We start from the raw sequence: 56,621 nt of genomic DNA on the forward strand, positions 1-56,621 counted from the left end.
GCTCGATCTCAGCAACACCCAACACTCAAGGCAGGCACGTCAACTACCCTGAAATGGACGCCATGTCCTTCGGAGGTAGCCGCCTGATGTACAAGGACCTCAAGTTCCCGATCCTCATCGTCCACCGCGCCATCAAGGCCGACAGTGTTGCCGGCGAGCGCGTGCGGGGTATCGCCGAGGAACTGCGCCAGGATGGCTTTGCCATTCTCGCCGCAGCTGACCACGCCGAAGCACGCCTGGTCGCCGCCACCCACCACGGTCTGGCCTGCATGCTGATTGCTGCCGAGGGCGTTGGCGAGAACACCCATTTGTTGCAGAACATGGCCGAGCTGATCCGCCTGGCCCGCCTGCGTGCACCCAACCTGCCGATCTTCGCCCTGGGCGAGCAGGTGACCTTGGAAAATGCCCCCGCCGAAGCCATGAGCGAACTCAATCAGTTGCGTGGCATCCTTTACCTGTTCGAAGACACCGTGCCGTTTCTCGCCCGCCAGGTGGCGCGTGCTGCACACACCTACCTTGATGGCCTGCTACCGCCGTTCTTCAAGGCACTGGTGCAGCACACCGCGCAGTCCAACTATTCCTGGCACACCCCGGGCCATGGTGGCGGTGTGGCCTATCATAAAAGCCCGGTAGGCCAAGCCTTTCACCAGTTCTTCGGGGAAAACACCCTGCGCTCGGACCTGTCCGTTTCCGTACCGGAGCTGGGTTCGCTGCTCGACCACACAGGCCCACTGGCCGAAGCCGAGGCCAGGGCGGCGCGCAACTTCGGTGCCGACCATACCTTCTTCGTCATCAATGGCACCTCCACGGCCAACAAGATTGTCTGGCACGCCATGGTCGGCCGTGACGACCTGGTACTGGTGGATCGCAATTGTCACAAGTCGGTAGTGCACGCGATCATCATGACGGGGGCCATCCCGCTGTACCTGTGCCCGGAGCGCAACGAACTGGGCATCATCGGGCCGATCCCGCTCAGCGAGTTCAGCCCCGAGGCGATCGCTGCGAAGATCCAGGCCAACCCCCTTGCCCGTGATCGTGGGCAGCGCATCAAGCTGGCGGTCGTGACCAACTCCACCTACGACGGGCTGTGTTACCACGCCGGGCTGATCAAGCAGGCCCTGGGTACCAGTGTCGAGGTGCTGCACTTCGACGAGGCCTGGTTTGCCTATGCCGCATTCCACGACTTCTTCACCGGGCGTTACGCCATGGGCACCGCGTGCGCGGCAGACAGCCCGCTGGTGTTCAGCACCCATTCCACCCACAAGCTGCTGGCGGCGTTCAGCCAGGCCTCGATGATTCATGTGCAGGACGGCGCCAGGCGGCAGCTGGATCGGGACCGTTTCAACGAAGCGTTCATGATGCACATCTCTACCTCGCCGCAATACAGCATTCTCGCCTCGCTGGATGTGGCTTCGACCATGATGGAAGGGCCGGCCGGACGCTCGCTGCTGCAGGAGATGTTCGACGAAGCGTTGAGTTTTCGTCGTGCCCTGGCCAACCTGCGTGAGCACATTGCCGCTGAGGACTGGTGGTTCAGCATCTGGCAGCCGCCAAGCGCCGAGGGCATCCCCCGTCTGGCTGCGCAGGACTGGTTGCTGCAGCCGGGGGCGCAATGGCATGGCTTTGCTGAAGTGGCGGCCGATTATGTGCTGCTCGACCCGCTGAAAGTGACCTTGGTAATGCCGGGGCTGAGCGCAGACGGTGTGCTGGGCGCGCGCGGCATCCCGGCGGCGGTAGTCAGCAAGTTTCTCTGGGAACGCGGGCTGGTGGTGGAAAAAACGGGCCTGTACAGTTTCCTGGTACTGTTTTCCATGGGCATCACCAAGGGCAAGTGGAGCACCCTGCTCACCGAGCTGCTGGAGTTCAAGCGCCACTATGACGGCAACACCCCGCTCAGCAGTTGCCTGCCGAGCGTGGGGGCTGCCGACGCCTTACGCTACCAGGGCATGGGCCTGCGCGACCTGTGCGACCAGTTACATGACTGCTATCGCGCCAATGCCACGGCCAAACAGCTGAAGCGGCTGTTCACCCATTTGCCGGAGGTGGCGGTAAGCCCGGCCCAGGCCTATGACAAAATGGTGCGTGGGGAGGTAGAGGCGGTGCCGATCGAGGCACTGCTGGGGCGTGTGGCGGCAGTGATGCTGGTGCCGTACCCGCCTGGCATCCCGTTGATCATGCCGGGTGAGCGGTTCACCGAGGCGACCCGCTCGATCCTTGACTACCTGGCATTCGCCCGAGCATTCAACCAAGGCTTTCCCGGGTTTGTCGCCGATGTGCACGGCCTGCAGCACGAAGGGGGCCGCTACACCGTGGATTGCATCACGGAATGCGCGTGATCTCGACGCCGGAGCGTGCCAGTTCGAAACGGTTATCACCCAGGTGGTTGACCTTGTCGCCGATGGCCAGGCGATAGGTGGTGATGGGGGCGCCCAGCGTGCTGCCGTCGAGTTGCAGGGTGGATTCCTGGAACTCGTGCACGGGGTAGATGCGGCCTTCGGCGTCACGGGCGTGGAATTGGCCGACCATTACTGCTGCCATTTGGGTGGAAACCTCTGAATTACGTAGGAAATGTATGAAGGCATAGACCGTGAAATAGCCTCGGAAGTTTTCGCCCTGCGGAAAAAAACTTAGGCGCCGGAGAACGGTCATCTATAACTACAACGTCTCTTTACCCCGCAAAGGTTGGAATTGCCATGAGCCAGGTGTATTCGGTAGCAGTCGTCGTCGGTAGCTTGCGCAAGGAGTCCTACAACCGCAAGGTCGCCCGCGCACTTACGGAGCTGGCGCCGTCCAGCCTTGCCTTGAGGATCGTCGAGATTGGCGACCTGCCGCTGTACAACGAAGATATCGAAGCCGAGGCGCCACCGGAGACCTGGAAGCGTTTTCGCGATGAGATCCGCCGCAGTGATGCGGTGCTGTTCGTCACCCCGGAATACAACCGCTCGGTGCCGGGCTGCCTGAAAAATGCCATCGATGTGGGCTCGCGCCCATACGGGCAAAGTGCCTGGAGCGGCAAGCCGACGGCGGTGGTGAGTGTGTCGCCGGGGGCTATTGGGGGCTTTGGCGCCAACCATGCGGTGCGCCAGTCGCTGGTGTTTCTCGACATGCCCTGCATGCAGATGCCCGAGGCTTACATTGGCGGCGCGGCGAGCCTGTTCGAGGATTCGGGCAAGCTCAACGACAAGACGCGACCGTTCTTGCAGGCGTTTGTCGACAGGTTTGCTTCATGGGTGAAGTTGAACAGGGCGGTCTGAACTCCAGATCATGATGTGCACAGCCCCTTGCAGGAGCGGGGTTACCCGCTCCTGCAAGGGGCTGTGCGTTAGCGGAAGCTGTAGGCAACCCCGGCGTATACGCCAAACCCTTCGCCCGGTGTCGAACGGGCATTGTCCTTGCCTGCGTCGTTGTAGGCCGGCGTCACGGTCGCTGCATAGCGCTGGTTGGTCAGGTTGCGCAGGTCCAGCCAGGTCTGCCAGTCCTGTTTCGGTGAGTCCCAGCCAACGCGCGCGCCGAGCAAGGCATATTCATCCGCATGGTAGCTGTTGGCGTAGTCCACTTGCACCTTCGAGGCCATTTGCGTGTTGACCCCGGCATAGAAGCCGCTCGGCCAGTCATAGCGCAGCTCGGCCTGGTAGTAGTGCATGGGGATACCGGGCAGACGGTTGTCGCCAAACCTGTCGTCATCACGGTAGTGGAAGTCGCTGAAGGTGTAGGCCTGGCGCACGCTCAGCTTGCCAGTGCCCGCGCGTTCCCACAGGGTGCTGTCGAGGCCGGCTTCAACGCCTTGGTGCACGGTAGCGCTGGCGTTGAACTCCGAGGTGAAGTTCGGCACTACCTCAACGGCCAGCAGTTCATGGCGTACTTGCGAGTAGTACCAGGCCAGGTCCCAGCGGCCGAACGCCGAGTCGCCACGGGCGCCCAGTTCCAGGGTGGTGGCTGTCTGGTTCTGCATTTCGATCGGCTGGATCTGCTTGCCGCCTGTGCTGGGCGCGCTCCAGATCAACGACCACGGGTGTGGCGGCTCTACCGAGCGGCTCAGGTTGCCGTACACCTGCAAGTCCGGGCGAATGTCGTAGCGCAGCCCCAGGCGGGGTGCATAGTCCCAGTCATGCATGCTCACCTTGCCGCCTTCGGCGGGGTAGGTCACGTCACTTTCGCGGCGCGTGTAGATCATGGCCAGGCCGGTGCTCAGCCACAGGTTGGGGACCAGTTCCAGGTCGTTGCCGACATGCAGCACGGTGTCCGAGCCCTGGTAGGTGAAGTCACGGGTGCGCTCGCCGAACACATCGCCATTGCGGGTAAATTGCGAAGCGCCGCTGTTGGGCAGGTGCTTGGTGGTACGCCAGCCGACGGTGGTCTTGCTCTCACGGCCGAACAGGGTGTCGCGGCGGAAATAGTTCAGTGTGCCGCTGACATCGGTGTAGGCGACCTTAAGGCGCATGGGGCCCTCGCGCAGGTCCATCGGGTAGTCGTGATAGACCAGGCCGGCTTCCAGGCGCGCCTCGTCGTCGAGGTAGAAGGTGGTCTTGTTGCCCACCCAGGTGCTGCCTGGCTGCGGGCGGCTGTCGTCGCGGGCCAGATAAGAGGGGTTGGCCGCACGCGGGTGGTGCTTGATCTGGTCTTTGGTGAGGCGCCCGGGCAGTTCGTTTTCAGTTTCCCGGTAGCGCAGGTAGAAGCGGGTTTCCAGGTTGGGGTTGAAGCGGTAACCGACATTGGCGGCAATGCCCTTGGCGCTGCCACTGCTGTGCGCCTGGTAGCCGTCGTATTCCGAATCGGTCAGGGCCACGTAATAGTCGAGATCGCCCAGCACCTGGCCCGAACTGATGTGCCGGTGCTGGTAGCCGCGGCTGCCGACCTCGTAGCGCACTTGCAGTGCAGGCGCGTCGTAGCCGGTGTGGGTGACATAGTTGATCGCGCCGCCCAGGGCCAGGGCGCCTTGGTCAAAGCCATTGGCGCCACGCAGCACTTCGGCACGGCTCAGCCACAGCGGTTCGAACAACTCGTAAGGCGTGCCGCCCGGGCCGGTCAGCGGCAGGCCGTCGAACATCGTGTATACGCCAGAACCATGCGCCCCCGGTGCACGGTTGATGCCCGAGCCGCGTATCGACAACTTGATGCCATCGTTGCCTGCCGATTGGGCGAACACCCCAGGCTGGTAGGCCAGCACGTCTTGGTTGCTGGCCACGCGACCTTGCCCCACGCGCTGCATGTCTATCAGGTTGCTGGCTCCCGGTACTTCACGCAGGCGCTCGCCGGCTGCCGTCAGCTCGTTCTGCTCCTCATCGGTGATCAGCACCCGGCCCAATTCGACCGCGGATGCCCCCAGCGCGGGCTGGGTGGCAGTCAGGGCCGCCAGCAGAGCGAGGCAGGATGAGAGGGGTAAATCGGAACGCATTGTACGACTCCAGGCGAAAGGCGAATGGACAACGGCGTTGAGACGAGCGAAATGCGGCTTGGAGCACGCAGAAAGTCGGCAAATCGTGCACATCCTTCGTCACGCGGTCTTGTATGAAAGTTCTTTACAAACCCCGGCGGTGGAGGCGGGTGGCCTGCGCTTCGTAAGGTGACTGCAGGTAGGCAGTGATGCCCCGCTCAATCACCCGTGGAGTTCAAACATGACTGACAACGCTCGACACTCGCAGCAACCCTTGGCGGACGCCCCGGTTCGTCTGACGCCACGTGAACAGCAAGTGCTGTTGTGGTGTGCTTATGGCAAGAGCTCTTGGGAGATCGGCCAGATCCTTGAATGCAAGGAGTCGACGGTGAATTTTCACGTGTCCAACATCCTGCGCAAATTTGAAGTGCCTACCCGGGTGGCCGCTGTGATCAAGGCCATTCGCTACGGCATGCTGGCCGAGCAGTAAGGGGGTAGCGCATGAGCAACGATCCTCGGCTACCGCGCTTTGCCGATTGCCATGACCCGTTCTGGCCGCGGGTGGATTTGTGCAGGTTGCGGGAGCACCTGCAACTGCCGCGGTCTGTCAGTGAAGCTGCTTTGGAAGTGGCCGCGCGCTGCGCTGCTATCGAGGCAGCACGCGAATTCGCCCGCTGGCGGTCAGCACTGCGAGAGCGGGGTTACAAGCGCCTCGATGATGTAGCCGGGCATGATCATGGGCGTGCCTTGCGGGTGTGCTACATCCGTTTTGTCGAAGCGGCGGTCATGTATAGCCTGGGTTCAACCACCTGCCTGCCTGTTCCGCGCGGAGGGCAGGCCCATGCCTGAGGTATCTGTTTTCGACAGCCTGGCCCCAGCATTGGTGGCGTTCCTGGGTGTGGATGGCGATGTGCTGTTCGCCGCGCTACTGGGAGCATTGTTGGTGAGCGCGGCACGCGATCGATTGATCACGAGTGAGGCCAGGCGCCTGACACTGGCCAAGAAACTGCTGCTGCTATTCGTGACCGTGGGCGTGGGCCATTTGTTCGAGCCACTGGTTTCGTCATTGGTGCCTTTGCTGAGCCGGGGCATGGCGGCATTCGTGGCCGCTGTGGTGGTGATCCCCATCAGCCTCAAGGTCATGGTCTGGCTGGATACACTCGACCCACGCGAACTTATCCAGCGCTGGCGCCGTCGAGGTTAGGCTCTGGCTGCGCCGCCGAGCTCACTCAGTTGCTGTTCCAACTGCTGGATGCGCTGCTTGTCCTTGATGAGCAGCAGGATGGCCTGACGATCGCTGGGCGAGAGCGTGCGTAGCCGTTCGAGCATGTCGCACTCCCAGCCCGCATCACTTGGGGCGGCGGCGTTGTGTTCGGCTTGGCCCAGCAATAGCCAGTCCAGTGAGCATGCATGCTTTTTGGCAATGTCTATGCAAAGTGAGTAAGGAATGCTTTCGCGAACCTTCCAGCTGCTCAGCGTTTGCGGGCTGACCGACAGTGCACGTGACAACTCGGCATCAGTTTGTGCATCAGTGAGAAGCTTAAGGCGCGTGAGCACCGCAGCAAGTCCGTGAGTACTCATAACAAATATCCATGACTGGTTTAATGATATTCCATGGGCTTAAACTACTCGTTATGAATACAGCCCTGCGTTTTAAGGAGCACTTCTGCAGTGAGAACCACCAAATTGAAGAATACACCCACAGTTGCAGCCAATACTGACACACAGGCTAGCCTGAGCAATGCTAGCAGGTACTTGCCGTGAGTACTTACAAGCTGGTTTGCCCGCATTGCCACAGCCGGATGCGTATACGTACTAGCGAAGGGCGCCATATTTTCCTGCGAATCGCTTATTTGCAATGCACCACCGAGGCGTGTGGATGGTCAGTACGCGCTGAATTCGAAATGACCCATGAACTTTCTCCCAGCGGCATGCCCAACCCGGAAGTGTACCTGCCTTCGGCCAATGGTGATTTGCGCAAGGCCGCTTTGCCGGGTGCAGGCCAAGGCAGCCCGAGTGAGTGAGGCACCATTGGGAGCAGGTAACAAAAGGTGCAGATAAAAAAACACCCCGCCTAGGCGGGGTGTTTTCTGTTACTGGGGCTGCCGGGGTGATCAACCGATCAGTTGCAGGCCCGCTTGCTGAACCAGGTCCAGCAGGGGCTGCGGGTACACGCCAAGTACGAAAGCGAGAATGGCGATAGCCAGCAGCATGACGCCGCCGGTGCGTTGTTCCCACTTCAGCGGGGCGTCGTGACGGCGCAGGTTCGGCTCGACCAGGTACAGGGTAACCATGACGCGCAGGTAGTAGTACACGCCGATGGCGCTACCGATCACCAGCGCACCGACCAACCACCACAGGTGCGATTCGACGCCGGTAGCGATGATGTAGAACTTGCCGATGAAGCCGGCGGTCAGCGGGATACCCGCCAGCGACAGCATCATCACGGTCAGTACCGCAGTCAGGTACGGGCGGCGCCAGAACAGGCCACGGTACTCGTACAGTGCGTCGGCGTCGCGGCCGCCGTATGGCGAGGACATCAGGGTGATGACGCCGAAGGCGCCCAGGCTGGTGATCACGTAGGTGACCAGGTACACGCCCATGGCTTCCAGGGCCAGGCCCTTGCTGGCGACCAACGCGATGACCAGGTAACCGAAGTGGGCGATGGACGAGTAACCCAGCAGACGCTTGAGGTTGCTCTGGGTCAGCGCCAGCAGGTTACCAATCAGGATCGAGGCTACGGCAATCACCGCCAGTACAGTGCTGAGCACGCCGCTGCTGGCAGCAGGGGAGAGCATGAACAGGCGTACCACAACGGCGAATACTGCCACCTTGCTGGCGGTTGCCAGGAACGCGGCGACCGGCGCCGGAGCGCCTTCGTACACGTCCGGGGTCCACAGATGGAACGGTACCAGCGACAGCTTGAAGGCCAGGCCGACCAGCATCATGCCCAGGCCCAGCTGGGCCACCAGGCTTGGCATGCTGGTGGTAGCCAGGGCCTTGCCGATCTGGTCGAAGCTCAGGCTGCCGGCGTCGGCGTACAGCAGGGCCATGCCGAACAGCAGGAAAGCCGAGCCTGCGGCCGACAGCACCATGTACTTGATACCGGCTTCCAGCGATCGCTTGTTGAAGAAGGCATACGCCACCAGGCCGTAAACCGGTACCGACAGCAGCTCCAGGCCGATGAACAGGCCCGCCAGGTGGTTGGCGCTGACCAGCACCAGGCCACCGAGGGCCGACATCAGCAGCAACAGGTACAGTTCTTCACGGTTGCCCGGGAAACCCTTGGAGCCTTCGCCGAGGTAGGCGTGGGCGAGGGTGACGCAGGCCAGTGTCGCTATAAGGATGATCGCCATGTACAGGCAGGCGAACTTGTCGATGGTGATCAGCGAGGTGACCGCCAGCGGCGCGACCTTCAGCGCCGGCAAGATCGACAGCAGGGCCAGGTTCAGGCCCACGGTGGACAGCAGGAAGGTCTGCGAGTGGTTGCGCTTCCAGGCGATCGCCAGCATCACCACCACCGTGGTGATGGTGGTGATCAGCATCGGCGCCAATGCGATGAAGTGTTGAGTGGTGAATTCCATAGCGCTCTTACCGGGCCGAAGCGAGTTGAGTGAAAGCGGATCCGAGCCACTGCTGCACACCACTCATGGTGGCGGCAGAGGTGTCGAGGAACGGCTGCGGATACACGCCCAGCAGGATCAGCAATACCGCCAGACCCAGAACCATGATCAGTTCGCGACCGTCCATGCCGGCCAGCACGGTGTCGGCCTTGGCCGGGCCAAAGTAGGCGCGGTGGATCATGATCAGCGAGTACACCGAACCGAACACCAGGCCGGTGGTGGCAATCACGGTGATCCACGGTACGTGCACGAAGCTGCCGATCAGGATCAGGAACTCGCCGACGAAGTTGCCGGTGCCTGGCAGGCCCAGCGATGCCGCTGCGAAGAACAGGCTGATGGCCGGCAGGTAAGCGATGCGGTGCCACAGGCCACCCATCTGACGCATGTCACGGGTGTGCAGGCGCTCGTACAGCTGGCCGGACAGGATGAACAGCGCCGCAGCCGACAGGCCGTGGGCCAGCATCTGGATAACTGCACCTTGCAGGGCCTGCTGGCTGCCGGAGTAGATACCGATCAGCACGAAGCCCATGTGCGAGACGCTGGAGAAGGCGATCAGGCGCTTGATGTCGGTTTGTGCGAAGGCCAGGAAGGCACCGTAGAAGATACCGATCAGGCCCAGGGTCATGGCGATCGGCGCGAACTCGGCCGAGGCGTTCGGGAACAGCGGCAGGGCGAAGCGCAGCAGGCCGTAGGCTGCAGTCTTCAGCAAGATACCCGCCAGGTCCACCGAACCTGCGGTCGGTGCCTGGGCGTGAGCGTCAGGCAGCCAGGAGTGGAACGGCACCACCGGCAGCTTCACCGCGAAGGCGATGAAGAAGCCCAGCATCAGCACGTACTCGATACCGGGTGGCAGCTCGGCCTTGAGCAGGTCGCTGTAGTTGAAGGTGAGCACGCCAGTGGTGTTGTAGTTGACCAGCACCAGGCCCAGGATCGCCACCAGCATGATCAGGCCGCTGGCCTGGGTGAAGATGAAGAACTTGGTCGCCGCGTAGATCCGGGTCTTCTTGCCGTCTGCCGAGCTGTGACCCCAGAGCGCGATGAGGAAGTACATCGGCACCAGCATCATTTCCCAGAAGAAGAAGAACAGGAACAGGTCCAGGGCCAGGAACACACCGACCACGCCGCCGAGGATCCACATCAGGTTGAGGTGGAAGAAGCCGACGTGGCGCTGGATCTCTTTCCAGGAACACAGTACCGACAGCACACCGAGCAGGCCGGTGAGCAGGATCATCAGCAGCGACAGGCCGTCAAGGGCCAGGTGGATGCTGATGCCGAAGCGCTGGATCCACTGGACTTTGTATTCCAGGGCCCAGGCGGGTTCGGCGCCCGGGGCGGGCGCAAGGGTGTAGTCGCCGGTACCCCACAGCCACAGGCCGATGCCAAGCAGCAGGGACATGGTCAGCAGCGCGATCCAGCGCGGCAGGGTGGCGCCGAAGCGCTCACCCAGCCAGCACAGGAAGCCGCCGATGAAGGGGATCAGGATCAGCCAAGGCAAAATCATGACGGGTTGGTTTCCTTTGGCAAAGTCGCAAGATTCATAGTCATACCGCAGCCACTACCACAGCACCGAGCACCAGCACGGCACCCACGGCGATAGAGGCGGTGTACCAGCGCAGTTGGCCAGTCTCGGTCTTGCTCATGGCAACGTGGCCGCCACGGGCCATCCGAGGAATCAGGCCGATGGTGCGGTCAACCGGGTCCTTGCGCAGGATGTGGCTGATCAGCAGGTACGGTTTGACGAAAAGCTTGTCGTAGATCCAGTCGAAGCCCCAGGCGGCGAACCACCAGGCCGACAGGACGCGACCGATGCCACTGTTGGCTACGGCGCTGACGAAGTGGCGCTTGCCCAGGAACAGCAGGGCGGCCAGCAGGATACCGGCGATGGCGATGGCACCCGAGGTGATCTCCAGTGCGTGCTTGGCTTCGCCACCGGCATGGCCGGCGCTTTCCGGCAGCACACCCGCCAGCGGTGGGGTGATCCAGGCGCCAACGAAGGTCGACAGCACGATCAGCACGCCCAGCGGCAGCCAGTGGCTGATGCCGTGGCCAGCGTGGGCTTCGGTCTTGGCTTCGCCGTGGAAGGCGATGAAGATCAGGCGGAAGGTGTACAGCGAGGTCATGAACGCGCCAACCAGGCCGGCATACAGCAGACCGGTGTTACCGCTGGCGAAGGCTTCCCAGAGGATCTCGTCCTTGGAGTAGAAGCCCACGGTCACGATCGGCAGGGCCGCCAGTGCCGCGCCACCGACCACGAAGCTGGCGTAGGCCAGCGGCAGTTTCTTCCACAGGCCGCCCATCTTGAAGATGTTCTGCTCGTGGTGGCAGGCAACGATCACCGCACCGGAGGCAAGGAACAGCAGGGCCTTGAAGAAGGCGTGGGTCATCAGGTGGAAGATTGCCGCGTCCCAGGCACCCACGCCCAGGGCCAGGAACATGTAGCCGATCTGGCTCATGGTCGAGTAGGCGAGGATACGCTTGATGTCGGTCTGTACCAGCGCGGCGAAGCCGGCCAGTACCAGGGTCACGCCACCGACCACACCTACCAGGTGCAGGATGTCTGGCGCCAGCAGGAACAGGCCGTTGGTACGGGCGATCAGGTACACGCCCGCGGTTACCATGGTAGCGGCGTGGATCAGTGCCGAAACCGGGGTTGGGCCCGCCATCGCGTCGGCCAGCCAGGTCTGCAGTGGCAGCTGGGCCGATTTACCCACCGCGCCACCCAGCAGCATCAGTGTTGCCAGGACCATCCAGGTGTCGCCAGCCTGGAACTTCTGCGGTGCCAGAACCAGCAGTTCCTGCACGTTCAGGGTGCCCAGCTGGGCGAACAGGATGAACAGGCCGATGGCCATGAACACGTCGCCGATACGGGTGACGATGAATGCCTTGAGTGCCGCGTTACCGTTGTTGCGGTTGCTGTAGTAGAAACCGATCAACAGGTACGAGCACAGGCCCACGCCTTCCCAGCCGAAGTAGATGAACAGCAGGTTATCGCCGAGGATCAGGAACAGCATGCTGGCGATGAACAGGTTGGTGTACGAGAAGAAGCGCGAGTAGCCGGCTTCGCCACGCATGTACCAGGACGCGAACAGGTGGATCAGGAAACCGACACCGGTCACTACGCCGAGCATGGTGACCGACAGGCCGTCCAGGTACAGGGTGAAGTTCGGCGCGAAGCCATCCACCGACATCCACTGCCACAGCAGCTGGCTGTACGCGCCGCCTTCAGGCGGGGCAACGTTGAATTGCCAGATGACGTAGGCGGCCGTGGCAGCCGACAGGCCTACCGAGCCGACGCCGATCAGGGCGGACAGGTTCTCCGAGAACCGTCCGCGCGAGAACGACAGCAGCAGGAAGCCGATGAGGGGAAAGACGAAAGTCAGGAAGAGAAGGTTCATCCGCGCATCTCACTGGCAGCATCGATGTCGAGAGTGTGGAAGCGGCGATACAGCTGCAGCAGGATGGCCAGGCCAATGCTGGCCTCGGCGGCTGCCAGGCTGATCACCAGAATGAACATCACCTGGCCGTCGGGCTGGACCCAACGGGCACCGGCGACGACGAACGCCAGGGCAGAGGCGTTCATCATGACTTCCAGGCTCATGAGCACGAAGAGGATGTTGCGGCGGACCATCAGGCCAACCAGACCTAAGCAGAACAGGATGCCGGCGACCGCCAGACCATGCTCGAGAGGGATAGCACCCATGATTTACTCCTTCGCCTCGTTGCGGCCCAGGTGGAAGGCGGTGACGGCTGCAGCCAGCAGCAGCATCGACGCCAGTTCGACCACCAGCAGGTAAGGGCCGAACAGGCTGATGCCCACGGCTTTCGGGCCCACGGTGGTACCGCTGATGCCGGCGCCACTCGGGGTGACGAACAGCACGTACAGCAGCTCCGCCAGCAGCAGGGTGCCGAGGATTACCGGCCCGGCCCAGATACCGGGCTTGAGCCAGCCCCGTTCCTGGGCGACCGAAGCCGGCCCGAGGTTGAGCATCATCACCACGAACACGAACAGCACCATGATGGCGCCGGCGTAGGCGATCACTTCCAGGGCGCCGGCAAACGGCGCACCCAGGGCGAAGAAGATCATGGCCACGGAAATCAGCGAAATGATCAGGTAAAGCAAGGCGTGCACGGGGTTGGTGCCAGTTACCACCCGAAGGGTGGAGACCACGGCGATCCCGGATGCGAAGTAGAAAGCGAATTCCATCTTTCTGTCCTTATGGGAGCAAGCTCTTCACGTTGATCGGCTCGGCTTCGTTCTGTGCAGAGCCCTTCGGCTTGCCAGCGATTGCCATACCCGCAACACGGTAGAAGTTGTAGTCAGGGTTCTTGCCGGGGCCGGAGATCAGCAGATCTTCTTTCTCGTACACCAGGTCCTGACGCTTGAACTCGGCCATTTCGAAATCCGGAGTCAGCTGGATCGCGGTGGTCGGGCACGCTTCTTCACACAGGCCGCAGAAAATGCAACGCGAGAAGTTGATGCGGAAGAACTCCGGGTACCAGCGGCCGTCCTCTGTCTCGGCCTTTTGCAGCGAAATGCAGCCAACCGGGCAGGCCACCGCGCAGAGGTTGCACGCTACGCAGCGCTCCTCGCCATCGGGGTCGCGGGTGAGGACGATGCGGCCGCGGTAACGCGGCGGCAGGTACACGGGTTCTTCGGGGTACTGCAGGGTGTCGCGCTTGCGGAACCCGTGGGAGAACACCATTGCCAGGCTGCGCAGCTGGGTGCCGGTGCCCTTAACGATGTCGCCGATATACTTGAACATGGGTCAAATCCTCACTGGGCCGCGACGGCTGGCGTGTTGTAGAGCACGATCGCAGCGGTCACCAGCAAATTGATCAGGGTCAGCGGCAGGCAGAACTTCCAGCTGAAGTCCATCACCTGGTCATAGCGTGGGCGCGGGATCGAGGCGCGCAGCAGGATGAACAGCATGATGAAGAACGCGGTCTTCAGGGCGAACCACAGGAACGACAGTTGCGGCAGGATGCCGAACGGGCCGTGCCAGCCACCGAAGAACAGGGTTACCAGCAGCGCCGAGATGAGGATGATGCCGATGTACTCACCGACGAAGAACATGCCCCACTTCATGCCGGCATACTCGATGTGGTAGCCGTCGGCCAGTTCCTGTTCTGCTTCCGGCTGGTCGAACGGGTGACGGTGAGTCACGGCGACGCCAGCGATGAAGAAGGTGCAGAAGCCGAAGAACTGCGGAATGATGAACCACAGGTTCTGCGCCTGGTACTCAACGATGTCGCGCATGTTGAACGAGCCCACCTGCACCACCACGCCCATCAGCGCCAGGCCCAGGAACACTTCGTACGACACGGTCTGTGCCGAAGCACGCAAGCTGCCCAGCAAGGCGTACTTGTTGTTCGACGACCAGCCGGCGAACAGCACCGCGTAGACCGACAGGCCGGCCATGGCGAAGAAGAACAGCAGGCCGATGTTCAGGTCGGCAACGCCCCAGGTCGGGGTGATCGGGATGACCACGAAGGCGATCAGCAGGGCGCTCATGGCCACTACCGGTGCCAGGGTGAAGATCACGCGGTCGACGAAGGGCGGGTTCCAGTCTTCCTTGAAGAACATCTTCAGCATGTCGGCAGCGATCTGGAACATGCCGAACGGGCCGACGCGGTTCGGACCGTAGCGGTCCTGCCACCAGCCCAGCAGGCGGCGCTCGACGAAGCTGAGCAGCGCACCGCAGACCACCACCGCCAGCAGGACCACGATGGCCCGCAGCACGGTGAGGATCACATCGATCACTTCGGGGGTGAACCAGCTCATTGTGCTGCCTCCTGCAGACCTTCGACGGATGCACCGAAGATGGCAGGCGGAATGCCAGCCAGGCCTTTCGGCAACGCGACCAGGCCTGCGCCCAGCTCTTCATTGATACGCAGCGGCAGGCGCAGGGCCACACCGGCGACGTTCAGGCTCAGCAGGGCACCCTCGTTGACGCCCAGGCGGTCGGCTTCGGACTTGGCCAGGGCCACGTAGGCAGCCGGGATGCGTTCTTGAACCGGAGCGGCGCGCGAGGAGCTTTCTTCGCTGCCGAACAGGTGGAAGAACGGCACGGCAGTCCAGGTGCCACGGGCCGGGTTGAAGGCACCCGGAATAGCGTTGAACCAGTTCAGGCGGTCGCCTTGCGATTCGATCAGGCGCACGCCCGGGTCACCGGCACGCAGGTGGCCACCGACCTCGTCCTGGAACTTGTTCCAGGCTTGCGGTGAGTTCCAGCCCGGCGACCAGGCGAACGGCACCTGCTGGCGCGGTTCGGCCGAACCCGAGTAGCCTTCCATGGAGAAGGCGAACGCGGTGTCCTTGTCTTGCGGGGTGCGTGGCTCGTGCACGCTGATGTTGGCGCGCATCGCAGTGCGGCCGGAGTAGCGCAGCGGCTCACGGGCCAGCTTCATGCCCTTGATGCGGAACGCGGCGCTTGGCGCGGCGTTGACGATGCCGGCCAGTTGCGGGGCGGCTTCGGCGCAGGCGCTGGTGACGTGGTCCAGCTGGGTCCAGTCGACCGGCTTGTTCAGCAGGGTGGCACGCAGGGCGTGCATCCAGCGCCAGCCTTCGTGGATCTGGATGCTGCTGTCGAGGTACTGCGGGTCGAACACCTGGAAGAAGCGCTGGGCACGGCCTTCCTGGCTGACCAGGGTACCGTCACCCTCGGCGAACGAGGCGGCCGGCAGCACCAGGTGGGCGCGGTCGACGGTGGCAGTTTTGGAGTGGTCGGCAACGATCACCACCTTGGCTGCAGCCAGGGCTGCATCGACCTTGGCGGCCGGTACGCGGGCGTACAGGTCGTTTTCCAGCACTACGATGGCATCGGCCTTGCCGCTGATGACCGCGTCCAGCGCGGCATCAACCGACTCGCCACCGAGCATGGCCAGGCCAAGGCTGTTGGCCTCAGGTACCACCAGGCTCAGCGAGCCGTTTTTCTCGCGCAGCTTCAGGGCCTTGGCGATGTTAGCGGCGGCTTCGATCAGCGCTGGATCGGCCAGCGACGTACCGGCAACGACCAGTGGGCGCTTGGCGGCGACCAGGGCGTCGGCGATGCGCTGGGCCAGGGCCTTGGCTTCGGCGTCCAGGCCTTCGACGGCAGGGGCGCTCGGGTCGATGGCGTGGGCCACGGCGAAACCGATGCGGGCCAGGTCGGCCGGCGCAGCGTGTACGCATTCTTCGGCGACGTCGTCCAGCTTGGTTTCAGCCAGGGACGCGATGAACAGTGGGTACAGCGCGTGCTGGCCAATGTTCTTCACGGCAGCGTCGAGCCAAGGCTGCACTTTCATCGCTTCGGCCATGGCCTCGGCCTTGCCTTTGGTGGCCTGGCGTACGGCCAGGGCAACGCGGGCAGCGGTCTGGGTCAGGTCTTCACCGAGCACGAACACGGCGTCGTGGTCTTCGATGTCGCGCAGGGTCGGTACTGGCAGCGGGCTGTTGTTCAGCACGTTCAGTGCCAGGCGTACGCGGGCCAGTTCGCCAGCTTCCATGCCCGAGTAGAAATACTCGGCGCCGACCAGCTCACGCAGGCCGTAGTTGCTTTCGAGGCTGGCGCGTGGCGAGCCGATACCGACGATGGTACGGCCGCGCAGCAGGTCGGCGGCCTTGTCCAGGGCGGCGTCTAGGCCCAGCTTGGTGCCGTCGGCCAGTTGTGGCTGGCGCGGGCGGTCCTTGCGGTTGACGTAGCCGTAGCCGAAGCGGCCGCGGTCGCACAGGAAGTACTGGTTGACCGAACCGTTGAAGCGGTTTTCGATACGGCGCAGTTCGCCGTAGCGCTCACCCGGGCTGATGTTGCAGCCACTGGAGCAGCCATGGCAGATGCTTGGGGCGAACTGCATGTCCCACTTGCGGTTGTAGCGCTCGGAGTGGGTCTTGTCGGTGAATACGCCGGTCGGGCAGACCTCGGTCAGGTTGCCGGAGAACTCGCTTTCCAGCACGCCGTCTTCGACGCGGCCGAAGTACACGTTGTCGTGGGCGCCGTAGACGCCCAGGTCGGTACCACCGGCGTAGTCCTTGTAGTAGCGCACGCAGCGGTAGCAGGCGATGCAGCGGTTCATCTCATGGGCGATGAACGGGCCGAGGTCCTGGTTCTGGTGGGTACGCTTGGTGAAACGGTAGCGGCGCTCGTTGTGGCCGGTCATTACCGTCATGTCCTGCAGGTGGCAGTGACCGCCTTCCTCGCACACCGGGCAGTCGTGCGGGTGGTTGGTCATCAGCCACTCGACGACGCTGGCGCGGAACGCCTTCGACTCTTCATCGTCGATGGAGATCCAGGTGCCGTCGGAAGCAGGGGTCATGCAGGACATGACGATACGACCACGGGTGTCGTTCTCGTCGGTGTACTGCTTGACTGCGCACTGCCGGCAGGCACCAACGCTACCAAGCGCCGGGTGCCAGCAGAAATAAGGGATGTCGAGGCCGAGCGACAGACATGCCTGTAACAGGTTGTCTGCACCGTTGACTTCGAGCGCTTTGCCGTCTACGTGGATAGTGGCCATTGTTCAAAGTTCTTCGTTGGCCCGCGTGAGCGGGCGTGGCTAATGGAAATCGGTGAGCTTGCGACACGCCTCGATTGCTCGGGCCTGCCGGTAAGCTGGCGAGTGGCACGGACCACCCGCCTAATCATCTTGTTATGCGCCGACCACGATCGGCTTCGCCAGGTCCGGGCGCAGGGTTGCAGCGCTTTCTGGCGCCACACCGGCCTCGAACTCCGAGCGGAAGTATTTGATGGCACTGCCCAGCGGCTCGACGGCACCCGGTGCGTGAGCACAGAAGGTACGGCCTGGGCCGAGGAAGTTGACCAGCCCCAGCAGCGTCTCGATGTCTTCGGCGCGGCCCTGGCCTTTTTCCAGTGCGCGCAGCATCTTCACGCTCCACGGCAGGCCGTCACGGCATGGGGTACACCAGCCGCACGATTCGCGGGCGAAGAACTCTTCCATGTTGCGCAGCAGCGACACCATGTTGATGCTGTCGTCGACCGCCATGGCCAGGCCAGTACCCATACGGGTGCCGACCTTGGCGATGCCACCGGCGTACATTTGCGCGTCGAGGTGCTCGGGCAGCAGGAAGCCGGTACCGGCGCCGCCTGGCTGCCAGCACTTGAGCTTGAAGCCATCGCGCATTCCACCGGCGTAGTCTTCGAACAGTTCGCGCGCGGTAACGCCGAATGGCAGCTCCCACAGGCCTGGGTTCTTCACCTTGCCGGAGAAGCCCATCAGCTTGGTGCCATGGTCTTCGCTGCCTTCGCGGGCCAGCGACTTGTACCAGTCGTTGCCGTTGGCGACGATGGCCGGGACGTTGCACAGGGTTTCGACGTTGTTCACGCAGGTCGGCTTGCCCCACACGCCAACGGCGGCAGGGAAGGGCGGCTTGGAGCGCGGGTTGGCGCGGCGGCCTTCCAGCGAGTTGATCAGCGCGGTTTCTTCACCGCAGATGTAGCGGCCGGCACCGGTGTGCACGAACAGCTCGAAATCGAAACCGCTGCCCAGGATGTTCTTGCCCAGCAGGCCGGCGGCCTTGGCTTCATCGATGGCGCGGTTGAGGTTCTTCGCTGCGGTGGTGTATTCGCCACGCAGGAAGATGTAGCCGCGGTAGGCCTTCAGAGCGCGGGCGCTGATCAGCATGCCCTCGACCAGCAGATGGGGCTGTTGCTCCATCAGCATGCGGTCCTTCCAGGTGTTCGGCTCCATTTCGTCCGCGTTGCACAGCAGGTAGCGGATGTTCATGGATTCGTCTTTGGGCATCAGGCCCCACTTCACGCCAGTTGGGAAGCCTGCACCGCCACGGCCCTTGAGGCCGGAGTCCTTGACGCTTTGCACGATATCGTCGGCGGACATCTGCGCCAGCGCCTTGCGGGCTGCGGCGTAGCCGTTCTTCGATTCGTACTCGGCCAGCCAGACCGGCTCGCCGTCGTCACGCAGGCGCCAGGTCAGCGGGTGGGTTTCGGCCGAGCGCGCGATGCGGTTGGCCGGGCCGAAGGAAGTAATGGTCATACGTAACCCTCCAGCAGTTTGGAAACGCCAGCCGGCTGCACATCGCCAAAGGTGTCATCGTCGATCATCAGGGCCGGTGCCTTGTCGCAGTTGCCCAGGCAGCACACGGGCAGCAGGGTGAAGCGACCGTCGGCGGTGGTCTGGCCGAGGCCGATGCCCAGCTCGCTCTGGATCTGGCTGACCACCGACTCATGGCCGCCGATGTAGCAGACCATGCTGTCGCACACGCGGATGATGTGGCGGCCGACCGGCTGGCGGAAAATCTGGCTGTAGAAGGTGGCGACACCCTCGACGTCGCTGGCCGGAATGCCCAGCACTTCGCCGATGGCGTGGATGGCGCCGTCCGGCACCCAGCCACGCTCCTTCTGGACGATCTTCAGGGCTTCGATGGACGCCGCGCGCGGGTCCTCGTAGTGATGCATTTCGTGCTCGATGGCCGAGCGCTCGGTTTCGCTCAGGGCGAAACGGTCTGTCTGGATAAGCGTGCTGTTCATGCTTAGCGGTCCACGTCAGCCATAACGAAGTCGATACTGCCCAGGTACGCAATGAGGTCGGCGACCATGCTGCCTTTGATCACCGATGGGATCTGCTGCAGGTGCGGGTAGCTCGGGGTACGGATCCGGGTGCGGTAGCTCATGGTGCCGCCATCGCTCGTCAGGTAGTAACTGTTGATGCCCTTGGTCGCCTCGATCATCTGGAACGACTCGTTGGCCGGCATGACCGGGCCCCACGAGACTTGCAGGAAGTGCGTGATCAGGGTTTCGATGTGCTGCAGGGTGCGCTCTTTCGGCGGCGGCGTGGTCAGCGGGTGATCCGCCTTGTACGGGCCTTCCGGCATGTTGCGCAGGCACTGATCGATGATGCGGATACTCTGACGCATCTCCTCGACACGGACCATGCAGCGATCGTAGGCATCGCCGTTGTGGGCCAGCGGGACTTCGAATTCGAAGTTTTCGTAGCCGGAGTAAGGGCGGGCTTTACGCAGGTCGAAGTTGCAACCGGTGGCGCGCAGGCCGGCACCGGTGGTGCCCCATTCCAGCGCTTCCTTGGTGTTGTACGCGGCAACGCCGATGGTACGGCCCTTGAGGATGCTGTTTTGCAGGGCGGCCTTGGTGTATTCGTCGAGGCGCTTGGGCAGCCACTCGACAAAGTCCTTGACCAGCTTGTCCCAGCCACGTGGCAGGTCGTGGGCGACGCCACCGATGCGGTACCAGGCCGGGTGCAGGCGGAAACCGGTGATCGCTTCGATCACGGTGTAGGCGCGCTGGCGGTCGGTGAAGGTGAAGAACACCGGAGTCATGGCGCCGACGTCCTGGATGTAGGTGCCCAGGAACAGCAGGTGGCTGGTGATGCGGAAGAACTCGGCCAGCATGATGCGAATCACGTCGACCTTCTGCGGCACCTGGATGCCGGCCAGCTTCTCGACCGCAAGCACGTACGGCAGGTTGTTCATCACCCCGCCGAGGTAATCGATACGGTCGGTATAGGGGATGAAGCTGTGCCAGGACTGGCGCTCGGCCATTTTCTCGGCGCCACGGTGGTGGTAGCCGATGTCCGGTACGCAGTCGACGATCTCTTCACCGTCCAGCTGCAGGACGATACGGAACGCACCGTGCGCCGAAGGGTGGTTGGGGCCGAGGTTGAGGAACATGTAGTCCTCGTTGGCGCCCTGACGCTTCATGCCCCAGGCTTCCGGGTTGAAACGTGCCGATTCCTCTTCAAGCTGCTGCTTGGCCAGGGTCAGGCTGTAGGGGTCGAACTCGGTCGCACGGGCAGGGTAGTCCTTGCGCAGCGGGTGACCTTCCCAGGTCGGCGGCATCATGATGCGGCTGAGGTGCGGGTGACCGGCAAAGTCGATGCCGAACATGTCCCAGACTTCGCGCTCGTACCAGTTGGCGTTCGGCCAGATGCCCGTCACGGTCGGCAGGTTCAGGTCGCCTTCGCTGAGCGACACCTTGATCATCACGTCGCTGTTACGCTCGATCGACAACAGGTGGTAGAACACGCTGAAATCGGCGGCTGGCAGGCCACGGCGCTGGGTGCGCAGGCGCTCGTCGACGCCATGCAGGTCGTACAGCATGCTGTAGGGCTTGGCGACGCCGCGCAGGAAGCTGAGCACCTCTTTGAGCTGGGCGCGTTTTACCCACAACACGGGCATGCCGGTGCGGGTTTCCTGGGCGACGAATGCTTCGGCGCCAAAACGGTTGTTCAGTTCGACGACCACATCCTGGTCGTCAGCCTTGTAGGGCGGAATAAAAATAGCGTTGTCCGCTGTCATGGTCTCGGTCGCTTTGGGTCAACGTTAAGAATGAAGCCAGGCCGCCGGCTCCTTCGGGAGCGGGCGGCAGGTCGCTGGATCAGACTTCGTCGGGGCTGCGCAGGTTGGTTACTGCAATGCGCTGCTCACGACGCAGGTCTTTCTGGGCTGGCATCTCGGCACGGTAAATACCTTGATCACCAACAACCCAGGAAAGCGGGCGTCGTTCTTGGCCGATCGACTCCTGCAGCAGCATCAAGCCTTGCAGGAAAGCCTCAGGGCGTGGCGGGCAGCCAGGCACATAGACGTCCACGGGGAGGAACTTGTCGACCCCCTGAACGACCGAGTAGATGTCGTACATACCACCGGAGTTGGCGCACGAACCCATGGAAATGACCCACTTCGGCTCGAGCATCTGCTCGTACAGGCGCTGGATGATCGGCGCCATCTTCACGAAGCAGGTACCGGCAATGACCATGAAGTCGGCCTGCCGCGGCGAGGCCCGGATGACTTCGGCGCCGAAGCGGGCGATGTCGTGGGGTGCCGTGAAGGCCGTGGTCATTTCCACGTAGCAGCAGGACAGGCCGAAGTTGTACGGCCAGAGGGAGTTTTTGCGACCCCAATTGACCGCGCCACGCAGCACATCTTCAAGTTTACCCATGAAGATGTTCTTGTGGACCTGGTCTTCTAGCAGTTGATCGGTGACGGTTTCCCGTTCACCGACCGGGTACTGCTCGTTGGGCGCATCCGGATCGATTCTGGTGAGATTGTATTGCATGCCAAAGCCTCATTGTTTCAGCTTCGCTTGCCGCTTGCGGCGACCTTCGGGAGCCCAATCAAGTGCCCCGACGCGCCATAGGTAGACAAGACCTGCCAACAGAATTGCTATGAAAACGAGTGCTTCGACGAATCCGGTCCAGCCGCTTTCGCGGACGGACACAGACCATGCAAAGAGAAAGAGGGCTTCGATATCGAAGATCACGAACAGCATCGCGACCAGATAGAATTTGGCGGACAGGCGCAGGCGGGCGCTGCCGACGGGCAGCATGCCGGATTCGAAGGGTTCGTTCTTGGCGCGGCCCCAGGCCTTGCTACCGAGCAGGCTGGACAGGCCGAGCATGAAGGCGCACAGGCCGACGACACCCAGGAGGAAGATGGCAAAGCCCCAGTTGTGGGCGATGAGTCCTGTCGAATCGGACATGCTAGAGATCCTTATACAGAGACCCAGCTCTGCAGTCTGAAATAAGTGTAGAGCGGCGACTTGGCGTCGCACATGCAGTGACCAAATGTCGCAGCCGAATCAATCCCGCTGATTTTATGGGTAAACCTGGTGCAAGTAAAATTTCTGTCGCAAATTTATTCGTAGGATTAAGTACAAAAATCGTTCGTAACTGGCTGAGAGCCTTGAGATTCGGGCATTACGTGCGGTTTTGTTAATTATGTTTCTTGCGGCGGGTAACGAATTGTAAGGCCAGTAATGATAATTAATATCATTTGAGCTGCGGCCTTCGAATTTGGCTGTTCTGCGCCTTGTAAAGTTCATCTGGCGATTCCCCCTACTTGTAATTGCAAAAAACGCTTGTTCTAGCAGCTTTCGCTACTGCGCGCACCGCTCTGGGTCAATACTTTATCGGTTGAGCGATGACCGACTGATGAAGCGATGGCCCATTGGCCGAGCCAGTAGGCGAGGATGATCAGGTACGGTGCGGCGGCGAACGGGCTGACGAAGCGGTCGATACCGATCAGGCTGTCGGAGAATACGAACAAGCCGGCACCCAGCGCGGCCGGGGCGTTGCAGGCCAGGGCACGCCAGAGCATCGCACTGATGGCCAAGGTGTACAGCGTGACCGGGATCAGCAGCGGGCCGAGGCCATGGCTGGTCAGCACGCCTAGCAGTGTGATGCCAGCGATGGCGCTGAATGCCAGCGCAGGCAAGGCAGGGCGCAGGGTAATGCCGCAATAGGCGCGCAGGTAGGCCAGGTGGGCGCAGAGGAAGGCGACCAGGCCAAACACGAACAGGTCCGCAGGGATGGCCAGCAGGATGTCGCCGAGTACCGAGAAGCCCAGGCCGATCGAGATCCACGTGCGATAAGGCGAGACCGGGGTGTTGCGCAGCCAGGCAATCAAGGCCAGCACCGGGATGGGTTTGGCCATGAGGGCGAGCAGGGTGTTGTCGCTGGCCAGTGCATATATATAGAGGGCAGCGGCGGCCAGGGCGAAAATCATCAGGTGGCTTGGACGAGGCATGGGCGGTCCTTGCTGCTGGGCTGCCCCAAGCATAGACCTGATCTGGGGTTTTGCCGGTGATGCCTTGGGTTGTGTTAGGGCTGCCGTGGGCTTGGCGAAAGGAATGCGGGGGGCTGTGAGATCGAGCGCCGCCCGCGCGGCGCATCGCGAGCTGCGCTCGCTCCTACGTTTGTTTCGGGCCAGTCATGCCTGTGGGCGCGCGCGCGACCGCCTTTTTGGTACGGCGCGATACTACGCCATGCGCCAAGGCGTACGCGCGCAAATCCCTCAGGATTAATTGGCCCGAAACAAACGTAGGAGCGAGCGCAGCTCGCGATGCGCCGCGCGGGCGGCGCTCGATCTGCGTATCACCACAAAATTCAAACCGATCATTGCGCCGCCCTGACGTAATCGCGCTTAAATCACCTGTTTGCCTCGATGCATGAGCCGGAGGCGCTACGGGCATGGCTTGATCGGCATTGATTCCGGTGCGGATACTCGCTGAACCTCGGCCTTTGCACCAAGGCTAGAGCGATGCATCGCCTGGGTGGGCCTCTTCGCGGGTAAACCCGCTCCTACAGGCGACTGCGCAAGCTATTCAAAACCTGAGCAAGGCAGTTGCTCCTACAGGTTCTGTGCATTTCCGGTCGGGCCGGTGCAGACAAAAAACAAAGGCCCAGGGCTTCACAGCCCCGGGCCTTTGTTCAACCGCAAGCCACTATCAGTGGAACTGCTCTTCCTCGGTCGAACCGGTCAGTGCAGTCACCGACGAAGCGCCACCCTGGATCACGGTGGTCATGTCGTCAAAGTAGCCGGTGCCCACTTCCTGCTGGTGCGCGACGAAGGTGTAGCCCTTGCTGGCGTCAGCGAATTCCTGCTCCTGCAGCTTCACGTAGGCGGTCATGTCGTTGCGGGCGTAGTCGTGCGCCAGGTTGAACATGCCGTGCCACATGTTGTGGATGCCGGCCAGGGTGATGAACTGATGCTTGTAGCCCATGGCCGACAGTTCGCGCTGGAACTTGGCGATGGTGGCGTCGTCCAGGTTTTTCTTCCAGTTGAAGGAAGGCGAGCAGTTGTAGGACAGGATCTGGTCCGGGTACTCCTTCTTGATCGCCTCGGCGAAGCGGCGGGCTTCGTCCAGGTCCGGCTTGGCGGTTTCACACCAGATCAGGTCGGCGTACGGGGCGTAGGCCAGGCCGCGGGCAATGGCCTGATCGAGGCCGGCGCGGACCTTGTAGAAGCCTTCACGGGTGCGCTCGCCAACCACGAACGGCTGGTCGTACGGGTCGCAGTCGCTGGTCAGCAGGTCGGCGGCGTTGGCATCGGTACGGGCCAGGATGATGGTCGGTACGCCCGACACGTCAGCGGCCAGGCGAGCAGCCACCAGCTTCTGTACGGCTTCCTGGGTGGGTACCAGTACCTTGCCACCCATGTGGCCGCATTTTTTTACCGAGGCCAGCTGGTCTTCGAAGTGCACGCCGGCGGCGCCTGCTTCGATCATGTTCTTCATCAGCTCGTAGGCGTTCAGCACGCCACCGAAACCGGCTTCGGCGTCAGCCACGATTGGCGCGAAGTAGTCGATGTAGCCTTCGTCGCCCGGGTTCTTGCCGGCTTTCCACTGGATCTGGTCGGCGCGGCGGAACGCGTTGTTGATGCGCTTGACCACGGTCGGTACCGAGTCGACCGGGTACAGCGACTGGTCAGGGTACATCGATTCGGCCGAGTTGTTGTCGGCGGCAACCTGCCAGCCGGACAGGTAGATGGCCTGGATGCCGGCCTTGACCTGTTGTACAGCCTGGCCGCCAGTCAGGGCGCCCATGCAGTTGACGAAATCTTTGTCGGGGCGGAAGGACGGGTGAGCACCTTCGGTAACCAGCTTCCACAGTTTTTCTGCACCCTGACGGGCAAAGGTGTGCTCAGGTTGCACGGAGCCACGCAGGCGAACGACATCGGCGGCGGTGTAGGTACGGGTCACGCCTTTCCAGCGCGGGTTCTCGGCCCAGTCTTTCTCGAGGGCTGCAATTTGCTGTTCGCGTGTCAGTGCCATGGAAATAAACCTCGTCGCATCGATCTTGGGTTAATTGTGCTGATGCTCTGGGCAGATCAGGTGCCTGGCGGCTGTCCTGTTCGCAGGTTGCGGCGGCGAACGCGAAGGCTCGAAGGGGAAGGTTGGGCAGGCCAGGCGAGGGTGTGCTCCGGCAGGTCGGCTCGTGGTTGCCTTGCTGCGGTGCTACGCGATTGCCAGTACTGCGGTGATGCGCTTCCGTCCCTCGGGACAACTTCTTCGTTGCAGTCGCAATCCCGTCGAACCGCCTTGTGGGCCGTATAGACACGAGGCGCCTCCAAGGGTGGAAGGAGCGCGCCCCGAAGGCCCTTGCCAGGGCCCCTGATTAGCGGGAGCGAGGCCATCATGCCCTTGGGAAAAAGACCCTGTCAAATGTTTTGTAGTGCTTTTTTGTGGTTACTACATCTTTGGTCTAATGCGACTTGGCAGTCAGTTTGAAGGCCTTTGGTCGAAGCCTTGAATTGTCTGAGATCAGTCAACAAGGTCGACTTTGACACGCAATGTCATGTTTTCACCCCGTTGGGTGCTGTACGTATGGCTTGACGCGCTGCGGTCGGCTTGGCTCTGCTGATTGAACCCCGCGAGGGTGATCCACTCGCCGAGCTTGCCAGTGACGGTCGTGTCGGTACTTTGTACTTTCACTACATCTGCACGTTCCTGGCTGATGCGGTCATTATTGCTGCTTATTTGCAGACGAACCGTTTCGCCGCTCAGGCTGGGGGTCACGTAGAAGCCTTGGGTCACGTTGCGGTATTCGGTGTTGCTTTGAATGCGCCCATAGCCGTCTGTGCTGGTGCTGGTAATGGGGATGCTCTGGCCCACCTGGATCAGTGCCGGTTGCCCTTCGCTGGCTTGTACCTGCTGCATGCCGCCGTCGCGGTTGCTGGTGCCGTAGTGAATGACGCGTGCGTTGCCGCGGTTGTCCTGGAAGTTGCTGTCATTGTTGTCGACGCTGATCAGCAGGCGTTTGGGCGCGGTATCCAGCTGTTGCAGCAGGGCGCGCAGGTCGTCGATGCGCTCGGGGCTGGCGTTGACGATCAGTTTGTTCTCGAAGGCGCTGACCGTGCCGTCCTTGCCGATGAATGCCTGCAGGGCGGGCAGCAATTCGGCGCTGCTACGATGCTGAAGTGGCACCACCTCGGTGGCAGCATGGGCACTGAGGCTGGCGGCCAGCAACAGGGAGGCGAAAAGGGGGCGTAGCGGCATGTCCATGATCTCCGCAGGTGAAACCAACATGATGGCAAACTTGCTGACTTTTTGCCGGATCTGGATCACGCTGGCACTGTTGCAGAGGGTCGTTTTATCCTGATTTATCTTGTAGGCTATAAATTATAGTAGGCAAGATAATTGAGGTTAATTGAATGTCTCCCGTTCGCCCGCTCCTGCGCCGTAATCAGTTGGCCAACGCACTGGCCCAAGACTTGGCCGGCGAGTCTTTGGTCGATTACAGCTCGGGCATGTTCCTGGCCGCGCCCCGGCGTACGGGCAAGAGCACCTTCCTCAACAACGACTTCATACCAGAATGCATACAGCGCGGCTGGCTACCGGTTTATGTCGACCTGTGGTCGGATCGCGACGCCGCCCCTGCGCAGCTCATCAGTGGCGCCATCGGTACTGCGCTGGCCAGATTCGAAGGTGCGCTGGCCAGGACTGCGAAAAAGGCCGGTATCGACAAGATCAACCTGCTGCGCACCCTGAGCTGGGATTTCACCCGCCCGCAACTGCCTGCGGGTACTACCCTGGCCCAGGCGCTTGCCGTGTTGCATCAAGTGTCAGGGCAGCTGGTAGTGCTGATCATCGACGAGGCTCAGCACGCCCTTAACAGCGAAGATGGCCTCAATGCGATGTTCGCGCTGAAAGCCGCGCGTGACCACCTTAACCGTGGCGACCGTCCGGACGGCTTGCGCCTGGTGTTCACGGGCTCTAGTCGCGACAAGCTGGCCAACCTGGTACTCAAGAGCAAGCAGCCATTCTTTGGTGCCAGCATCACGCCCTTTCCGTTGCTGGGGCGTGAATATGTCGAATTCATCACCGCCTTGTGGAACCGTCGTCTGGCCGACAGTAACCAGTTCAAGGTAGAGGACCTGGCATACGCGTTCGAATTGGTCGGCCGGCGCCCGGAAATGCTCAACAAACTGTTGGCCGAAGTTAGCGTCGGCCTGGGTGAGGCGGGCAACCTGGGTGAACTGCTGCGCAATGGGGCGCTGAATCATCAAGCCGGGGTGTGGAGTGACTACGAAAGTGCTTGGAACGAACTTACGCCGTTGCAGCAGGCAGTGCTGGAGGTCATGGCCGAGCGCACGCTGGGCCGGCAGCCGTTTTCCCCGTTTACCGAGCAAACCCTGGTTGAGGTCAGCCGCAAGCTGGAGCAGGCCCAGGCGGTAGCCAACGTCAACACGGCAAACGTACAGAAGGCCCTTGATGCCCTGCGCGACAAGGAGCTGGTATGGAAGGCCAATCGTGGCGAGTACGCGTTGGAGGATACTTCCATGGCCGAATGGCTCGCCCGCGACCAGGCAGTTGCCAGCCACAGGTGAACCTTTGAGGTGCCCCGTAAGTCGCACTCACAGGGAGCGCGTGGGGTGATTGCATGAAGGGTGTCCTGATCTTGCTGTTATGGCTTTGCAGTCTTGGTGCACAGGCTGCAGCGGACACGCTGCGCATCAAGCAGCTGCAGCGTTGCGGTGAGCGGGTGTTGAACTGGAGCTGGGGCATTCACCGGGTCGGGGTACGCAATGTGAAGGGCGATGAGGTCGATTCGCTGGTGCGCTCCGGGCTGGCGATGAGCGGCTACGCAAGCGCCACAGTTCCAACATCGACATGCGCGTGGATGTCAGTGCTGCTGCCTGCATACGCCCAGTGTCAGCCGAGGCTGCGCATTGCGGCACGTCGTACGCAACACCCTTGGTGACTGCCACTGTGGCGACGATGCTGTCGATCAACCCGGCACTTACCCCGGAACAGGTGCGCATGCTGTTGCGGCGCAGTGCCTTGACCCTGAGCGTCGAACAGGATTTCGAAGCGATGGATGCCGAAGACCTGACGGCGCCGATCCGGCCGCCTGAACGACCCGGGTCTGGGCCGTTCGGCACGCCTGGACATGCAGCGTGCGCTGGACCTGGCCGTGCAGAGCCTGGAACGTGTACGTTGAGCGGTGGCCGCTGTCCGACAATTTCCGTAACATTCCGCCCCTCGTTTTTAAATCGTCCTCCGGACTTAACCACAGGAAGCCCATGAAGCCCGCCCGACTACGCGCCGACCTGCTCGCCGGCCTCACCACCTCGTTCGCCTTGGTCCCCGAGTGCATCGCCTTTGCCCTGGTGGCCCACCTCAACCCGCTGATGGGCCTGTATGGCGCGTTCATCATTTGTACCCTGACGGCGCTGTTCGGCGGGCGACCGGGGATGATCTCCGGCGCTGCTGGTTCGATGGCGGTGGTGATCGTCGCGCTGGTGGTGCAGCACGGTGCGCAGTACCTGCTGGCCACGGTGCTGCTGGGTGGCGTGGTAATGATCCTGTTTGGCGTGCTGCGCTTGGGCAAGCTGGTGCGCCTGGTGCCATACCCGGTCATGCTCGGCTTCGTAAACGGCCTGGCCATCGTCATCGCCATGGCCCAGCTGGAGCATTTCAAGGACGGCGAACACTGGCTCACCGGCACGCCGCTGTACCTGATGGTCGGCCTGGTGGCGCTGACCATGGCGGTGGTTTATGTGCTGCCGAAACTGACCCGCGCGGTGCCGCCGGCTCTGGTGGCGATCCTCGGTGTCGGCCTGTTGGTGTACTTGCTCGGGCTGCCGACCCGCACCCTGGGTGACATGGCGCACATCGCCGGTGGCCTGCCTGGGCTGGCGCTGCCGGATGTGCCCTGGAATCTGGAAACCCTGAAGATCATCGCCCCTTATGCGGTGCTGATGGCCATGGTCGGCCTGCTGGAAACCCTGCTCACCCTCAACCTGACCGATGAAATCACCGAGAGCCGTGGCTTCCCGGATCGCGAGTGTGTGGCACTGGGCGCTGCGAACATGGTGTCGGGCCTGTGCGGCGGCATGGGCGGCTGCGCGATGATCGGGCAGACGGTGATCAACCTCAGTTCCAATGGCCGGGGCCGGTTGTCGGGTGTAGTAGCCGGTGTGATGATTCTGCTGTTCGTGCTGTTCCTGTCGCCGCTGATCGAGCGTATTCCACTGGCGGCGCTGGTTGGTGTGATGTTCGTGGTGGCCCAGCAGACCTTTGCCTGGGCGTCGTTGCGGGTGTTGCACAAGGTGCCGGTGAATGATGTGCTGGCGATCATTGCGGTGACCGTGGTCACGGTGTTCACTGACCTGGCCATGGCGGTGCTGTTCGGTATCATCATCGCGGCGCTCAACTTTGCCTGGCAGCATGCGCGCGAGCTGTATGCCGACACCCATGAGGACGCGGGGGGCGGCAAGCGTTATCAGTTACATGGCACGCTGTTCTTCGCCTCGACCACCTCGTTCCTCAACCAGTTCGACACGGCCGGGGACCCGGCCCAGGTCACGCTGGATTGCCAGCATTTGAGCTTTGTCGATTATTCGGCGGTTGCGGCGCTGAAAACCCTGCGCGAGCGCTATGCCAAGGCGGGCAAGCATTTGCGCGTGGTGCATTTGTCGGATCGGTGCAAGAAGCTGTTGAAGCGGGCTGGCGAGCAGCACTGAGCTTGATTGTGGCCTGTACCGGCCTCTTCGCGGGCGTGCCCGTGAAGAGGCCGGCACAGGCGATTGCATTCATTCCCCGCGGCTCTTCTTGACGATGCCGTCGGCAATGCTCGCCGGCGCCTCGGCATAGCGGGTGAACTCCATCGAGAAGCTTGCCCGGCCCTGGGTCATCGAGCGCATCGAGGTGGCGTAGCCGAACATTTCGCCCAGCGGAACTTCGGCACGGATCACCTTGCCAGCCGGCGTTTCATCACCGTCCTGGATCATGCCGCGACGTCGGCTCAAGTCGCCGAGGATGTCGCCCTGGTACTCCTCCGGCGTCACCACCTCAACCTTCATCACCGGCTCCAGCAACACTGCGCCACCTTTCTGCGACAACTGCTTGGTGGCCATTGATGCGGCGATCTTGTAGGCCATCTCGTTGGAGTCGACATCGTGGTACGAGCCGTCGAACACGGCGGCCTTGAGGTTGATCAGTGGGTAGCCGGCAAGCACGCCGTTCTTCATTTGCTCCTCGATACCCTTCTGGATGGCCGGGATGTACTCGCGCGGTACCACGCCGCCGACAATCTCGTTGATGAACTCCAGGCCTTCTTTGCCTTCATCGCCGGGAGCAAAACGGATCCAGCAATGGCCATACTGGCCGCGGCCGCCGGATTGGCGAACGAAGCGGCCCTCGATCTCGCAGGTGTTGCGGATTTTCTCGCGGTAGGCCACCTGCGGCTTACCGATGTTGGCCTCGACGTTGAACTCGCGGCGCATGCGGTCGACGATGATGTCCAGGTGCAGCTCGCCCATGCCCGAGATGATGGTCTGGCCGGTCTCTTCATCGGTACGCACGCGGAATGAGGGGTCTTCCTGGGCCAGCTTGCCCAGCGCGATCCCCATTTTTTCCTGGTCGGCCTTGGTTTTCGGCTCTACTGCTACGGAAATCACCGGGTCGGGGAAGTCCATGCGTTCGAGAATGATCGGCTTGTCCATGTCGCACAGGGTATCGCCGGTGGTCACGTCCTTCATGCCGATCAGTGCGGCGATATCGCCGGCGCACACGTCCTTGATTTCAGCGCGTTGGTTGGCGTGCATTTGCACCATGCGGCCAATGCGCTCTTTTTTGCCCTTGACCGAGTTGAGCACCGCGTTGCCTGAGCTGAGCACGCCGGAATAAACACGGGCGAAGGTGAGGGTGCCGACGAAGGGGTCGGTGGCGATCTTGAAGGCCAGCGCCGAGAACGGTTCATTGTCGTCGGCGTGGCGTTCCAGGTGCTTTTCTTCGTCGTCGGGGGCGGTGCCCTTGATTGCCGGAATTTCCGACGGGGCGGGCAGGTAGTCGATCACCGCGTCGAGCATCAGCGGCACGCCCTTGTTCTTGAACGATGAGCCGAGGATGGTGGGCACGATTTCGTTGGCAATGGTGCGCTGGCGCAACCCGGCCTTGATCTCTTCGATGCTCAGATCCTCGCCATCGAGAAACTTCATGGTCAGCTCGTCATTGGCCTCGGCCGCAGCTTCGATCATGTGCGCGCGCCATTTGTCGGCAAGCTCCTGCAGATCGGCGGGAATATCTTCTTCGCGGTAACTGGTGCCCTGGTCGGCATCGTTCCAGTAGATGGCCTTCATCTTCACCAGGTCGATCTGGCCCATGAAGTTTTCTTCGCTGCCGATGGCCAGCTGGATGGGGACCGGGTGGTGCCCCAGGCGCTGATCGATCTGCTTGACCACGCGCAGGAAGTCGGCCCCCTGGCGGTCCATCTTGTTGATGTAGGCCAGGCGCGGCACGTGATACTTGTTGGCCTGGCGCCAGACGGTCTCGGACTGCGGCTCGACGCCGTCAGCGCCGCTGAATACCACGACCGCGCCATCGAGCACGCGCAATGAGCGCTCCACCTCGATGGTGAAATCGACGTGGCCTGGGGTGTCGATGATGTTGAAACGGTACTTGTGGGCGAACTGCTTGGTCGAGCCTTGCCAGAACGCCGTGGTCGCCGCCGAAGTGATGGTGATGCCGCGTTCCTGCTCCTGGGCCATCCAGTCCATGGTCGCCGCGCCATCGTGCACTTCGCCCATCTTGTGGTTGACCCCGGTGTAGAACAGGATTCGCTCGGTGGTCGTGGTCTTGCCGGCATCCACGTGGGCGACGATGCCGATATTGCGGTACAGCTCGATGGGCGTTGTGCGGGCCATGGCGGACTACCTGTGGGTGGGCGGATTCCACCAAGTTAGCAGACCGGTGGAATCCTGCCCTGCCGCCGGGCTGTCAGTCGGTCTGGGCTTGCAGCATCCACTGGCCATCCACTTCGCGGGCCAGGCCGCTGGCCGGCAGCAAGGCCAGCAGACGCGCGTGCAGGGCGGCCTCGGTAAAGGTCTTGAGGGTGGTCAGGTCCAGCGCACCGACCAGGTTGAGATCAGCCTTGGTGTACGACAGCCAGGCTTTTTTCAACACCTGGGCGACGTCGCTGCCGGCGGTGCTGGCGAACCGGCGGTGCCACTGGCGGCCTTCGAAGGTGAAGTTGTGCGCGTGGCTGTAGGTGCTTTGGTCGGCGCCTTCTACACAGCGGTGGCAGTGGCATGGGCCCTCGCCGAAGGCGTTGCGCAGGTAGCTGTTGAAGTCCACGACGGGCTTGAGGGACAGGCGTTTGTCGACTTCGAACAGGTCGGCGATCAGGGGTTCTTCGGCGCTCACTCGGGATCCTCGTGTGGTGTGGCGTGCATCGGCGGGCACCCTAACAGATCGGGGCATTCAGATCACCTGTCGCAGGTGCCCTGCATACCCTGAGCAACATGCGATCCCTGTGGGAGCGGGCGTGCCCGCGAAGAGGCCAGTAGAGACAACAGAGACTGCCTGCCGTACTCTACGCGCCCCTACGCCTATACACCCACCGAGGTAACCCCGTTTGAGCACCAAGTACCCGTACATCGCCACCGTGACCATCAGCGCTGAAGACCGTGGCGGAGATACCGAGGCTTCGGAAAACCCCAGCATGCGCGTGGGTCTGGAAGCGGTGACCGAAACCCTGAAGAAGGTGCATTTCGTCGGTACGCTCGCGGCCCCTGAGAAACCGGCCACGCATATTTGCGTGACCCTGGAGAATGGCCTGACCTATTACGGCCCGATCGTCAACGGCCATGCCGAACTGGAAGGCGGCTGGATCGCCTTCGAGTCCGACATGCTCACCCCGCAAGAGCTGGGCCTGTAAGCCTCAGCTCAGTTCTGCCAGGCACTGCTCGAGGATATCCAGCCCTTCCTCGAGCACCTCGGCCTCGATGGTCAGCGGTGCCAGCAGGCGAATGATGTGCCGCGCCTTGCCGCTGGGCATCAGCAGCAGGCCCTTGGCTCGGGCCGCTTCCATCACCTGGGCCAGTTGTACCGGTGCCGGGCTGCCATCGGCATTGACGAACTCGATCCCTCGCATGGCGCCCACGCCGGTCAGGCGGCCGATGTATGGGCTCAGGCCCGAGGCCTTCCAGCGCTCATGACGGCTGACGATGGCCTGCTCCTGCCGTTCACCCCAGGTTGCAACGTTTTCGTCGGTCATCTGCGCCAGGCTGGCCAAGGCCGCCGCGCAGGCAATCGGGTTGCCTGAATAGGTGCCACCCAGGCCGCCCTTGGGCAGCGCCGCCATCAATTCCTTGCGCCCGACCACTGCACCCAGCGGCATACCGCCAGCAATGCTCTTGGCCAGCAACAGCAGGTCGGGTTCGATGCCCAGGCGCGAGAACGCGAAGCGCTGGCCGGTACGGCCGAAGCCCGACTGGATCTCGTCGATGATGATCAGGATGCCGCGCTCGTCGCAGAAGCGGCGCAGGGCTTGGGCGAAGGCCGGGTCCAGGGCAAGGAAGCCGCCTTCGCCCTGTACTGGTTCGAAGATGAACGCCGCGACGTCCTCCACCGCCAGCTCGACGTTGAACAGGCGGTCCATGGCCTTGAGCGCCTGCTCGCAGGTAACCCCGGTATCCGCGCTGGGGTAGGGCAGGTGGTACACCGGCCCGGGCAGTTCACCGACCCGCTGCTTGTAGGGGGCGACCTTGCCATTGAGGTTCAGGGTGGCCAGGGTGCGGCCGTGGAAGCCGCCGTCGAACGCGATGATGGCGCGTTTGCTGGTGGCGCCACGGGCCACTTTCAGGGCGTTTTCCGCCGCTTCCGCGCCGCTGTTGGTGAGCATGCCGGCCAGTGGGTAGTTGACCGGGACGAACTGGCTCAGTTGTTCCATCAGTGCCAGATACGGGCCGTGAGGGGCCGCGTTGAAGGCGTAGTGGGTCAGGCGGGTGGCCTGAGCCTGGATGGCCTCGACTACAGCGGGGTTGCAGTGGCCCAGGTTGAGCACGCCGATACCGCCGACGAAGTCGATGTAACGTTTGCCGTCAGTGTCCCAGACTTCGGCATTACGGCCATGGGAAAGTGTGATCGGGTGAACGATGGCAATGGATTGGCTGATACTTTCCTGGTTCATGGGGCACGCGGACCTTGTTCGAGTTTCTTATTATCCAAGCGTGTCGGCAGGTTATTCCGCAAACGAATTATTCGATTGCGGTCATTCCATGGATTCGTGATCTGGCTGGTTTTTTGGGTTGGCTGTGCCGGCCTCTTCGCGGGCAAGCCCGCTCCTACCTGAGGCCGGGGCAGGTCAAATCAATCCCCCTCTGCCACCCGCTCCCGGATCCACTGCACAAAGGCCCTGATCTTGGGCACTTCGGCCGCATGCTCGGCATGCGCAATGAAGTGCCTACCGTTGCTTGCCACAGGGTGGTCCCAGGCCACCACCAGCTTGCCCTCACTCAGCTCTTCGGCCACCAGATAGCGGGGAATCAGGGCTATGCCGCAGCCGGAGATTGCAGCGCGGATGCACAGGTAGAACGTGTCGAAGCGCGGCCCGTGGTAGCTGTTCTGGCTATGCAGCCCAAGCCCCAGGAACCACTCATGCCAGGCCTCCGGCCGTGACACGCATTGCAACAGCCGGTGCTCAGTCAGCGCCTGGGCGCTGTCGAAACGGTGGCTGGCCAGCAGCTGCGGGCTGCACACGGGCACCACTTCTTCGCTGAACAACTCGATGCAGGTTGCCCCGGGCCAGGTGCCCTGGCCGAAGAAAAAGGCGACGTCAGCCTTGGCCTGAACCAGGTCGAATGGCTCCAGCTCGTTGCGCACATCCAGGTGAATGCGTGGGTAGCGGTCACCAAAACCCTTGAGCCTGGGCACCAGCCAGCGGGCGCCGAAGGTCGGCTGGGTGGCGATGCGCAGCACTTCGGTTTCGTCGCCGTAGCTGAGGATGTAGCGGCTGGATATGTCGATCTGGGTGAGGATCTTGTTCACTTCGGTGAGGTACAGCGCGCCGGCCGGGGTCAGGTGCAGGCGCCGGCGAATGCGCTGGAACAGCGAGTGCGAGAGCATGTCCTCAAGCTGCGCGACCTGCTTGCTGACGGCGCTCTGGGTCAGGTGCAGTTCCTGGGCCGCGCGGGTGAAGCTGAGGTGGCGAGCGGCCGCTTCGAAGCACTGAAGGGCGGTGGTCGAAGGCATCAGGCGTTTGGACATGACGGGCGAATACCGAGCAAAAAAGGAAGGAGTTCATTCCATAAAGGAATTATGTGGTTCGAAAAGGTCGTTTGTTGACCCCGGCCTATAGATTAATACTGACCTGGATCAACGATTACAACCGGTCATGCGAAGAGGAGGTCAATACCCGCTTCCGTCATCTGCAAAACAACAACAACACACATCAGAAATTTATAAGAATTCTGCTCAGACCTTCAGCCGCTTTGCTGCGGCCGACCCATTCGAGGGGTCTTCATGGCTTCGCAAGACAACAAGAAACAGCGCTCACTGCAGCACGGCCTGACTTCCCGTCAGGTTTCCATGATCTCCATTGCCGGCATCATCGGCGCCGGGTTGTTCATCGGGTCCTCCAACGCCATTGCCACCGCCGGCCCGGCCATCCTCATCTCCTACGCCATGACTGGCCTGCTGGTCTTGCTGGTGATGCGCATGCTGGGTGAAATGGCCATCGCAAACCCCAACAGCGGCTCATTTTCCACCTACGCCTCGGAAGCCATTGGCCCTTGGGCGGGCTTTACCATCGGCTGGTTGTACTGGTGGTTCTGGGTGTTGATCATTCCGGTGGAAGCCATTGCCGGTGCTGACATCCTGCATGCCTACTTCCCTGGCGTGCCTTCCTGGCTGTTCGCTTTCCTGATCATGCTGGTGCTGTCCTGCACCAACCTGGTCAGCGTGAAGAACTTCGGTGCCTTCGAGTACTGGTTCGCGCTGGTCAAAGTGGTCGCGATCATTGGCTTCATCGTGGTCTGCACCTTGGCGGTGTTCGGCTTCTGGCCGCTGGCGGAGGTGTCCGGGGTCAGCCGGCTGTGGGACAGCGGTGGTTTCATGCCCAATGGGTTCGGGACGGTGCTTGGGGGCGTGCTGATCACCATCTTCTCGTTCTTCGGTGCCGAAATCGTCACCATCGCGGCTGACGAAACCGCCAACCCGAAAGACAAGATTCGCCGCGCCACCAACCTAGTGGTGTACCGCATCGCCATCTTCTACCTGGCGTCGATCTTCCTGGTGGTGTCGCTGGTGGCCTGGAACGACCCCGGGCTGAAAGCGGTAGGGTCGTTCCAGCGTGTACTGGAAGTGCTGAACGTGCCGGGCGCCAAGCTGCTGGTTGACCTAGTGGTGCTGGTGGCGGTGACAAGTTGCATGAACTCGGGGCTCTACACCGCGTCGCGCATGCTCTATTCGCTTGGCGCGCGTGGTCAGGCGCTTAGCGTGACCAAGCGCATCTCCGGTTCCGGCGTGCCGACCGTGGCGGTGATCTTCTCCACCCTGGCAGGTTTTGCAGGCTGCTTCGTCAACTACGTGTTCCCGGGCAAGGTGTTTGGCTTCCTGCTGTCGACCACTGGCGCCATCGCCTTGCTGGTGTACCTGGTCATTGCCGTGTCGCAGCTGCGCATGCGTGCCCGTGCCGAGCGTGAAGGGCGCCCGCTGGAGCTGAAGATGTGGCTGTTCCCATGGCTGACCTGGCTGGTGATCGGCACCATCGTCATGGTGCTGGGCTACATGCTGTTCAGCGATGCCTACCGCTACGAAACGCTGATGACCGCAGGTGTGACCGGGTTCATCCTGCTGGTTTCGCTGACCCAGCGGCGTGCCAGGATGGTTGCCCAGACGGCCTGATGTTTCTGCTTTAATGGGGGCGTTGCGCGCCCCCATTCCAACAAGCACAGGAAGCGTATGACTGATCACACACTTTCCCTTCAAGCCCTCGCGGCGCCTGAGGGTACCTGCTACGGCTGCGGCTGTTCCCACCCCAGCGGCCTGCACCTGCAAAGCCACTGGGACGCCGACGGTGTTCACCTGGTGTGCCGACACTCGCCCGACAGCACCTTCATCGGCTGGCCTGGCCTGGTTTACGGTGGCCTGCTGGCGATGCTGGTCGACTGCCACTCCAACTGGACGGCGATGGCCTACCACTACCGTAACGAAGGCCGCGAGCCGGGCAGCCTGCCACGTATCGACTGCGTTACCGGCACGCTCAACCTGACCTACCTGAAACCTACACCGATGGGTGTAGAGCTGTTGCTCAAGGCGCGTGTCGAAGGTGAAGTGGGGCGCAAGAGCCGGGTCATCTGCGAAGTCTGGGCAGAGGATGTACTGACTGTGACCGCCGACTCCGTGTTTGTCCGCGTCGATACCGAAAAGCTCAAGCTCAAGGCTCACGGCCAGGCCTGAGCTGTTAACGCTGATGAGTGGTCGGTGATGGTCAGCGGCTGGGGATGTCTCTAGAGTGACAGGCCCACTCCCTGCTCAAACATTGAAAGGTCTGCGCTCCTAGACGGTGGCGGACGCACATCGATAATCGGGAGAAATCGTGGGGCCGCTTTGCGGCCCTTTCGCGATGCAAGGCCGCCCCACAGAAGACAGCGTACGGGTTCAGAAGATGTGGTTCAGCAGCCAGTACAGGCTGCCAGCCAACAGCATTGCCGCTGGCAAGGTCAGCACCCAGGCTATCAGCAGATTGAACAACGTGCGCTTCTGAATCCCCGACCCATTGGCCACCATGGCCCCGGCCACCCCCGAACTCAGCACATGCGTGGTCGACACCGGCAGCCCGAACATATCTGCTGCGCCAATGGTGCACATCGCCACCACTTCGGCCGATGCGCCTTGGGCATAGCTGAGGTGGGTCTTGCCGATCTTCTCGCCAACGGTGACCACAATACGTCGCCAGCCAACCATGGTCCCCAGCCCCAGCGCGATGGCTACAGCCACCTTCACCCACAGCGGAATATACCGGGTGGCGTCGTCCAGCTGGGCCTTGAACAGCTGCACTTGGCTGCGGGTGTCGGCATCGAATGTCACCAGGTGGTTTTTCTCCATGAGGCGAATGGCTTCACTGGTCAGGTACATGTCATTGCGCACGTTGGCCATGGCTTCAGCCGGTATGCGCTTGAGCGAGCCATAGCCTTTGACCTCTTCGCCGATCATCCCGGTCAGCGCCGCCAGTGCTGGTGCCAGGTGCGGGCTGGCCTTGGGTTCGGCAATGAACAGGGTCAGTACTTGGCGCGGGTCAGCCGGGGCCGCTTGCGGGGCGCTGCGTACCAGTGCCTGGCGCGTTACCTCGGCGACAGCGGAGAACTGCAGAGCCTGCTCGTTGGGCATGGTCTTGTTCAGCGCGTAAGCCATTGGCAGGGTGCCGACCAGAATCAGCATGATCAGCCCCATGCCTTTCTGGCCGTCGTTGGAGCCGTGGGCAAACGATACCCCGGTGCAGGTCAGAATCAGTAGGCTGCGGATCCACCACGGTGGCGGTGTCTGGCCTTCCGGTGCCTGGTACAGGGCCTTGCGTTTGACCAGCGCGCGCAGGGCCAGCAGCAACAGGGCTGCGCAAGCAAAACCGATCAGCGGTGAGAACAGCAGGGCATAACCCACCTTGCTGGCCTGGGCCCAATCCACGCCGCTGGTGCCGTCTCGCCCATGCATCAGCGCATTGGCCACGCCCACGCCGATGATCGAGCCAATCAGGGTGTGCGAGGACGATGCCGGCAGGCCCAGCCACCAGGTGCCAAGGTTCCAGATGATCGCCGCCAGCAGCAGGGCGAAAACCATGGCAAAGCCGGCCGAAGAGCCGACCTGCAGAATCAGCTCTACCGGTAGCAGGGCGATGATGCCGAACGCCACCGCGCCACTGGAGAAAAGCACGCCCAGGAAGTTGCACAGCCCAGACCACACCACCGCGACCGGCGCTGGCAACGAATGGGTGTATATCACTGTGGCTACCGCGTTGGCGGTGTCGTGGAAGCCGTTGACGAACTCGAAGCCCAGGGCAATCAGCAGCGCCAGGCCCAGCAGAAGGAACGGTGTGGCCGTGGTGATGACCGTACCGCTTGCGGTCACATCCTGCTTGAGGCTCCAGGCGGTGTAGGCGATACCAGCCAGCAGCAGGCTGAAGAACAACGTTAAGGTGGCACGCCCAGGCTTGTGGGAGAGCTGCGGGCGGGCGTCGTGTTGGGCCAGTAGTGGGCTGCTGGCCACTGACGGGGTTGCCATGGGGGCTCCGGTTGGCGTTGGGCGATAATGCCGAAGGCCTTGAGCATAGAAACAATTCGTAACCCGGCCGTGACCTCGGTCAATGAATTATCTAGGCTCAAGACAGACGGTAATGGCAGGAGACGCCCATGATTCGCTGCAAGCGTGTCTATGATGCGGTTGGAGATGAAGATGGCCAGCGTGTACTGGTCGACCGCCTGTGGCCGCGCAACAAACGCAAGGAAGACCTCCATGGGCAGTGGTTGCGCGAAGTGGCACCTTCGAATGAATTGCGTAAGGGTTTCCACCAGGGGGACGTGGATTTTGCCGGTTTTACCCAGCTTTATCAGCAAGCGCTGGCGGCCCACCCCGAGCACTGGTATCCGCTGCTGGACATGGCCAGGAAGGGGACGCTGACATTGCTGTATGCCGGCAAGGACAGCGAGCACAACAATGCCCGGGTGCTGGCCGTCTGGTTGGAAAGCGAACTGGACCGGTGTGGCCCTGGCAGTTCGCCAGTTTGTTATGCCCAATGAGCGCGATGCGATGCCCTTACAGTTGATTCCCGCCCAAGACATCCACTGCACCTTCGCCCGCGACCTTACGCGCCGCGCCATGTTGCCCTACTACCGTGAATACGACCTGCTGTGGATCGAAGAAGCCTTCGACGCAGCCTGGGGCTGGCGCGAGCAGTGGCTGGTGATCGAAGACGACACCCTGTTGGGTTTTTGCAGCCTCAGCCAGGACCGCCAGGCACTGTTCATCCGCGAGTTGCACCTGTTGCCTGAACACCGTGGGCGAGGCGTCGGTAGCTGGGTGCTGGAAGAACTGGCGCTATGGGCCAGTCAGCGGCGCCTTCCCTTGTTGCGGCTGATGGTGTTCCGCAGCAACCCGGCCCGCCTGCTGTACCAGCGTCACGGCTTCGTCGAGATGGGTGAAGACGAATGCTTTGTAAGGATGCAGCGAGATATCAACATAGTAGCTAAATGATGGCTTGTCGCGACCGCAGCGCATGGGCATAGTGGATCCAAACGTTTACGGCTGCCTGCAGGCGGGTAGACCGTGTTGAGGATATTAGGGAAAAGGAGAAGCCTCTATGAACGGAATCGGTCCGCGGCTGCGGGAAGAGCGTGAGCGGCTAGGTATGACCCAGCGTGTATTTGGCGATATCGGTGGGGTCGAGCCCAACGCTCAGGGCAAGTACGAAAGCGGTGAACGCACACCGCGGGTCGATTACCTGGCGGCATTGGCGGCCAGGGGGGTGGATGCGCAGTACGTACTCAGCGGCCTGCGCACCCCGACAGCGCTCGAAGGTTTGAGCGCGGATGAGTCCGGTTTGCTGGGGGCTTTTCGGGAATTACCGTTGGACGATCAGGCGGCGCTCTTGCACCTTTTGGGGCGGTTGGCCAACGACGCCAAGCCCCGGCAAATCGTGAGGCCTCTCACCGTCGAACGTCAGTCGTTTCTGAAGGATGCAATGCGTTAGGCCCACCGTGAAAAATTTTGTTAAGGTGGCGGGATCCAATCGCCCTGCTGACGAGGTGTGTGCTTGATTAGGGTCTTAGTGGTCGATGATCACGATCTGGTACGAACCGGTATTACACGGATGTTGGCCGACATCGACGGCCTGCAGGTGGTGGGTGAGGGAGACTCGGGCGAGTCGGCACTGAAACTGGCCCGGGAGCTGAAGCCGGACGTTGTGCTGATGGATGTAAAAATGCCCGGCATCGGCGGCTTGGAGGCTACCCGAAAACTGCTGCGCAGCCACCCTGACATCAAGGTAGTGGCGGTGACTGTGTGCGAGGAAGACCCGTTCCCCACACGCTTGTTGCAGGCCGGCGCTGCCGGTTACCTGACCAAGGGTGCGGGCCTTGACGAAATGGTCCAGGCCATTCGTCTGGCCTTTGCCGGCCAGCGCTATATCAGCCCGCAGATCGCCCAGCAGCTGGCGCTGAAACCGTTCCAGCCGCAGGGCTCTCCGTTCGACGCGTTGTCCGAACGGGAAATCCAGATTGCCCTGATGATCGTCGGCTGCCAGAAAGTGCAGATCATCTCCGACAAGTTGTGCCTCTCGCCCAAGACCGTCAATACTTACCGTTATCGGATCTTTGAAAAACTCTCGGTCACCAGCGACGTCGAATTGACCTTGCTGGCCGTTCGCCACGGTATGGTTGACGCAAGCCTGTAAAACCTCATGTCCCAAGTCTTTGATGCCAGCGCATTCCTGGCGACCTGCAGCGGTCGCCCGGGCGTTTACCGGATGTTCGACGGCGAAGCCCGGCTGCTTTACGTGGGCAAGGCCAAGAACCTGAAGAAGCGCCTGGCCAGCTATTTCCGCAAGACTGGCCTTGCGCCCAAGACCGCCGCGCTGGTTGCGCGCATCGCCCAGGTTGAAACCACCATCACCGCCAACGAAACCGAGGCGTTGCTGCTGGAGCAGAACCTGATCAAGGAATGGCGGCCGCCGTACAACATCCTGCTGCGCGACGATAAGTCCTACCCCTACGTGTTTCTGTCCGATGGCGAGTTTCCGCGGCTGGGCATTCACCGGGGGGCGAAAAAGGCCAAGGGCCGTTATTTTGGCCCGTACCCCAGCGCCGGGGCCATTCGCGAAAGCCTCAGCCTGCTGCAAAAGGCTTTTTCAGTGCGTCAGTGCGAAGATAGCTACTACGCCAACCGCACCCGACCCTGCCTGCAATACCAGATAAAACGTTGCAAAGGGCCCTGCACCGACCTGGTGACTGCCGAGGAATACGCAGAGGACGTGCGCCATTCGGTGATGTTTCTGGAAGGGCGTAGCCAGCAACTGGGCAATGAGTTGAACGCCGAGATGGAGAAGGCCGCCATGGCCCTCGATTTCGAAAAAGCTGCCGAGCTGCGCGACCAGATCGCCTTGTTGCGCCGCGTGCAGGACCAGCAGTACATCGAGGGCGGCAGCGGTGATGTCGACGTCATCGCCGCCTTCGTCAACCCGGGTGGTGCCTGTGTGCACCTGATCAGCGTGCGCGGCGGGCGAGTACTGGGCAGCAAGAACTTCTTCCCGCAGGTGGGCATCGAGGAGGAGGTGGCCGAGGTCATGGCCGCATTCCTGTCCCAGTACTACTTGGGCAACGCAGAGCGCGAGCTGCCCGGTGAGTTGATCGTCAACGTTGTTCACGAAGACTTCAATGCCATCACCGAAGCACTGCACACGCTGCGTGGCCGCGAACTGACCATCAGCCACCGGGTGCGTGGTACCCGCGCCCGCTGGCAACAACTGGCAGTGACCAATGCCGAGCAGGCGCTGAATGCCCGCCTGGCCAACCGCCAGCACATGGCTGCGCGCTTCGAGGCCCTGGCCGAAGTGCTGGGCCTGGACGAAGTGCCGCAACGCCTGGAATGCTACGACATCAGCCACTCCAGTGGTGAAGCTACCGTGGCCAGTTGCGTGGTGTTCGGCCCTGAAGGGCCGATCAAGTCCGACTACCGCCGCTTCAACATCGAAGGCGTCACCGCAGGTGACGATTATGCGGCCATGCATCAGGCCCTGACCCGCCGCTATGGGCGCATCAAGGACGGTGAGGGCAAGTTGCCCGACGTGCTGCTGGTGGACGGTGGCAAGGGCCAGCTGAACATGGCCCGCGATGTGATGCAGGAGCTGGGCTTCACCGACCTGACCCTGCTCGGTGTGGCCAAGGGCGTCACACGCAAGGCGGGTTTCGAAACCCTGTACCTGAACGATGTGCATCACGAATTCACCCTCAAGGGCGATTCATCGGCCTTGCACCTGATCCAGCAGATCCGCGACGAAGCCCACCGCTTCGCTATCACCGGCCACCGTGCCCGCCGTGGCAAGGCCCGTCGAGTCTCCAGCCTTGAAGATGTGGCTGGGGTAGGGCCCAAGCGCCGCCGCGATCTGCTGAAACATTTCGGCGGCTTGCAGGAGCTCAACCGCGCCAGTATCGATGAAATCGCCAAAGCCCCCGGCATCAGTAAAAAGCTTGCCGAATCAATTTATGCCAGCCTGCATAGCGAGTAGAATGCCGGGCTCAACTTGCGGCCAGTCGTACCGATGAATATTCCAAACCTGCTCACCGTTCTACGCGTCCTGCTCATTCCGTGCTTCATTCTGCTCTTCTATATGCCCTATGAGTGGAGCTACATGGCTGCCAGCAGCGTATTCGCGGTTGCCGCCGCCACCGATTGGCTGGACGGCTACCTGGCGCGTCGACTGCAGCAGAGCACGCCGTTCGGCGCCTTCCTCGACCCGGTGGCTGACAAGCTGATGGTGGCAGTGGCCCTGGTGCTGCTGGTGCAGACCCACGCCAACTTCTGGCTGACCCTGCCGGCGGCGGTCATCATCGGTCGCGAGATCGTGGTGTCTGCGCTGCGCGAGTGGATGGCTGAGCTAGGGGCGCGAGCACATGTGGCGGTGTCCAACCTCGGTAAGTGGAAGACTGCGGCGCAGATGCTGGCGCTGGTGATCCTGCTGGGCAACCCGCCAGCGGTAACGTTCTGGGTGATCCTGGGCTACGGGCTGCTGCTGGTGGCTGCGGGGCTGACGCTGTGGTCGATGGTGCACTACCTGTTGGCCGCCTGGCCGCACCTGCGCGAAGGTTCGGAAAAAAAATAAAAGTTTTTTGAATCAAGGGGTTGACGCTGTTTTAGAAATCGCTAGAATGGCACCCATCACGACGCGGGAATAGCTCAGTTGGTAGAGCACGACCTTGCCAAGGTCGGGGTCGCGAGTTCGAGTCTCGTTTCCCGCTCCAAATTCGATCCTCAGTGCGTCGCTAGGATCAAAAAGAAGAGGCCTTCAAGGCCTCTTTTTTTATGCCTGAATTTTATATCTCGGCTATTTGCCCCGGTTTCGACCAAACGGTCACTGGGGTCGTAGCGAAATTGCAGGGTTTTCTGGGCAGGGTCGATATAGCGCGTCAGTTGACCAGCGACATCAATTTCATAACGATCAATGCGACCGTCCGGGCGTTCGCTTTCGACCAGATAACCACGTGCGTCGTAGCGGAAGTGGGTGTGTTTACCCCGGGCATTGATGCTTTTGAGGTCGTAGCCGTAACGGTTGTGTCCCGAATAAGTCTTGCCCGTGTGGGGTAGGTCATGAAAGCGGCCGATGATTTGTTCAAGATGCGCGTTTTCGTCATTGGCGGCGTTGGACATCCCTCGGCGCTGTGTTTGGGTGAGTACCTCGGCAATCAGGTTGTCGCTGGCATCGTAACGATAGGCCTTGTCCAGCAGCGGCAGCACTTCAACCGGGGCGTCGCGGTAGTGAATAGCCTTGCCGGCCAGGCGACCGCTGGTGTCGTAGCGTGTGCGGGTGACCAGTTTGCCCTGGGTGCGCAGGACCTCGTCGTGCACCGCATCGCGCTCGAAATCGCTGATCACCCGGCCGTTCAGGTTGATCTGGTGCAGGTGCCCGCTGCCGTAGTACAGGTGGTTGAGTTCGCGTTGGTCGGGCAGGACTAGCGTCTGCAGGTTGCCCAGTTCGTCGTAGCGGTACTGCAGCAAGCCAGCGCTGTTGGTTTCGCTGAGCAGTTGCCCGTTGGCGTCGTAGGTGTAGTCGAGTTGCTGTTTTTCTCCTTTGTTGTCAGTGAAGGTGATGGACAGCAGATTGTCGGCCGCGTCGTAGCGGTAGTCGGTGGTGCCATCTTCGGTGCGCTTGCTGACAAGCCGGCCGATGGCGTCCCGCTCGAAGTCGTGGCGGATGGCAGTCGTCCGTGTCGGCGGGGCGTTGTCAGACAGCGGCGGCTGCTCGTCAGGCGAGGGCACATGGGTAAGACGAACGACCTCATCCAGCACGTTGTAGGCATAGAGGCGGCCACTGCCATCCAGGTCTTTTTGTGCCACCAGCCGGTCCAGTTCGTCCCAGCCGAAGCGGTATGACTCGTCATTCTCGTTGGTGAGTTGCAGTAGTCGACCATAGGCGTCGTAGCGGAACTTCACGCTGTAGCCCATGGCGTCCGTGCGTTCGACCAAACGGCCGCTGGGGTCGTAGCGAAATTGCAGGGTTTTCTGTGCAGGGTCGATATAGCGCGTCAGCTGACCGGCAACATCGACCTCATAGCGGTCAATGCGGCCGTCCGGGCGTTCGCTTTCGACCAGATAACCACGTGCGTCGTAGCGGAAGTGGGTGTGTTCACCCCGGGCATTGATGCTTTCACGCAAGCGGCCATGGGCGTCGTAGTGATACGAGTGCGATCCATGAGGCTTACAAGCTGTTTGCTGTTGGTGGTGACCGAGCGCGTCTCGAATTCGCGGATCTGCACGTGCGTCAGATCGAAGCAGTGGGCGATGATGCCGGCGACGGTACCCGGTGCGCGGCTGCGGCTGGCGATAACCCCGGCAAAGCTGAGCAGGCGGCTCCAGGGCAGTGTCGTGTCGCCGCGCAGCTGTTTGTCGTTCAGCCCGAGCAGGGCAAACATGTACTGGGAGAACCCGTCGCGCGCACCGGGTTGAAAACGGATGTAATAGCGGTACTTGCGCCAGATTCGGTACAGCAGGCTGAGCAGGTAGTGGTTGAAGAAGTCGAAGAAGGCCGGCCGCACGCCTACACCTTGGGCATGTTCATAGGCCACCTGTTCAAGGTAATAGGTGGGCAAGGGCGAGTCGGTACCGTGCAGCCCCATGAACGTGGTGCACACGCGATAGCGCTCATCCTCCCCGGGCATTCGCTCGGCCTTGTACACATCAGCGACGGGAAAGGTCAGGCGCGGGTCGCAGGCCAGCCGTACGCGCAGCCGGGTGGCCTCATCCGCCCAACGCGGTTCCAGGTCGTCGCCGTGCAGGCCATGCAACCGCTCCAGCAACTGGAAGAAGTTGTACTGGTGCGCGTTGGCGAGCAGCTTGTCGGCTAGATCAGCGGTTGCTTGCCGGTCTGGATGGGCCATGTGTAGTGCTCGTTGTTGGTGGTGTTGATCACTTCCAGTTGATGGAAGGAATTGATGCTGGCGTACAGGGCGAAGAAGTGCGCGAGCACGCAGCCGAACAGGTAGAGGTCGCCTTCGCAGAGGAAGGCGGTCTGGTCCAGTTTCAGCCGGGTGTGCAGGCCGCGAATGGGTTGCCCCTTGATCAGCCAGTCCATGGGCTGTGTGTAGATCTCGCGAATACCGTCGAGGCGTTTGTGGGTAGTGCGCGCTTGCTGGATGTCGTGCAACGCCGCGAAGTCGTAGGTGCGAATAACCGCCTTGAGCGGCTCGACCGACAGCAGCGACAGGTAGTTGAGCGACATGTTGGAGATCAACGCCCACTGCAACTGGCCATCCAGCACGGGCCGGTAGGGGCGGGTGGGGGCGCAGATGTTGGTATAGGTCGCCAGGGGCGGCGTGACTTCGGTGAGGACGTTGATGTCATCCACGGCCAGCGCCAGCGGCAAGTCCCTGTTGGTGCAGGTCAGGTCGATGGATGCAGTTTCAAGCTCGCCTATATAGTTGTTGGCATCGGCGCGCACGAAGGCGATGCGGTGGGTCACGCCATCGCCGCGCAGGGACTCTTCGAGTTGGTAGCGGTAGTAGAGCGCCGTGCGGCCTTGGGCATGCTCGATTTCGTGGGCGAACGATTCGAAAGGGCGAAAAGTCCGCAGGTGCTCCCCGGTACTTCCGTCAGTGGTCGTTCGGGTGCTGATGACTTCGTCGACACTGAAGATTTCGTAAGCGGACTGCGCCTCGCTTCTGGGCTTCAGCTCTACCTGGGCAGCCTCGCTGGCCAGGTCGATGGGCTCGGCACTGTGCTTGAACAGGTTGACCGCCGGGGTGCAGAACAAGCTGAAATCTTCTGAGCCAACGCGCAGGGGTTCTGGCAGTTGACGCGTGAAATGCAACTCGATGCCCACCTGCTGGCAGGCTTGTGCCGGCCATAGCTTTTCCAGGCCGGTAATGCTGAAGAAGTGGAAGCGCTTCGGGAACACGAAGTATTCCTGCAGAATCCGGTAGCCATCGAACACGTTTTGCGGGTAGGGCAGCAAGGCCTCCTCAGGGCTGAAACCTGGGAACCCGATGCTGTTGGCCGGTAGCCGGCGCACCTCGCCGTTCATGATCACGCTGACGTGTTTGAGGTATTGAGAGATCCATAGATAAAGCGTCAGAGCGGTGCGGTTGTCGCCGCTCAGGTGGAAATCCAGGCGCGTGCAGCCCAACGTATTCAGTGGCCGTTCGACCAAGGTTTGCAGGCCGATGCGAACCACAGAACTGTCGAGTGTCTGGGTTGCGCTGACGGCGCTGATTTCAAATGGATGAAGGCTCACTCCCGTGCAGGTACGAAACTCGCAGGGCACGCCGTCGACGGGTTTCGAGAACAACCTTGCACCTTTGGGAATGTGCTGTGACTGGCTGAGCGATTGTTTGCGTGGCGAGAATCGGATAATCGTGGCGCTGGGCAACGGGCGCAGGTAGTTGGGCCACAGTATCTGCAGCATGGGGTGGGTGAGTTCTGGCAGGTCATCTTCCAGCTTCAGCCGAAGTTTGGCCGTTAGAAACGCAAAGGCTTCCATCAACCGCTCGACATCGGGGTCGCTGCCCGCCTTGCCTAGCAGCCGGGCAAGCTGGGGGTTGTCCTTGGCGAAGTCGTTTCCCAACTCGTGCAGGTAACGCAGTTCTTCGCTGAATCTGTCCTTCAGTGACATGGGTCACCTCACTCGGGTGTAGCGGTTGTGTCCGTTTACCAGCAGCTCCAGCTGCAACTGCTCTGCCTGGTTGTTGACCTGCACCTGGCAGTCGAGCCTGAAATGCAGTTCCAACGGGGCGTGACAATCGGGTACCGCTTTGAGCGCGCGCACGTGGATGCGCGGTTCAAAGCGCTGGAGGGTACGGCGGATATCGGCGCTCACTTGCTGCAGCAGGTCGCCGCTGCTGACGTCATGCCCATTGAAGTCGCGCAGGCCCAGCTCGGGGCTGCTCTGGGAGCAGCCTTGGCGAGCGTTCAGCAACGTTTCGAGGTGGCGCTTTATGGCCGCGAACTTGTGCGAAGCGTTTTCCTGGCGAGACGGCTCCCGGATGGCGGACGGGTCCGCCATCAAGCGATCGAAGAAACCACTCATTGCGTGTCGAGCCGGCCTACCAGGGAAATTTCGAAGTTCGCGCCCATGTACTTGAAGTGCGGGCGCACGGCGAGCGAGACCTGGTACCAGCCCGGATCACCCGCCACGTCCGAGACCTCGACCCTGGCAGCACGCAGCGGCCGACGGCTGCGCACATCGGCCGAAGGGTTTTCCTGGTCGGCGACGTATTGCTTGATCCATTTGTTGAGTTCGGACTCAAGGTCGCGTCGCTCCTTCCAGCTGCCGATCTGCTCGCGCTGCAACACCTTGATGTAGTGGGCCAGGCGATTGACGATGAACAGGTAGGGCAGTTGGGTGCCGAGCTTGTAGTTGGTCTGTGCCTGCAGGCCTTCGGGTGTCTTGGGGAAGTTTTTCGGCTTCTGCACCGAGTTGGCTGAGAAGAACGCGGCGTTGTCGCTGTCCTTGCGCATGGTCAGGGCGATAAAGCCCTCTTCGGCCAGCTCGAATTCCTTGCGGTCGGAAATCAGTACCTCGGTAGGGATCTTGGCCTGCAGCTGCCCCAGCGATTCGTACAGATGCACCGGCAGGTCTTCGACGGCACCACCCGATTGCGGGCCGATGATGTTGGGGCACCAGCGGTAGCGGGCAAAGCTGTCGTTGATGCAGCTGGCTAACAGGAAGGCTGAGCTGCCCCACAGGTAATTGTCGTGCCGGCCGTTGATGTTCTCATCGTAATTGAAGCTGCTGATCGGCTGGTCCTGGTGATGGTAGGCGGAGCGCAGCATGAAGCGCGGCCCGGTCAGCGCGGTGTGGCGGGCATCTTCGCTCTCGCGGAACGCGCGCCACTTGGCATGCCTTGGGCCGGCGAAGATGTCTTTGATTTCCTTCAGATTGGGTAGCTCTTCGAAGCTGCTCAGGTTGAAAAACTCTGGGGAGGGTGCCGCAATGAAGGGCGCATGCGACATGGCACCGACCGACGCCATGTAGCTCAACAGTTTGATATCAGGCGAAGAGGGGCCGAAGTTGTAGTTGCCAATCATTGCCGCGACCGGCTCGCCACCGAACTGGCCGTAACCGGCGGTATAGACGTGTTTGTAAATACCACTGCAGGTAATGTCGGCGGCGTTCTCGAAATCATCGAGCAAGTCTTCCTTGCTGACGTGCAAGACTTCGAGCTTGATATTCTCGCGAAAGTCCGTGCGGTCGACCAGAAGTTTGAGGCTGCGCCACGAGGATTCAAGTTGCTGGAACGCGGGTTCATGCAGAATGGCATCCATCTGCTTGCTGAGGACCCGATCCAGCTCGGCAATCATCTGGTCGACGCGGTGTTTGTTGATCAATTGATCTGGGTCATTGTTTTTTAGAATTTCGGCAATGAAGGCGGATACACCCTGCCTGGCCACTTGGTAACCCTCTTGTGTGGGAACCAACTTGGTCTCTGCCATGATCTGGTCGAGCAAGGTGGCATTGCTCAGTGTTTCGGCCTGTGTTTCAACAGTGACAGTTGTGCTTGGCTTTGGCATGGGGACGCTCCGTTGTCTCAGTCTGCTTTTGGCGCTTCAAGCACCAGGTCGAGTTCTTGCGCGAGTTGCTTGCGGGCATGCGCGTCGTTCAGAAGCTGCTGCAGCTGTTTGCGGAAGGTGGGCACGTTGCCCAGCGGGCCTTTCAGGGCAACCAGCGCTTCACGCAACTGCAGCAGCTTGTTCAGCTCGGGCACCTGGCGTGCGATGCGATCTGGGCCGAAGTCCTGGATGGACTTGAATTGCAGGTTGACTGCCAGCTCTGCATCCGGAGTAGCGTCAAGCGCGGAGGGCACCGACATGGCCAGGCTCACATCGGCGTCATTCAACACGTTGTTGAAGGTGTGTTTATCGATGCGCATGACCTGACGGTCTTCGAGGGAGCGGCTGTCATCGAGGCCGAAGTCGCCCAGCACCATCATCTTGTGCGGCAGCTCTACCTCGGCCTGCTCGTCACCGGTGGCGGGCACATATTTGATGTTGATGCGTTCTTTGGGTGCAACGGAGCCTGAGGATTTAGTCATGGTTATATATATTTCCCAGTGTGGGTTTTATATGTAGGACGTTTCCTACAAGTAAGGCTTGTGTGTTAAACATGGGGTAAACATGATGCCTGGAGTTTGAGTTGTGAGTTGCTTAAAAACCATGCGCTTGATAATCGCCGAGCGTCGAGTTCTAATATGTAACAAAATAATTTCTTGAATAATGGTGAGTTTGTGTACTAGCCTTTTTTTGTTGTTGGGGTGGCCGGGTTAATGCTCGTGTATGTGTGCTATTGAGCGGGAGAGTTAAGGTGAGATGATTATTCGTTATGCAGGTGGCGTCGGACTTTCATTACTGTTTTTGTTAATGCCTGCCTTAACCCGCGCATCACAGGACTGCTCACGGATCGTGTCCAATATCGAGCGCCTGGCGTGTTTCGATCAGGCGGCGGGTACGCCGGGATTCACGCCGCACCGACAGTGGTCAGCGCAGGAGCTGGAGGCACCCACGGTGCGTCGCGTATTGATCCATGAGACGGGGCGGGCGCCCGAGGACTTGAGGTTTCGCCTCCGCTCTGAAGAAGGCGGGCTCATGATCTCTGCCCCTGCGATTGCTTCAGTTGCACCGCACCCCTACCTGATCATCAGCTGCGTGCAGAACATCTCGAGGTTGCAACTGGTCACCGCCCAACCCGTCGATGCCAGCCGAGTGCAGGTACGGTTGCTAGGGGAGCGGGGCGCTACTGTACCCACACCGTGGCAAGTGATGGAAAACGGCCAAGTGCTCGACGCCGGCAGAGGCTTGCCGGGTATCGAGCAGATCAGGCAATTGATCGGGGCCCATCGCATTCACGTAGAGAGCGACAACCCTGCCGTTGATGGACTCGTTTTTGACGCTCAGGGGTTGGACCCGCTTATCGACGAGGCTCGCAAGACATGTCGCTGGTAGCTGAGGTCGAGGCGCAAGAAGTCACACGGTTGCTCGCACCCATCGATACCCAGGTGCCGGCGGGACTGTTCGATGTGGAAGACGAAACCTACCAGGCCATTGACCAGGAGATGGTCAAGCTGGGTGGGCTGCAGGAAGCGTCTATCGACTGGAACTATATCGAGGAGGCCTCTGCTCAGTACCTGGAGCGACAGTGCAAGCATCTGCGGATCGTCGCGCACTTGAGCGTTGCGTGGCTGCGCAGTGGCTGTTGGGAGCGCTGGGGGTTCACCTTGGCGTTGCTGGGCGGAATGATCGACAACTATTGGGAAACCGCTCATCCAACGCCTGGCCCGAAAGGCTTCCTGACCAAGCGCAAGATCGTTGGCCTGTTGTTCAATCGCTTGATCGATGCGCTGCCGCGCCTTGATCGTTTCACGTACACCGCGGCTCACGCCGCAGCGGCGAAGCGTGCATTGGCCCGTTTGATGTGTCAGCAGCAAGCTGCCCAGCTTGACCCGGCTGTTCTGGGTGAGCTGGAGCGCCTGTTGCACAAACACACGGCGCTTGCCAATGGTATTGGCGAGCGCGATGCGCCCAAGGCGCCGGTGGAGAGCCCGCAACCTGCGCCGCAGGCTGATGTCATCGCCACGCCAAAACCCCGCATGTCGATCGGTAACGAGCGCGAGACGCGCCGAGCCATGTTGAGCATGGCCGAGCTGATCAACCAGCAGGACCCGTACGACCCTACCGGCTATCAACTGCGTCGCTTCGGCCTGTGGGCCCACATTCAGGCCGCACCGCAAACCCGGCAGGGCAGCCGTACAGAGTTGATGGCAGTACCACGGGATATTGCCAGTGACTACGAGGATGCCATCGCCGGCACCGTAATCGACGCGGCGTTGCTCCAGCGAGTTGAAAAAAGTGTGACGGCTTCTCCCTTCTGGATTCGCGGCAGCTTTCTTGCCGCAACCGCCGCGTCGCGGCTGGCGATGGGCGAAGTGGCTGAGGCCATCCGTGCGGCGACCGCTCGTTTCGTGCTGCGCATGCCTGCGCTGCAGCAGCTGTGCTTCAGCGACGGTCAGGTGTTTGTCGACGACCAATGCCTGGCCTGGCTCAAAGGGGCAGACGGGCAGTCCGAGCAAGCGGCAGCCTCCCAAGAGTTCGCCAGCCTTCGCGAAGAACTGGTCAGCCAGCTGGAAAGCGGCGGCGTAGAACCGGTGTTGCTAAGGCTGCAGGGGATGCAGGCAGATTTTCGAGCCCCTCGCGAGCGCTGTCATACCACCGTCATCGCAGCTGACCTGTTGGCCGCACGAGGCGTGTCCTGGTTAGCCCAGGACCTGTGCGCCGGGGTCGCGCGAACGATGCAGCAAACCACCGCCAGCGACTGGGAGCCCGAGGTATTCCGGCGGCTTCAACAATACGCTTCCTCCCACGTGCTGGCCGATCGGAACAAGGAGCAGGAGCCTCGATGAATCAACTCTGGAAGTACCTCAAACGTTGGGGCTGGCCGCTGATGACCCGTATCGGTCTGGCAATGCCGCTGCTACTTGGGCTTGGCGCTGTGCTGATGCTGGTTGCCATCTGGTGGCTCGGCCCGCAATGGACGTGGCGCGATCAGCAGCCGTTGGCCAGTGTGGTGCATCGTAGTGTGGCCAGCCTGGTGCTCTTGTTGATGGCGCTGTTGTGCTGGCTGGTCGTGTTGAGAACGCGCTTTCGCCGCTTGCAAGCAGAACGTCAGCAGGCAATGGACGCCGAGGCGGACCCGGCGCTACCGTTCGTTCACGCACAAGAGAAGGGGTTGAGCCAAGCGCTCGCACGCTACCTGGACAATGCCGGTGGGCGTCGCGCGCTGTACCGATTGCCGTGGTACCTCGTGCTGGGCGCCAGGCAGGCCGGCAAGAGCAGCTTTATTGACTGCACCGATCAAAGTTTCTCGTTGACCCGCATCGACAAGGCCCAGGCACGAGGCCGGCCTGCGCAGGCGCTCGCCTACCCCGTGGGATGGTGGATCAGCAATGATGCGGTGATCATCGACCCGCCCGGTACCTTTATCAGCCAGAACGGTCCCGTAGATTCGCTGAGCAGTGGCTCCAGTGACGCTGAGTCCTCGGTACCGCCTGGAACCCAAGCCAACTTGTGGCAGCATCTGCTGGATTGGCTGCAGCGCAATCGAAGCCAGAGAGCCCTCAACGGCCTGGTGCTGGTTGTCGACCTGCCTGCGCTACTGCACGGTACCGTCGAGCAACGCACGGCCCTTGCCCACCTGCTGCGCACACGTCTTTACGAGGTGAGCAGCCAGTTGGGCTCGCGCTTGCCGCTTTATGTCGTGTTGAGCAAATTCGATCTGCTGGACGGCTTCGACCAATTCTACAGCAAGCTTTCGGCCGCCAAGCGCAACAGCCTGTTTGGATTCACGTTCAAGCTGGATGCGGTCGATACCTTCGACGCTTGGCTAGGCGAGTATGGCGAACATTACGATCGGTTGCTGGAGCAGCTGTTCGAGCAGGTGATCGATCAGCTGGACGTGCCGGGTAGCCCTGCGTTGCGTTCACGTCTCTACTCACTGCATAGGCAGTTGCTCGGGTTGCGCCCAGTACTGTTGGGCTTTCTGCGCGAGACCTTGGCAAGTGACCGTTTCACCACCCCGGCGCTGGTGCGCGGTGTGTATTGGTCGTCAGTCGTCCAGCACGGTGACGTGCGCAACGCCTTTGTCCGTGAGGCGGCGCAGCCTTACAAGACCAGCCTCCCCTTGGTTGAGGGCAAGGCGCAGGGCAAGGCGTTGGCCTACTTCATTCAACAGGCCTTTGGACGGGTCATCTACAAAGAGGCCGGCCTTGCCGGCGATAACGTCAGGGTGGCTCGGCGCAAGCGCCAACTGCTGTGGGTGGGTTCTTCTGTAGGCGTTCTGGCCTTCTGCGTCGCCATCGCCAGCTGGCATCGTTACTTCGACATCAATGGCGTCAAGGCCGCCAGCGTGCTGGCCAAGAGCCGGGAGTACAGCCATCACGAAGTGGATCAGCGTCTGGACCCGACCGGGCGCAACTTGCTGGAGCCGCTGGACCAGATCCGCGATGCGGTAGCAGTGTTTGGCGACTACCGCGCTGCGTGGCCGGGTGTTGCTGATCTGGGGCTGTACCAGGGCCGTACCATCGGGCCGACCGTGGATGAGGCGTACCTCAGCTTGTTGTCCAGGCGCTTCTTGCCTGCGTTGGCCAGCGGCGTGATCGAGGCCATGGATGCGGCGCCCCCCGGCAGCGAGCAGCAAATGACCGCGCTCCGGGTTTACCGGATGCTTGAGGATCGCCGGAACCGTCGAGCGGAATGGGTCGAGGACTGGATGGCGCAACAATGGCAACAGGCCTTCCCCGGCCAGGGGCAGCTGCAACGAGACCTCATGCGGCACCTGAAGTATGCGCTGGCCTACGCGGATACCGACCTGCCGCAGTATCGCCAGCGTGTCAGCCACGTGCAGCAGACATTGCGTAAGGTGCCGTTGCCACAACGCGTGTATGCGGGCCTGAAGCAGCAGGCCCAGGAACAGTTGCATACCGGTCTGGACCTGCGTCATCAGGTGGGGCCTGCGTTCGATGTCGTTTACCAGCTGTCTTCCGGCTCGAGCCAGGGCGACAATGGTGTTTTGCTGGCGCCAATGCTCACCGCCAAAGGCTTCAAGGAGTACTTTGAACCGCGTAGTCAGCGCTTTACGGAAATGGCCATGATCGACCAGTGGGTACTGGGGGAACGTGCTCAACTGGATTACTCCGATGCCGACCAGGCTGCGCTGAACGAGCGCCTGCGCAACCTGTACAGCGCCGACTACATCGACAGCTGGCGCCGCGCCTTGAACGCATTCTCCGTGGCGGATTTTCGAGACCTGGATCATGGCGTCACGATCCTTGAACAGTTGGCCGGGCCAGCGGCGCCGTTGCACCGATTGCTGGAGACGGTTCGCGACAACAGTTCGCTGTTATCACCGGTTAATGTTGGCGTGGCGGATGAGGCCCCTTCGCCTGTTTCGGTTAACAGCAAGCCTGAGCAACAACAGGCGCTGGTCATCCAGCGGGCGTTTGCAGGCTTGAGCGCCATGTTGCACGCTGCAGGCGAAAAACCGAGCTACTACGATGAAACCCACGCAGCCATAGTCGCCGTCCACGACTATGCCAAGGCGGTACAGGGTAGCCCAGACCGAGGCAAGGCTGCGCTGCACGCAGTGCATCAACGCTTTTCAATGACCGGGCACGACCCCATCGGCACCTTGCAACGCGTTGCCACTGGCTTGCCGGAGCCAATCAATCATCACGTTAGAAAGGTGGCAGATCAAACGGCGCAGGTGCTGAACGTTGAAGCGCTGCGCGAGCTGGAGCGGCGATGGGATGCTGAAGTCTACAGCTTCTTCCAGCAGCGCCTGGCAGAGCGCTACCCTTTCGTAGTCAGGGCACCCGACGCTTCGCTGGAAGACTTTGAGGCGTTCTTCGGGCCGAAGGGGCGACTGCAGCAGTTCCAGGATCAATATCTGAAGCTTTTCCTCAAGGACAATCTGGAAGCCTTGCAGGATGGTTTGCAGGGGCGATCCCTGATCCGTACCGATGTGATCGAGCAGCTGGAACGGGCCGATCGCATCCGCGAAACGTTCTTTGATCAGCGCGGTAACCTCAGCGTGCAGTTCAGTATCGAGCCGTTGGGGCTTAGTGCAAATCAACGCACCAGCCTGCTGGATCTGGATGGCCAGCTGATTTCCTACACCCACGGCCCAAGCCAGATCACCGGTATTGTCTGGCCCAATACCTTGGGGCAACACGTGCGCAGCAACCTGACCCTGCTCAGGCAGAACGGCAATAGCAGCAGCCTGGAGTATCGAGGGCCTTGGTCGATGTTTCGCCTGCTGAGCCGCGGTGCGCTCAATGGGCGTACGGCAACCAGCGTGGACCTGAGCTTCAAAACAGGTGATGGTGTGATGCGCTACCGGCTGAACGCGGA

The 56,621-nt window shown here is 61.6% G+C and carries 49 protein-coding genes, 1 tRNA gene and 2 pseudogenes (1 of these 52 running past the window's edge); 22 read left to right on the plus strand and 30 right to left on the minus strand.

Annotated features, from left to right (window positions below; all coding sequences use genetic code 11):
• The first annotated feature begins 86 nt into the window (after positions 1-86).
• Positions 87-2,336 carry an Orn/Lys/Arg decarboxylase N-terminal domain-containing protein gene (locus ACF8EA_RS17180; RefSeq protein ID WP_103444852.1) on the plus strand — a complete coding sequence of 750 codons (2,250 nt, stop codon included), beginning with the start codon at positions 87-89 and terminating at the stop codon, positions 2,334-2,336.
• On the opposite strand, the gene ACF8EA_RS17185 is transcribed toward ACF8EA_RS17180, so the two are convergent.
• On the minus strand, positions 2,320-2,538 hold the full coding sequence (locus ACF8EA_RS17185) for a hypothetical protein (protein WP_003251457.1): 219 nt from the start codon (positions 2,536-2,538) through the stop codon (positions 2,320-2,322). The two genes, ACF8EA_RS17180 and ACF8EA_RS17185, sit on opposite strands and share 17 nt — an antisense overlap.
• Before the next feature lie 155 nt (positions 2,539-2,693).
• Here ACF8EA_RS17185 and chrR point away from each other — a divergent pair, with 155 nt between their 5' ends.
• Positions 2,694-3,254, plus strand: a complete 561-nt coding sequence (gene chrR, locus ACF8EA_RS17190) for a class I chromate reductase ChrR (protein WP_392522725.1) — start codon at positions 2,694-2,696, stop codon at positions 3,252-3,254.
• Positions 3,255-3,322: 68 nt separating this feature from the next.
• Here the strand turns inward: chrR and ACF8EA_RS17195 are convergent, their stop codons facing one another.
• Complete coding sequence (locus ACF8EA_RS17195; protein ID WP_392522727.1) at positions 3,323-5,395, minus strand: TonB-dependent receptor family protein; 2,073 nt, start codon at positions 5,393-5,395, stop codon at positions 3,323-3,325.
• A gap of 220 nt (positions 5,396-5,615) precedes the next feature.
• Between ACF8EA_RS17195 and ACF8EA_RS17200 the strand changes: the two genes are divergently transcribed.
• From ACF8EA_RS17200 to ACF8EA_RS17210, 3 genes are read left to right on the plus strand one after another with little or no spacing between them, the layout of a single operon-like run.
• Positions 5,616-5,864, plus strand: coding sequence for a helix-turn-helix domain-containing protein (locus ACF8EA_RS17200; protein ID WP_003251454.1), 249 nt, complete (start codon positions 5,616-5,618; stop codon positions 5,862-5,864).
• Between the two features lie 11 nt (positions 5,865-5,875).
• Complete coding sequence (locus ACF8EA_RS17205) at positions 5,876-6,223, plus strand: head completion/stabilization protein (RefSeq protein WP_392522729.1); 348 nt, start codon at positions 5,876-5,878, stop codon at positions 6,221-6,223.
• The gene (locus ACF8EA_RS17210) at positions 6,216-6,578 is read left to right on the plus strand and encodes a hypothetical protein (protein WP_021783228.1); all 363 of its coding nucleotides are present in this window, start codon (positions 6,216-6,218) and stop codon (positions 6,576-6,578) included. The genes ACF8EA_RS17205 and ACF8EA_RS17210 overlap by 8 nt, the downstream gene beginning before the upstream one ends.
• Here the strand turns inward: ACF8EA_RS17210 and ACF8EA_RS17215 are convergent.
• Positions 6,575-6,955, minus strand: a complete 381-nt coding sequence (locus ACF8EA_RS17215) for a helix-turn-helix domain-containing protein (RefSeq protein WP_392522731.1) — start codon at positions 6,953-6,955, stop codon at positions 6,575-6,577. The genes ACF8EA_RS17210 and ACF8EA_RS17215 overlap by 4 nt on opposite strands.
• Positions 6,956-7,134: 179 nt before the next feature.
• On the opposite strand from ACF8EA_RS17215, the gene ACF8EA_RS17220 reads away from it, so the two are divergent.
• A complete protein-coding gene (locus ACF8EA_RS17220) occupies positions 7,135-7,398 on the plus strand; it encodes an ogr/Delta-like zinc finger family protein (protein WP_010954906.1) in 264 nt (87 codons plus the stop codon).
• Between the two features lie 90 nt (positions 7,399-7,488).
• On the opposite strand, the gene nuoN is transcribed toward ACF8EA_RS17220, so the two are convergent.
• The 16 genes from nuoN to ACF8EA_RS17300 all read right to left on the minus strand — a co-directional run bounded on the left by nuoN (position 7,489) and on the right by ACF8EA_RS17300 (position 26,768).
• Entirely contained in the window at positions 7,489-8,958 is a 1,470-nt protein-coding gene (nuoN, locus tag ACF8EA_RS17225) for an NADH-quinone oxidoreductase subunit NuoN (RefSeq protein WP_021783225.1), read from the minus strand.
• A gap of 7 nt (positions 8,959-8,965) precedes the next feature.
• Positions 8,966-10,498 (minus strand): NADH-quinone oxidoreductase subunit M, encoded by a 1,533-nt coding sequence (gene nuoM, locus ACF8EA_RS17230; RefSeq protein ID WP_392522732.1) that lies wholly within the window; start codon positions 10,496-10,498, stop codon positions 8,966-8,968.
• Positions 10,499-10,538: 40 nt separating this feature from the next.
• Positions 10,539-12,392 (minus strand): NADH-quinone oxidoreductase subunit L, encoded by a 1,854-nt coding sequence (nuoL, locus tag ACF8EA_RS17235; RefSeq protein ID WP_176682212.1) that lies wholly within the window; start codon positions 12,390-12,392, stop codon positions 10,539-10,541.
• Positions 12,389-12,697 carry an NADH-quinone oxidoreductase subunit NuoK gene (nuoK, locus tag ACF8EA_RS17240; RefSeq protein ID WP_003251446.1) on the minus strand — a complete coding sequence of 103 codons (309 nt, stop codon included), beginning with the start codon at positions 12,695-12,697 and terminating at the stop codon, positions 12,389-12,391. Before nuoK ends, nuoL begins: the two co-directional genes overlap by 4 nt.
• 3 nt (positions 12,698-12,700) lie before the next feature.
• A complete protein-coding gene (nuoJ, locus tag ACF8EA_RS17245; RefSeq protein WP_021783223.1) occupies positions 12,701-13,201 on the minus strand; it encodes an NADH-quinone oxidoreductase subunit J in 501 nt (166 codons plus the stop codon).
• A 10-nt stretch (positions 13,202-13,211) separates the two neighbouring features.
• Positions 13,212-13,760: an NADH-quinone oxidoreductase subunit NuoI gene (gene nuoI / locus ACF8EA_RS17250; protein ID WP_003251442.1), complete on the minus strand. Its 549-nt coding sequence runs from the start codon at positions 13,758-13,760 to the stop codon at positions 13,212-13,214.
• Positions 13,761-13,771: 11 nt separating this feature from the next.
• A complete protein-coding gene (nuoH, locus tag ACF8EA_RS17255; protein ID WP_003251440.1) occupies positions 13,772-14,779 on the minus strand; it encodes an NADH-quinone oxidoreductase subunit NuoH in 1,008 nt (335 codons plus the stop codon).
• The gene (nuoG, locus tag ACF8EA_RS17260; RefSeq protein WP_392522733.1) at positions 14,776-17,490 is read right to left on the minus strand and encodes an NADH-quinone oxidoreductase subunit NuoG; all 2,715 of its coding nucleotides are present in this window, start codon (positions 17,488-17,490) and stop codon (positions 14,776-14,778) included. The genes nuoH and nuoG overlap by 4 nt, the downstream gene beginning before the upstream one ends.
• 132 nt (positions 17,491-17,622) lie before the next feature.
• A complete protein-coding gene (gene nuoF / locus ACF8EA_RS17265; RefSeq protein WP_021783222.1) occupies positions 17,623-18,984 on the minus strand; it encodes an NADH-quinone oxidoreductase subunit NuoF in 1,362 nt (453 codons plus the stop codon).
• Positions 18,981-19,478: an NADH-quinone oxidoreductase subunit NuoE gene (gene nuoE, locus ACF8EA_RS17270; protein ID WP_003251433.1), complete on the minus strand. Its 498-nt coding sequence runs from the start codon at positions 19,476-19,478 to the stop codon at positions 18,981-18,983. Before nuoE ends, nuoF begins: the two co-directional genes overlap by 4 nt.
• A gap of 2 nt (positions 19,479-19,480) precedes the next feature.
• Positions 19,481-21,262 carry an NADH-quinone oxidoreductase subunit C/D gene (gene nuoC, locus ACF8EA_RS17275; protein ID WP_021783221.1) on the minus strand — a complete coding sequence of 594 codons (1,782 nt, stop codon included), beginning with the start codon at positions 21,260-21,262 and terminating at the stop codon, positions 19,481-19,483.
• Between the two features lie 79 nt (positions 21,263-21,341).
• Entirely contained in the window at positions 21,342-22,019 is a 678-nt protein-coding gene (locus ACF8EA_RS17280) for an NADH-quinone oxidoreductase subunit B family protein (RefSeq protein ID WP_003251429.1), read from the minus strand.
• 9 nt (positions 22,020-22,028) lie between these two features.
• The gene (locus ACF8EA_RS17285; RefSeq protein ID WP_021783220.1) at positions 22,029-22,442 is read right to left on the minus strand and encodes an NADH-quinone oxidoreductase subunit A; all 414 of its coding nucleotides are present in this window, start codon (positions 22,440-22,442) and stop codon (positions 22,029-22,031) included.
• A 383-nt stretch (positions 22,443-22,825) separates the two neighbouring features.
• Positions 22,826-23,488, minus strand: a complete 663-nt coding sequence (locus tag ACF8EA_RS17290; RefSeq protein ID WP_392522735.1) for a lysoplasmalogenase — start codon at positions 23,486-23,488, stop codon at positions 22,826-22,828.
• A gap of 700 nt (positions 23,489-24,188) precedes the next feature.
• Entirely contained in the window at positions 24,189-25,514 is a 1,326-nt protein-coding gene (aceA, locus tag ACF8EA_RS17295; protein WP_014861668.1) for an isocitrate lyase, read from the minus strand.
• Positions 25,515-26,003: 489 nt separating this feature from the next.
• Entirely contained in the window at positions 26,004-26,768 is a 765-nt protein-coding gene (locus ACF8EA_RS17300) for a secretin N-terminal domain-containing protein (protein ID WP_172402879.1), read from the minus strand.
• A 125-nt stretch (positions 26,769-26,893) separates the two neighbouring features.
• Between ACF8EA_RS17300 and ACF8EA_RS17305 the strand changes: the two genes are divergently transcribed.
• From ACF8EA_RS17305 to ACF8EA_RS17315, 3 genes and pseudogenes are all read left to right on the plus strand, one after another.
• Positions 26,894-28,069, plus strand: a complete 1,176-nt coding sequence (locus tag ACF8EA_RS17305; protein ID WP_021783218.1) for a hypothetical protein — start codon at positions 26,894-26,896, stop codon at positions 28,067-28,069.
• 146 nt (positions 28,070-28,215) lie between these two features.
• Positions 28,216-28,683: pseudogene (locus tag ACF8EA_RS17310) on the plus strand (S8 family serine peptidase); the annotation flags it as partial.
• 82 nt (positions 28,684-28,765) lie between these two features.
• On the plus strand, positions 28,766-30,208 hold the full coding sequence (locus ACF8EA_RS17315; protein ID WP_021783216.1) for a SulP family inorganic anion transporter: 1,443 nt from the start codon (positions 28,766-28,768) through the stop codon (positions 30,206-30,208).
• A gap of 69 nt (positions 30,209-30,277) precedes the next feature.
• On the opposite strand, the gene fusA is transcribed toward ACF8EA_RS17315, so the two are convergent.
• Positions 30,278-32,389: an elongation factor G gene (fusA, locus tag ACF8EA_RS17320; protein ID WP_392522737.1), complete on the minus strand. Its 2,112-nt coding sequence runs from the start codon at positions 32,387-32,389 to the stop codon at positions 30,278-30,280.
• A 73-nt stretch (positions 32,390-32,462) separates the two neighbouring features.
• Positions 32,463-32,888 carry a hypothetical protein gene (locus tag ACF8EA_RS17325; protein WP_103444694.1) on the minus strand — a complete coding sequence of 142 codons (426 nt, stop codon included), beginning with the start codon at positions 32,886-32,888 and terminating at the stop codon, positions 32,463-32,465.
• A 211-nt stretch (positions 32,889-33,099) separates the two neighbouring features.
• On the opposite strand from ACF8EA_RS17325, the gene ACF8EA_RS17330 reads away from it, so the two are divergent.
• Positions 33,100-33,402 carry a hypothetical protein gene (locus ACF8EA_RS17330; protein ID WP_021783213.1) on the plus strand — a complete coding sequence of 101 codons (303 nt, stop codon included), beginning with the start codon at positions 33,100-33,102 and terminating at the stop codon, positions 33,400-33,402.
• Positions 33,403-33,405: 3 nt separating this feature from the next.
• Here ACF8EA_RS17330 and ACF8EA_RS17335 read toward each other — a convergent pair whose 3' ends face one another.
• Both ACF8EA_RS17335 and gcvA read right to left on the minus strand, forming a co-directional pair.
• Complete coding sequence (locus ACF8EA_RS17335; RefSeq protein ID WP_392522738.1) at positions 33,406-34,656, minus strand: aspartate aminotransferase family protein; 1,251 nt, start codon at positions 34,654-34,656, stop codon at positions 33,406-33,408.
• Positions 34,657-34,835: 179 nt separating this feature from the next.
• A complete protein-coding gene (gene gcvA / locus ACF8EA_RS17340; RefSeq protein WP_003251398.1) occupies positions 34,836-35,732 on the minus strand; it encodes a transcriptional regulator GcvA in 897 nt (298 codons plus the stop codon).
• 255 nt (positions 35,733-35,987) lie between these two features.
• On the opposite strand from gcvA, the gene ACF8EA_RS17345 reads away from it, so the two are divergent.
• Together ACF8EA_RS17345 and ACF8EA_RS17350 are read left to right on the plus strand one after the other, a co-directional pair.
• Complete coding sequence (locus tag ACF8EA_RS17345; RefSeq protein WP_392522740.1) at positions 35,988-37,370, plus strand: amino acid permease; 1,383 nt, start codon at positions 35,988-35,990, stop codon at positions 37,368-37,370.
• A gap of 57 nt (positions 37,371-37,427) precedes the next feature.
• Entirely contained in the window at positions 37,428-37,925 is a 498-nt protein-coding gene (locus ACF8EA_RS17350; RefSeq protein WP_003251394.1) for a PaaI family thioesterase, read from the plus strand.
• A 201-nt stretch (positions 37,926-38,126) separates the two neighbouring features.
• Here ACF8EA_RS17350 and ACF8EA_RS17355 read toward each other — a convergent pair whose 3' ends face one another.
• Positions 38,127-39,743 (minus strand): inorganic phosphate transporter, encoded by a 1,617-nt coding sequence (locus ACF8EA_RS17355; protein WP_392522742.1) that lies wholly within the window; start codon positions 39,741-39,743, stop codon positions 38,127-38,129.
• 128 nt (positions 39,744-39,871) lie between these two features.
• Here ACF8EA_RS17355 and ACF8EA_RS17360 point away from each other — a divergent pair, with 128 nt between their 5' ends.
• From ACF8EA_RS17360 to ACF8EA_RS17390, 7 genes are all read left to right on the plus strand, one after another.
• Positions 39,872-40,258 (plus strand): DUF488 domain-containing protein, encoded by a 387-nt coding sequence (locus tag ACF8EA_RS17360; protein ID WP_392522744.1) that lies wholly within the window; start codon positions 39,872-39,874, stop codon positions 40,256-40,258.
• Between the two features lie 10 nt (positions 40,259-40,268).
• Positions 40,269-40,712, plus strand: a complete 444-nt coding sequence (locus tag ACF8EA_RS17365) for a GNAT family N-acetyltransferase (protein ID WP_392522745.1) — start codon at positions 40,269-40,271, stop codon at positions 40,710-40,712.
• Positions 40,713-40,818: 106 nt separating this feature from the next.
• Positions 40,819-41,208, plus strand: a complete 390-nt coding sequence (locus ACF8EA_RS17370; protein WP_021783206.1) for a helix-turn-helix domain-containing protein — start codon at positions 40,819-40,821, stop codon at positions 41,206-41,208.
• 63 nt (positions 41,209-41,271) lie between these two features.
• Positions 41,272-41,910, plus strand: coding sequence for a UvrY/SirA/GacA family response regulator transcription factor (uvrY, locus tag ACF8EA_RS17375; RefSeq protein WP_003251380.1), 639 nt, complete (start codon positions 41,272-41,274; stop codon positions 41,908-41,910).
• A gap of 6 nt (positions 41,911-41,916) precedes the next feature.
• Positions 41,917-43,740: an excinuclease ABC subunit UvrC gene (gene uvrC / locus ACF8EA_RS17380; protein ID WP_064493178.1), complete on the plus strand. Its 1,824-nt coding sequence runs from the start codon at positions 41,917-41,919 to the stop codon at positions 43,738-43,740.
• A gap of 33 nt (positions 43,741-43,773) precedes the next feature.
• Positions 43,774-44,334: a CDP-diacylglycerol--glycerol-3-phosphate 3-phosphatidyltransferase gene (gene pgsA / locus ACF8EA_RS17385; RefSeq protein ID WP_021783204.1), complete on the plus strand. Its 561-nt coding sequence runs from the start codon at positions 43,774-43,776 to the stop codon at positions 44,332-44,334.
• Between the two features lie 63 nt (positions 44,335-44,397).
• A tRNA-Gly gene (locus tag ACF8EA_RS17390) sits at positions 44,398-44,473 on the plus strand.
• A gap of 10 nt (positions 44,474-44,483) precedes the next feature.
• Here ACF8EA_RS17390 and ACF8EA_RS17395 read toward each other — a convergent pair.
• The 6 genes and pseudogenes from ACF8EA_RS17395 to tssB form a co-directional block, all read right to left on the minus strand.
• Complete coding sequence (locus ACF8EA_RS17395) at positions 44,484-45,884, minus strand: hypothetical protein (RefSeq protein WP_392522747.1); 1,401 nt, start codon at positions 45,882-45,884, stop codon at positions 44,484-44,486.
• 25 nt (positions 45,885-45,909) lie between these two features.
• A pseudogene (tssG, locus tag ACF8EA_RS17400) lies at positions 45,910-46,606 on the minus strand (type VI secretion system baseplate subunit TssG); the annotation flags it as partial.
• Positions 46,570-48,336, minus strand: coding sequence for a type VI secretion system baseplate subunit TssF (gene tssF / locus ACF8EA_RS17405; protein WP_392522749.1), 1,767 nt, complete (start codon positions 48,334-48,336; stop codon positions 46,570-46,572). The gene tssF and the pseudogene tssG, both read right to left, overlap by 37 nt.
• Before the next feature lie 3 nt (positions 48,337-48,339).
• The gene (gene tssE / locus ACF8EA_RS17410) at positions 48,340-48,750 is read right to left on the minus strand and encodes a type VI secretion system baseplate subunit TssE (RefSeq protein WP_319298837.1); all 411 of its coding nucleotides are present in this window, start codon (positions 48,748-48,750) and stop codon (positions 48,340-48,342) included.
• Positions 48,747-50,234, minus strand: coding sequence for a type VI secretion system contractile sheath large subunit (gene tssC / locus ACF8EA_RS17415; RefSeq protein WP_392522751.1), 1,488 nt, complete (start codon positions 50,232-50,234; stop codon positions 48,747-48,749). The genes tssE and tssC overlap by 4 nt, the downstream gene beginning before the upstream one ends.
• A 17-nt stretch (positions 50,235-50,251) precedes the next feature.
• On the minus strand, positions 50,252-50,755 hold the full coding sequence (gene tssB, locus ACF8EA_RS17420; protein WP_319298840.1) for a type VI secretion system contractile sheath small subunit: 504 nt from the start codon (positions 50,753-50,755) through the stop codon (positions 50,252-50,254).
• A gap of 274 nt (positions 50,756-51,029) precedes the next feature.
• Between tssB and vasI the strand changes: the two genes are divergently transcribed.
• The 3 genes in view from vasI to tssM are tightly spaced (each overlapping or abutting the next) and all read left to right on the plus strand, a layout consistent with a single transcriptional unit that may run on beyond the window.
• The gene (gene vasI / locus ACF8EA_RS17425) at positions 51,030-51,662 is read left to right on the plus strand and encodes a type VI secretion system-associated protein VasI (RefSeq protein ID WP_172402870.1); all 633 of its coding nucleotides are present in this window, start codon (positions 51,030-51,032) and stop codon (positions 51,660-51,662) included.
• Positions 51,650-53,116, plus strand: coding sequence for a type VI secretion system protein TssA (gene tssA, locus ACF8EA_RS17430; protein ID WP_392522753.1), 1,467 nt, complete (start codon positions 51,650-51,652; stop codon positions 53,114-53,116). The genes vasI and tssA overlap by 13 nt, the downstream gene beginning before the upstream one ends.
• Positions 53,113-56,621: the 5' portion of a type VI secretion system membrane subunit TssM gene (gene tssM / locus ACF8EA_RS17435; protein WP_392522755.1), read on the plus strand. Its footprint extends 118 nt past the window's final position; 3,509 of the gene's 3,627 nt are visible here — the first part of the coding sequence; its start codon is at positions 53,113-53,115; the stop codon falls past the right edge of the window. Before tssA ends, tssM begins: the two co-directional genes overlap by 4 nt.

The sequence above is a fragment of the Pseudomonas sp. YQ_5 genome (assembly GCF_043103305.1).
GTDB lineage: Bacteria > Pseudomonadota > Gammaproteobacteria > Pseudomonadales > Pseudomonadaceae > Aquipseudomonas > Aquipseudomonas putida_Y.

Excerpts from the sequence above, each read along its gene's own strand:
- ACF8EA_RS17180 (WP_103444852.1), top strand. The coding sequence starts at position 87 with ATGTACAAGGACCTCAAGTTCCCGATCCTCATCGTCCACCGCGCCATC.
- ACF8EA_RS17185 (WP_003251457.1), bottom strand. The coding sequence starts at position 2,538 with ATGGCAGCAGTAATGGTCGGCCAATTCCACGCCCGTGACGCCGAAGGC.
- chrR (WP_392522725.1), top strand. The coding sequence starts at position 2,694 with ATGAGCCAGGTGTATTCGGTAGCAGTCGTCGTCGGTAGCTTGCGCAAG.
- ACF8EA_RS17195 (WP_392522727.1), bottom strand. The coding sequence starts at position 5,395 with ATGCGTTCCGATTTACCCCTCTCATCCTGCCTCGCTCTGCTGGCGGCC.
- ACF8EA_RS17200 (WP_003251454.1), top strand. The coding sequence starts at position 5,616 with ATGACTGACAACGCTCGACACTCGCAGCAACCCTTGGCGGACGCCCCG.
- ACF8EA_RS17205 (WP_392522729.1), top strand. The coding sequence starts at position 5,876 with ATGAGCAACGATCCTCGGCTACCGCGCTTTGCCGATTGCCATGACCCG.
- ACF8EA_RS17210 (WP_021783228.1), top strand. The coding sequence starts at position 6,216 with ATGCCTGAGGTATCTGTTTTCGACAGCCTGGCCCCAGCATTGGTGGCG.
- ACF8EA_RS17215 (WP_392522731.1), bottom strand. The coding sequence starts at position 6,955 with ATGAGTACTCACGGACTTGCTGCGGTGCTCACGCGCCTTAAGCTTCTC.
- nuoN (WP_021783225.1), bottom strand. The coding sequence starts at position 8,958 with ATGGAATTCACCACTCAACACTTCATCGCATTGGCGCCGATGCTGATC.
- nuoM (WP_392522732.1), bottom strand. The coding sequence starts at position 10,498 with ATGATTTTGCCTTGGCTGATCCTGATCCCCTTCATCGGCGGCTTCCTG.
- nuoL (WP_176682212.1), bottom strand. The coding sequence starts at position 12,392 with ATGAACCTTCTCTTCCTGACTTTCGTCTTTCCCCTCATCGGCTTCCTG.
- nuoK (WP_003251446.1), bottom strand. The coding sequence starts at position 12,697 with ATGGGTGCTATCCCTCTCGAGCATGGTCTGGCGGTCGCCGGCATCCTG.
- nuoJ (WP_021783223.1), bottom strand. The coding sequence starts at position 13,201 with ATGGAATTCGCTTTCTACTTCGCATCCGGGATCGCCGTGGTCTCCACC.
- nuoI (WP_003251442.1), bottom strand. The coding sequence starts at position 13,760 with ATGTTCAAGTATATCGGCGACATCGTTAAGGGCACCGGCACCCAGCTG.
- nuoH (WP_003251440.1), bottom strand. The coding sequence starts at position 14,779 with ATGAGCTGGTTCACCCCCGAAGTGATCGATGTGATCCTCACCGTGCTG.
- nuoG (WP_392522733.1), bottom strand. The coding sequence starts at position 17,490 with ATGGCCACTATCCACGTAGACGGCAAAGCGCTCGAAGTCAACGGTGCA.
- nuoF (WP_021783222.1), bottom strand. The coding sequence starts at position 18,984 with ATGACCATTACTTCCTTCGGCCCGGCCAACCGCATCGCGCGCTCGGCC.
- nuoE (WP_003251433.1), bottom strand. The coding sequence starts at position 19,478 with ATGAACAGCACGCTTATCCAGACAGACCGTTTCGCCCTGAGCGAAACC.
- nuoC (WP_021783221.1), bottom strand. The coding sequence starts at position 21,262 with ATGACAGCGGACAACGCTATTTTTATTCCGCCCTACAAGGCTGACGAC.
- ACF8EA_RS17280 (WP_003251429.1), bottom strand. The coding sequence starts at position 22,019 with ATGCAATACAATCTCACCAGAATCGATCCGGATGCGCCCAACGAGCAG.
- ACF8EA_RS17285 (WP_021783220.1), bottom strand. The coding sequence starts at position 22,442 with ATGTCCGATTCGACAGGACTCATCGCCCACAACTGGGGCTTTGCCATC.
- ACF8EA_RS17290 (WP_392522735.1), bottom strand. The coding sequence starts at position 23,488 with ATGCCTCGTCCAAGCCACCTGATGATTTTCGCCCTGGCCGCCGCTGCC.
- aceA (WP_014861668.1), bottom strand. The coding sequence starts at position 25,514 with ATGGCACTGACACGCGAACAGCAAATTGCAGCCCTCGAGAAAGACTGG.
- ACF8EA_RS17300 (WP_172402879.1), bottom strand. The coding sequence starts at position 26,768 with ATGTTGGTTTCACCTGCGGAGATCATGGACATGCCGCTACGCCCCCTT.
- ACF8EA_RS17305 (WP_021783218.1), top strand. The coding sequence starts at position 26,894 with ATGTCTCCCGTTCGCCCGCTCCTGCGCCGTAATCAGTTGGCCAACGCA.
- ACF8EA_RS17315 (WP_021783216.1), top strand. The coding sequence starts at position 28,766 with ATGAAGCCCGCCCGACTACGCGCCGACCTGCTCGCCGGCCTCACCACC.
- fusA (WP_392522737.1), bottom strand. The coding sequence starts at position 32,389 with ATGGCCCGCACAACGCCCATCGAGCTGTACCGCAATATCGGCATCGTC.
- ACF8EA_RS17335 (WP_392522738.1), bottom strand. The coding sequence starts at position 34,656 with ATGAACCAGGAAAGTATCAGCCAATCCATTGCCATCGTTCACCCGATC.
- gcvA (WP_003251398.1), bottom strand. The coding sequence starts at position 35,732 with ATGTCCAAACGCCTGATGCCTTCGACCACCGCCCTTCAGTGCTTCGAA.
- ACF8EA_RS17345 (WP_392522740.1), top strand. The coding sequence starts at position 35,988 with ATGGCTTCGCAAGACAACAAGAAACAGCGCTCACTGCAGCACGGCCTG.
- ACF8EA_RS17350 (WP_003251394.1), top strand. The coding sequence starts at position 37,428 with ATGACTGATCACACACTTTCCCTTCAAGCCCTCGCGGCGCCTGAGGGT.
- ACF8EA_RS17355 (WP_392522742.1), bottom strand. The coding sequence starts at position 39,743 with ATGGCAACCCCGTCAGTGGCCAGCAGCCCACTACTGGCCCAACACGAC.
- ACF8EA_RS17360 (WP_392522744.1), top strand. The coding sequence starts at position 39,872 with ATGATTCGCTGCAAGCGTGTCTATGATGCGGTTGGAGATGAAGATGGC.
- ACF8EA_RS17365 (WP_392522745.1), top strand. The coding sequence starts at position 40,269 with ATGCCCTTACAGTTGATTCCCGCCCAAGACATCCACTGCACCTTCGCC.
- ACF8EA_RS17370 (WP_021783206.1), top strand. The coding sequence starts at position 40,819 with ATGAACGGAATCGGTCCGCGGCTGCGGGAAGAGCGTGAGCGGCTAGGT.
- uvrC (WP_064493178.1), top strand. The coding sequence starts at position 41,917 with ATGTCCCAAGTCTTTGATGCCAGCGCATTCCTGGCGACCTGCAGCGGT.
- pgsA (WP_021783204.1), top strand. The coding sequence starts at position 43,774 with ATGAATATTCCAAACCTGCTCACCGTTCTACGCGTCCTGCTCATTCCG.
- tssF (WP_392522749.1), bottom strand. The coding sequence starts at position 48,336 with ATGTCACTGAAGGACAGATTCAGCGAAGAACTGCGTTACCTGCACGAG.
- tssE (WP_319298837.1), bottom strand. The coding sequence starts at position 48,750 with ATGAGTGGTTTCTTCGATCGCTTGATGGCGGACCCGTCCGCCATCCGG.
- tssC (WP_392522751.1), bottom strand. The coding sequence starts at position 50,234 with ATGCCAAAGCCAAGCACAACTGTCACTGTTGAAACACAGGCCGAAACA.
- tssB (WP_319298840.1), bottom strand. The coding sequence starts at position 50,755 with ATGACTAAATCCTCAGGCTCCGTTGCACCCAAAGAACGCATCAACATC.
- vasI (WP_172402870.1), top strand. The coding sequence starts at position 51,030 with ATGATTATTCGTTATGCAGGTGGCGTCGGACTTTCATTACTGTTTTTG.
- tssA (WP_392522753.1), top strand. The coding sequence starts at position 51,650 with ATGTCGCTGGTAGCTGAGGTCGAGGCGCAAGAAGTCACACGGTTGCTC.